The 57,671-nt window shown below is 35.7% G+C and carries 57 protein-coding genes and 1 pseudogene; 40 read left to right on the top strand and 18 right to left on the bottom strand.

Annotated features, from left to right (window positions below):
• Positions 1-116: 116 nt before the first annotated feature.
• Positions 117-1,172, top strand: coding sequence for a calcium/proton exchanger (gene cax / locus ABH961_RS27310; protein ID WP_000482128.1), 1,056 nt, complete (start codon positions 117-119; stop codon positions 1,170-1,172).
• A gap of 81 nt (positions 1,173-1,253) precedes the next feature.
• On the top strand, positions 1,254-2,051 hold the full coding sequence (locus tag ABH961_RS27305; RefSeq protein WP_033662157.1) for a YfkD famly protein: 798 nt from the start codon (positions 1,254-1,256) through the stop codon (positions 2,049-2,051).
• A gap of 118 nt (positions 2,052-2,169) precedes the next feature.
• Here the strand turns inward: ABH961_RS27305 and yfkAB are convergent, their stop codons facing one another.
• On the bottom strand, positions 2,170-3,297 hold the full coding sequence (gene yfkAB / locus ABH961_RS27300; protein ID WP_000156029.1) for a radical SAM/CxCxxxxC motif protein YfkAB: 1,128 nt from the start codon (positions 3,295-3,297) through the stop codon (positions 2,170-2,172).
• A gap of 213 nt (positions 3,298-3,510) precedes the next feature.
• Between yfkAB and ABH961_RS27295 the strand changes: the two genes are divergently transcribed.
• From ABH961_RS27295 to truA, 6 genes are all read left to right on the top strand, one after another.
• Complete coding sequence (locus ABH961_RS27295; protein ID WP_000513547.1) at positions 3,511-3,693, top strand: SE1561 family protein; 183 nt, start codon at positions 3,511-3,513, stop codon at positions 3,691-3,693.
• Between the two features lie 206 nt (positions 3,694-3,899).
• Positions 3,900-5,420, top strand: coding sequence for a class I fumarate hydratase (gene fumA / locus ABH961_RS27290; protein ID WP_404520425.1), 1,521 nt, complete (start codon positions 3,900-3,902; stop codon positions 5,418-5,420).
• A gap of 126 nt (positions 5,421-5,546) precedes the next feature.
• A complete protein-coding gene (gene pdaA / locus ABH961_RS27285) occupies positions 5,547-6,329 on the top strand; it encodes a delta-lactam-biosynthetic de-N-acetylase (protein WP_000875960.1) in 783 nt (260 codons plus the stop codon).
• A gap of 59 nt (positions 6,330-6,388) precedes the next feature.
• Positions 6,389-7,252 carry a DNA-3-methyladenine glycosylase family protein gene (locus ABH961_RS27280; RefSeq protein ID WP_000269433.1) on the top strand — a complete coding sequence of 288 codons (864 nt, stop codon included), beginning with the start codon at positions 6,389-6,391 and terminating at the stop codon, positions 7,250-7,252.
• A 10-nt stretch (positions 7,253-7,262) separates the two neighbouring features.
• On the top strand, positions 7,263-8,642 hold the full coding sequence (gene rlmD / locus ABH961_RS27275; RefSeq protein WP_000615214.1) for a 23S rRNA (uracil(1939)-C(5))-methyltransferase RlmD: 1,380 nt from the start codon (positions 7,263-7,265) through the stop codon (positions 8,640-8,642).
• 56 nt (positions 8,643-8,698) lie between these two features.
• A complete protein-coding gene (gene truA / locus ABH961_RS27270) occupies positions 8,699-9,436 on the top strand; it encodes a tRNA pseudouridine(38-40) synthase TruA (protein ID WP_048542121.1) in 738 nt (245 codons plus the stop codon).
• 53 nt (positions 9,437-9,489) lie between these two features.
• Here the strand turns inward: truA and ABH961_RS27265 are convergent, their stop codons facing one another.
• Positions 9,490-9,687: a hypothetical protein gene (locus ABH961_RS27265; RefSeq protein ID WP_048542120.1), complete on the bottom strand. Its 198-nt coding sequence runs from the start codon at positions 9,685-9,687 to the stop codon at positions 9,490-9,492.
• A 157-nt stretch (positions 9,688-9,844) separates the two neighbouring features.
• A complete protein-coding gene (locus ABH961_RS27260; protein ID WP_098079806.1) occupies positions 9,845-11,248 on the bottom strand; it encodes a sigma-54 interaction domain-containing protein in 1,404 nt (467 codons plus the stop codon).
• Between the two features lie 274 nt (positions 11,249-11,522).
• On the opposite strand from ABH961_RS27260, the gene ABH961_RS27255 reads away from it, so the two are divergent.
• The 3 genes from ABH961_RS27255 to ABH961_RS27245 all read left to right on the top strand — a co-directional run bounded on the left by ABH961_RS27255 (position 11,523) and on the right by ABH961_RS27245 (position 14,681).
• Positions 11,523-11,777: a biotin/lipoyl-containing protein gene (locus ABH961_RS27255; protein WP_000784766.1), complete on the top strand. Its 255-nt coding sequence runs from the start codon at positions 11,523-11,525 to the stop codon at positions 11,775-11,777.
• A 99-nt stretch (positions 11,778-11,876) separates the two neighbouring features.
• On the top strand, positions 11,877-13,298 hold the full coding sequence (locus tag ABH961_RS27250; RefSeq protein ID WP_098079804.1) for an amino acid permease: 1,422 nt from the start codon (positions 11,877-11,879) through the stop codon (positions 13,296-13,298).
• A gap of 60 nt (positions 13,299-13,358) precedes the next feature.
• Positions 13,359-14,681: an acetylornithine deacetylase gene (locus ABH961_RS27245; RefSeq protein ID WP_141520052.1), complete on the top strand. Its 1,323-nt coding sequence runs from the start codon at positions 13,359-13,361 to the stop codon at positions 14,679-14,681.
• 99 nt (positions 14,682-14,780) lie between these two features.
• Here ABH961_RS27245 and ABH961_RS27240 read toward each other — a convergent pair whose 3' ends face one another.
• Complete coding sequence (locus ABH961_RS27240; protein WP_098079800.1) at positions 14,781-15,434, bottom strand: DUF1232 domain-containing protein; 654 nt, start codon at positions 15,432-15,434, stop codon at positions 14,781-14,783.
• A 130-nt stretch (positions 15,435-15,564) separates the two neighbouring features.
• On the opposite strand from ABH961_RS27240, the gene ABH961_RS27235 reads away from it, so the two are divergent.
• Together ABH961_RS27235 and ABH961_RS27230 are read left to right on the top strand one after the other, a co-directional pair.
• Positions 15,565-16,176, top strand: a complete 612-nt coding sequence (locus tag ABH961_RS27235; protein WP_000100745.1) for a manganese efflux pump — start codon at positions 15,565-15,567, stop codon at positions 16,174-16,176.
• Positions 16,177-16,294: 118 nt separating this feature from the next.
• A complete protein-coding gene (locus tag ABH961_RS27230) occupies positions 16,295-16,453 on the top strand; it encodes a hypothetical protein (protein WP_098079798.1) in 159 nt (52 codons plus the stop codon).
• Between the two features lie 22 nt (positions 16,454-16,475).
• Here the strand turns inward: ABH961_RS27230 and ABH961_RS27225 are convergent, their stop codons facing one another.
• Positions 16,476-16,817 (bottom strand): DUF3969 family protein, encoded by a 342-nt coding sequence (locus ABH961_RS27225; protein WP_000766602.1) that lies wholly within the window; start codon positions 16,815-16,817, stop codon positions 16,476-16,478.
• A 175-nt stretch (positions 16,818-16,992) separates the two neighbouring features.
• A complete protein-coding gene (gene glsA, locus ABH961_RS27220; RefSeq protein WP_001149862.1) occupies positions 16,993-17,922 on the bottom strand; it encodes a glutaminase A in 930 nt (309 codons plus the stop codon).
• A gap of 69 nt (positions 17,923-17,991) precedes the next feature.
• Between glsA and ABH961_RS27215 the strand changes: the two are divergent.
• The 13 genes and pseudogenes from ABH961_RS27215 (at position 17,992) to ABH961_RS27155 (ending at position 33,342) form a co-directional block, all read left to right on the top strand.
• Positions 17,992-18,105 (top strand): annotated as a pseudogene (locus ABH961_RS27215) (transcriptional regulator).
• 141 nt (positions 18,106-18,246) lie between these two features.
• Positions 18,247-19,740: an N-acetylglucosamine-specific PTS transporter subunit IIBC gene (nagE, locus tag ABH961_RS27210; RefSeq protein ID WP_000938876.1), complete on the top strand. Its 1,494-nt coding sequence runs from the start codon at positions 18,247-18,249 to the stop codon at positions 19,738-19,740.
• A gap of 254 nt (positions 19,741-19,994) precedes the next feature.
• On the top strand, positions 19,995-21,248 hold the full coding sequence (locus ABH961_RS27205; RefSeq protein WP_098079113.1) for a serine hydrolase domain-containing protein: 1,254 nt from the start codon (positions 19,995-19,997) through the stop codon (positions 21,246-21,248).
• A 237-nt stretch (positions 21,249-21,485) separates the two neighbouring features.
• Complete coding sequence (locus tag ABH961_RS27200) at positions 21,486-22,301, top strand: hypothetical protein (RefSeq protein ID WP_048542111.1); 816 nt, start codon at positions 21,486-21,488, stop codon at positions 22,299-22,301.
• A gap of 167 nt (positions 22,302-22,468) precedes the next feature.
• Positions 22,469-22,870 (top strand): LSm family protein, encoded by a 402-nt coding sequence (locus tag ABH961_RS27195; RefSeq protein ID WP_000335522.1) that lies wholly within the window; start codon positions 22,469-22,471, stop codon positions 22,868-22,870.
• Positions 22,871-22,886: 16 nt separating this feature from the next.
• Positions 22,887-23,081 carry an LSm family protein gene (locus ABH961_RS27190; protein ID WP_000899469.1) on the top strand — a complete coding sequence of 65 codons (195 nt, stop codon included), beginning with the start codon at positions 22,887-22,889 and terminating at the stop codon, positions 23,079-23,081.
• Between the two features lie 13 nt (positions 23,082-23,094).
• On the top strand, positions 23,095-24,639 hold the full coding sequence (locus tag ABH961_RS27185) for a glycosyltransferase family 2 protein (protein WP_141520051.1): 1,545 nt from the start codon (positions 23,095-23,097) through the stop codon (positions 24,637-24,639).
• Positions 24,632-25,873, top strand: a complete 1,242-nt coding sequence (locus tag ABH961_RS27180; RefSeq protein WP_098079792.1) for a nucleotide sugar dehydrogenase — start codon at positions 24,632-24,634, stop codon at positions 25,871-25,873. Before ABH961_RS27185 ends, ABH961_RS27180 begins: the two co-directional genes overlap by 8 nt.
• On the top strand, positions 25,870-26,835 hold the full coding sequence (locus ABH961_RS27175) for an NAD-dependent epimerase/dehydratase family protein (protein WP_048542109.1): 966 nt from the start codon (positions 25,870-25,872) through the stop codon (positions 26,833-26,835). Before ABH961_RS27180 ends, ABH961_RS27175 begins: the two co-directional genes overlap by 4 nt.
• Positions 26,828-28,375, top strand: coding sequence for a glycosyltransferase family 2 protein (locus ABH961_RS27170; protein ID WP_098079824.1), 1,548 nt, complete (start codon positions 26,828-26,830; stop codon positions 28,373-28,375). Before ABH961_RS27175 ends, ABH961_RS27170 begins: the two co-directional genes overlap by 8 nt.
• Before the next feature lie 339 nt (positions 28,376-28,714).
• Entirely contained in the window at positions 28,715-30,964 is a 2,250-nt protein-coding gene (gene pflB / locus ABH961_RS27165; protein ID WP_098079790.1) for a formate C-acetyltransferase, read from the top strand.
• Positions 30,965-31,031: 67 nt separating this feature from the next.
• The gene (pflA, locus tag ABH961_RS27160) at positions 31,032-31,763 is read left to right on the top strand and encodes a pyruvate formate-lyase-activating protein (RefSeq protein WP_000589742.1); all 732 of its coding nucleotides are present in this window, start codon (positions 31,032-31,034) and stop codon (positions 31,761-31,763) included.
• 412 nt (positions 31,764-32,175) lie between these two features.
• Positions 32,176-33,342 (top strand): diglucosyl diacylglycerol synthase, encoded by a 1,167-nt coding sequence (locus ABH961_RS27155; RefSeq protein ID WP_098079787.1) that lies wholly within the window; start codon positions 32,176-32,178, stop codon positions 33,340-33,342.
• A gap of 369 nt (positions 33,343-33,711) precedes the next feature.
• Here ABH961_RS27155 and ABH961_RS27150 read toward each other — a convergent pair whose 3' ends face one another.
• The 4 genes from ABH961_RS27150 to ABH961_RS27135 all read right to left on the bottom strand — a co-directional run bounded on the left by ABH961_RS27150 (position 33,712) and on the right by ABH961_RS27135 (position 36,917).
• The gene (locus ABH961_RS27150; RefSeq protein ID WP_000358487.1) at positions 33,712-33,831 is read right to left on the bottom strand and encodes a YfhE family protein; all 120 of its coding nucleotides are present in this window, start codon (positions 33,829-33,831) and stop codon (positions 33,712-33,714) included.
• Positions 33,832-33,941: 110 nt separating this feature from the next.
• Positions 33,942-34,499, bottom strand: a complete 558-nt coding sequence (locus ABH961_RS27145; RefSeq protein ID WP_000914737.1) for a GNAT family N-acetyltransferase — start codon at positions 34,497-34,499, stop codon at positions 33,942-33,944.
• A 241-nt stretch (positions 34,500-34,740) separates the two neighbouring features.
• The gene (locus tag ABH961_RS27140) at positions 34,741-35,871 is read right to left on the bottom strand and encodes an amidohydrolase (protein ID WP_098049420.1); all 1,131 of its coding nucleotides are present in this window, start codon (positions 35,869-35,871) and stop codon (positions 34,741-34,743) included.
• Between the two features lie 140 nt (positions 35,872-36,011).
• Positions 36,012-36,917 carry a TIGR01777 family oxidoreductase gene (locus tag ABH961_RS27135; RefSeq protein ID WP_098079785.1) on the bottom strand — a complete coding sequence of 302 codons (906 nt, stop codon included), beginning with the start codon at positions 36,915-36,917 and terminating at the stop codon, positions 36,012-36,014.
• Between the two features lie 81 nt (positions 36,918-36,998).
• On the opposite strand from ABH961_RS27135, the gene recX reads away from it, so the two are divergent.
• Complete coding sequence (recX, locus tag ABH961_RS27130; RefSeq protein WP_000268506.1) at positions 36,999-37,811, top strand: recombination regulator RecX; 813 nt, start codon at positions 36,999-37,001, stop codon at positions 37,809-37,811.
• 10 nt (positions 37,812-37,821) lie between these two features.
• Positions 37,822-38,139, top strand: a complete 318-nt coding sequence (locus ABH961_RS27125) for a YfhH family protein (protein WP_001057030.1) — start codon at positions 37,822-37,824, stop codon at positions 38,137-38,139.
• Positions 38,140-38,203: 64 nt separating this feature from the next.
• Here the strand turns inward: ABH961_RS27125 and ABH961_RS27120 are convergent, their stop codons facing one another.
• Together ABH961_RS27120 and ABH961_RS27115 are read right to left on the bottom strand one after the other, a co-directional pair.
• Positions 38,204-38,356, bottom strand: coding sequence for a YpzG family protein (locus ABH961_RS27120; RefSeq protein WP_000122093.1), 153 nt, complete (start codon positions 38,354-38,356; stop codon positions 38,204-38,206).
• Between the two features lie 46 nt (positions 38,357-38,402).
• Positions 38,403-38,561 carry a small, acid-soluble spore protein K gene (locus ABH961_RS27115; RefSeq protein ID WP_000517891.1) on the bottom strand — a complete coding sequence of 53 codons (159 nt, stop codon included), beginning with the start codon at positions 38,559-38,561 and terminating at the stop codon, positions 38,403-38,405.
• A 123-nt stretch (positions 38,562-38,684) separates the two neighbouring features.
• Here ABH961_RS27115 and ABH961_RS27110 point away from each other — a divergent pair, with 123 nt between their 5' ends.
• A complete protein-coding gene (locus ABH961_RS27110; RefSeq protein ID WP_000997857.1) occupies positions 38,685-38,951 on the top strand; it encodes a YfhJ family protein in 267 nt (88 codons plus the stop codon).
• Positions 38,952-38,975: 24 nt separating this feature from the next.
• Here the strand turns inward: ABH961_RS27110 and ABH961_RS27105 are convergent, their stop codons facing one another.
• On the bottom strand, positions 38,976-39,956 hold the full coding sequence (locus tag ABH961_RS27105) for a metal-dependent hydrolase (RefSeq protein WP_048542102.1): 981 nt from the start codon (positions 39,954-39,956) through the stop codon (positions 38,976-38,978).
• A gap of 149 nt (positions 39,957-40,105) precedes the next feature.
• Between ABH961_RS27105 and mutY the strand changes: the two genes are divergently transcribed.
• Positions 40,106-41,203 carry an A/G-specific adenine glycosylase gene (mutY, locus tag ABH961_RS27100; protein WP_098079781.1) on the top strand — a complete coding sequence of 366 codons (1,098 nt, stop codon included), beginning with the start codon at positions 40,106-40,108 and terminating at the stop codon, positions 41,201-41,203.
• 187 nt (positions 41,204-41,390) lie between these two features.
• On the opposite strand, the gene ABH961_RS27095 is transcribed toward mutY, so the two are convergent.
• On the bottom strand, positions 41,391-41,615 hold the full coding sequence (locus tag ABH961_RS27095; protein WP_048542097.1) for a hypothetical protein: 225 nt from the start codon (positions 41,613-41,615) through the stop codon (positions 41,391-41,393).
• Between the two features lie 124 nt (positions 41,616-41,739).
• Between ABH961_RS27095 and ABH961_RS27090 the strand changes: the two genes are divergently transcribed.
• The 4 genes from ABH961_RS27090 (at position 41,740) to ABH961_RS27075 (ending at position 45,066) form a co-directional block, all read left to right on the top strand.
• The gene (locus ABH961_RS27090) at positions 41,740-42,021 is read left to right on the top strand and encodes a gamma-type small acid-soluble spore protein (protein WP_000039039.1); all 282 of its coding nucleotides are present in this window, start codon (positions 41,740-41,742) and stop codon (positions 42,019-42,021) included.
• A gap of 188 nt (positions 42,022-42,209) precedes the next feature.
• On the top strand, positions 42,210-42,470 hold the full coding sequence (locus tag ABH961_RS27085; protein ID WP_000997582.1) for a YgaB family protein: 261 nt from the start codon (positions 42,210-42,212) through the stop codon (positions 42,468-42,470).
• 250 nt (positions 42,471-42,720) lie between these two features.
• A complete protein-coding gene (gene ntdP, locus ABH961_RS27080) occupies positions 42,721-43,251 on the top strand; it encodes a nucleoside tri-diphosphate phosphatase (protein ID WP_000506626.1) in 531 nt (176 codons plus the stop codon).
• A 54-nt stretch (positions 43,252-43,305) separates the two neighbouring features.
• Positions 43,306-45,066 (top strand): ABC transporter ATP-binding protein, encoded by a 1,761-nt coding sequence (locus ABH961_RS27075; protein WP_098079779.1) that lies wholly within the window; start codon positions 43,306-43,308, stop codon positions 45,064-45,066.
• A 15-nt stretch (positions 45,067-45,081) separates the two neighbouring features.
• Here ABH961_RS27075 and ABH961_RS27070 read toward each other — a convergent pair whose 3' ends face one another.
• The 3 genes from ABH961_RS27070 to hemL all read right to left on the bottom strand — a co-directional run bounded on the left by ABH961_RS27070 (position 45,082) and on the right by hemL (position 52,366).
• Positions 45,082-46,170: an aromatic acid exporter family protein gene (locus ABH961_RS27070; RefSeq protein WP_098079777.1), complete on the bottom strand. Its 1,089-nt coding sequence runs from the start codon at positions 46,168-46,170 to the stop codon at positions 45,082-45,084.
• 259 nt (positions 46,171-46,429) lie between these two features.
• On the bottom strand, positions 46,430-50,866 hold the full coding sequence (locus ABH961_RS27065) for a glutamate synthase-related protein (RefSeq protein ID WP_098079775.1): 4,437 nt from the start codon (positions 50,864-50,866) through the stop codon (positions 46,430-46,432).
• Between the two features lie 201 nt (positions 50,867-51,067).
• Positions 51,068-52,366 carry a glutamate-1-semialdehyde-2,1-aminomutase gene (hemL, locus tag ABH961_RS27060; protein WP_141520050.1) on the bottom strand — a complete coding sequence of 433 codons (1,299 nt, stop codon included), beginning with the start codon at positions 52,364-52,366 and terminating at the stop codon, positions 51,068-51,070.
• A gap of 127 nt (positions 52,367-52,493) precedes the next feature.
• On the opposite strand from hemL, the gene ABH961_RS27055 reads away from it, so the two are divergent.
• The 6 genes from ABH961_RS27055 to perR all read left to right on the top strand — a co-directional run bounded on the left by ABH961_RS27055 (position 52,494) and on the right by perR (position 56,785).
• Entirely contained in the window at positions 52,494-53,507 is a 1,014-nt protein-coding gene (locus ABH961_RS27055) for an ABC transporter ATP-binding protein (RefSeq protein WP_048542086.1), read from the top strand.
• Positions 53,500-54,291 (top strand): ABC transporter permease, encoded by a 792-nt coding sequence (locus ABH961_RS27050; RefSeq protein ID WP_000521517.1) that lies wholly within the window; start codon positions 53,500-53,502, stop codon positions 54,289-54,291. Before ABH961_RS27055 ends, ABH961_RS27050 begins: the two co-directional genes overlap by 8 nt.
• 4 nt (positions 54,292-54,295) lie before the next feature.
• Positions 54,296-55,081 (top strand): ABC transporter permease, encoded by a 786-nt coding sequence (locus ABH961_RS27045; RefSeq protein ID WP_000639385.1) that lies wholly within the window; start codon positions 54,296-54,298, stop codon positions 55,079-55,081.
• A 72-nt stretch (positions 55,082-55,153) separates the two neighbouring features.
• Positions 55,154-55,558 carry a potassium channel family protein gene (locus ABH961_RS27040; RefSeq protein WP_048542085.1) on the top strand — a complete coding sequence of 135 codons (405 nt, stop codon included), beginning with the start codon at positions 55,154-55,156 and terminating at the stop codon, positions 55,556-55,558.
• Between the two features lie 44 nt (positions 55,559-55,602).
• The gene (gene bcp, locus ABH961_RS27035; protein ID WP_098079771.1) at positions 55,603-56,058 is read left to right on the top strand and encodes a thioredoxin-dependent thiol peroxidase; all 456 of its coding nucleotides are present in this window, start codon (positions 55,603-55,605) and stop codon (positions 56,056-56,058) included.
• Positions 56,059-56,356: 298 nt separating this feature from the next.
• A complete protein-coding gene (perR, locus tag ABH961_RS27030) occupies positions 56,357-56,785 on the top strand; it encodes a peroxide-responsive transcriptional repressor PerR (RefSeq protein ID WP_000237831.1) in 429 nt (142 codons plus the stop codon).
• A 199-nt stretch (positions 56,786-56,984) separates the two neighbouring features.
• Here perR and ABH961_RS27025 read toward each other — a convergent pair whose 3' ends face one another.
• Positions 56,985-57,341, bottom strand: coding sequence for a YgzB family protein (locus ABH961_RS27025; protein WP_000025063.1), 357 nt, complete (start codon positions 57,339-57,341; stop codon positions 56,985-56,987).
• Positions 57,342-57,671: the final 330 nt, after the last annotated feature.

Here is a 57,671-nt window from a genome sequence, read left to right as displayed (position 1 = left end):
TTATACTGTTTTCTTCAATCCGATTTTTTAAACGTAATTGTGATGAAATCGGACAAGTTAGGAGAAGAATAATAATAATATCGAGGAGAAATACATACGATGGAAGGATGAAAAGCATGTTTAATAAAATATTTCTTATAGTAGCGCTGATCGGGGTACCACTTTCTGTACTTGGAAAAATGCTTCATTGGCCTCAAACAATTATGTTCGCTGTGTATTGCATTACTATTATCGCCTTAGCGGGTTTTATGGGGAGAGCGACAGAAAGTTTGGCAATTGTCTCTGGACCTAGAATAGGCGGATTATTAAATGCTACTTTTGGTAATGCTGTTGAACTAATTATTTCGATTTTTGCACTTCAGGCGGGATTAATTGAGGTTGTATTAGCCTCTTTAACGGGTTCTGTACTTGGGAATTTATTATTAGTAGGAGGGCTATCCTTCTTTATAGGAGGGCTTAAATACAAAAGACAAAGTTTTAATGTATATGATGCAAGGCATAATTCAGCTTTATTAATCTTTGCGGTAGTAGTAGCTTTTGTTATTCCAGAGATTTTTTCAATGAAGATGGATGCTGGAAAGACGTATCAATTAAGTATCGGTGTTTCTATCATTATGATTATTATGTACCTTGCTGCACTACTATTTAAGCTCGTTACGCATCGTGGTGTATATCAACATAAAACGGATGAAGTAGCTCATGAGGAAGAACCAGAGTGGTCGAAAGGTAAAGCGCTACTCATTTTAGCAATAGCGACAATTGCGGTAGCTTATGTGTCAGAGGCGCTTGTGCATACATTTGAGACAGTTGCAAAGTCATTTGGTTGGTCAGAGTTATTTATAGGGGTTATTATCGTTGCAATTGTTGGGAATGCAGCGGAACATGCATCTGCAATTATTATGGCGTATAAAAATAAAGTAAATATTGCAGTTGAAATTGCAGTCGGTTCTACGTTGCAAATTGCCATGTTTGTTGCTCCTGTATTAGTACTGCTTTCTATGTTCTTTGCACAAAGGATGCCTTTAGTATTTACAATACCAGAACTTGTTTCTATGATTACAGCTGTTTTCTTAACGATTGCGATTTCAAATGATGGAGATACAAATTGGTTTGAAGGCGGTACTTTATTAGCGGCGTATGTCATTATGGGAATTGGTTTTTATTTATTATGAAAAATAGGCATAACAATTGTATTGAGAGAAAACAATAAACAAAGTAGTATATATACCTTTACGTAGGAAGGAGCCAGACAGGTGAAACGAGTATACAGCATATGTCTTTCAACTATGGTCTCGTTTATTCTATTATTTCCTAACATGAGTTTTGCAAAGACAACGGTAGAAACAAAAATGCCTTCATCTGTTTTAAATATTTCTAAAGACAATACGTTTCCAAATGATGCGCAAGATTTGCCGCGCTTACAACCGAGTAAGTTTGCTCAAGAACTATTGAAAACAGCAAATATTAAAATTGAAAATCCGGACTTAATTCGAATGTTTAATGAAACGACAATTTCGAATGCGCCGCTTGCGGTAGGGTACCGAGCGAAGATTTATTTAGGTCAATGGGCTTTAAATTATGAATCGGTTGATACATCGATTAATTGGGAATATAAACAAGTAAATCGCAATGTGTACGATAATCGCGGAGGAGATCGCTTATATCCGCTACGCTATAAGCAAGAAACGCAAAAGACGGTTGAAGGTGATTTAACAGCAGATATGAAAAATACTGCGGATGTGAAAAAAATGATGCTTCTCAAAGCACTTGAAAAAGTACAATTGCCACTTTCATTTAAAACGACCATTGGTTATGGTACTGGACATGAGCGTGTATATAATATTAGTCCGAGTCAACTTGGATATTTATACGCTTATACACCAGCAGTAAATGAAAAAGGAAAAGTAACATTTGGAGAAGTGTACCTTGTGTTAAAAGGAAATCAAAAGAGGCTTGTAGTAAAAAATATTACCTCACAAGGAATCGGAGCTGCTATTCCAATTCACGATCATTTGTATTTTAAATTCATTTCTTCTTCTCACTCGCAATAATATGAAAAAACGTCAGCTTATAAGCTGACGTTTTTATTTATCCCGCTATTTGTGGGCAATTGGTTCAACTAATAATCAGTGGGGAATGAACAAAACCCCCACTGATTAAAGTTGAACTTTAAAATGTTATGTTTGCTGTTTTTGATAAGAAGTCTTCTGTCGGATAGTAGCTATTTTTTACAAGAACATTTGGTCCAAGGCATTTTACTGCAGGACAGTGACAGCTTAATGATTGTGCTGTTTTTGAAGCACTCCATTTGTCATACGCTTCTTGTAGTGTGTTTGTTTGTACGTTACCTAGAAGAGGAACGTCACCGAAATCAGTTACAATAATATTTCCATCGAAAATGTTGACGTTTAAACGAGAACGACCATCTGGATCGTTACGAACTGTTACATTTTTGCTCTCTTGTAATTTCTTAAATGTGGCGATGTCTCGCTCGTCATCGCTACAAGCGTAGAAAGGTAAAGTTCCAAATAACATCCATACATTTTCATCGCGAATTTCTAGTAAATGCTCAATTGCATCGCGAATTTCAGCTTTTGTTAAGATCTCTAGATTACTCGCGAAGTCACTTGGATACATTGGATGAACTTCATGACGTTTACAGCCCATCTCTTCGACAATTTGACGATGAATATGTTCAATATGTGGTAGAGTCCTTTTGTTTAACATCGTTTCGGCTGATACGAGTACACCTGCATCTGATAGAGCTTTACTATTTGTAATCATTCGTTCAAATAATTTTGCACGTTGTTCATAAGTAGGTTTACGTTCCATCATTGCAAATCCACCTTCAACGAAGTCATCAATTGTTCCCCAGTTATGAGATATATGCAATACGTCTAAATAAGGAATAATTTGTTCGTAACGTGCTAAATCTATAGTTAAGTTTGAGTTGATTTGAGTGCGAACGCCTCGTTCATGAGCGTATTTTAAGAGTGGTGTTACATAGTTGTCGACGGATTTCTTTGAAAGCATTGGTTCTCCGCCAGTAATACTTAAAGAACGTAAATGAGGAATCTCATCTAATCGTTTTAATAAAAGTTCCATAGGAAGCGGATTTGGATCTTTCGGTTGTAATGTGTAACCAACAGCACAATGCTCGCAACGCATATTGCATAACGTTGTCGTTGTAAACTCAACGTTTGTTAATAGTAGTTTGCCGTACTCTTCAAGGTCCATATACGCTTCCCATGGATCGTAAGAAGGAGTAATCGGCTTCATTTTTTGTGATATCGTCATATGAAATACTCCTTTGACTATTGAAATAACAATTTGTCCATTCTCTATAATAGAAGAATATGTACTTTTTATAAAGTGAAACTTTTTTGTGAAAAAAGAGAGAGGGCTTACATTTGAATGAATGACTGTGACAAAATTGATGAAATTTCATGCCCATAGCAATCATTTTTGCGGTATAATAAAAGCATCTCGAATTAAAAGGAGAGTGCCTTCATGGGAAAAGCAATTGAAGATAAAGATTCACAACTAGTATATTTAAAAGAACGTTTAAATATGTTCATTGAAGTAATTGATACAATTGAACCTGAAGAAGTAGAGTTAGAAGATGTAGATCGTCTTCTTGCGATGTTAGATGAATTAGAATTAAAATGTGAGCAATTTAAAAAAGACGAATAATATATTAAAAAGGCTGCCAATGCAAAATTGGCAGCCTTTTTCTGTATGGATAATAGAAGGACGGTAGAAAAAAAGGTATAATCAAGTTGTGAAAAATTTCATTTATGCTTTAATAGCGTGAAACAAATAAAAAGCTGAAGAGCATAACGATGGAATTTTCAGCTCATAACGTTTTGGTAGCGTTCACAATTGAGGGGGAAGTAACAATGGAAAAGCTTCAAGAAAGCATGTATCAACTAATTGTTGAAACGTCAACGAACTTACCGAAAGATGTTCGTCGTGCGATTCAACAAGCGAAAGAACGAGAAAATGCAGGGACTCGTTCTGCGATGGCACTTGGCACAATTACGAATAATATTAAAATGGCTGATGATAACATCTCGCCAATTTGCCAAGATACAGGGATGCCAACGTTTAAAATTTATACACCAGTTGGTGTGAATCAATTAAAGTTGAAGAAAGCTATCTATAATGCGCTTGAGCGGGCGACAAAAGATGGTAAACTTCGTCCCAATTCTGTTGATTCTCTTTTTGGAGACAATAGTGGAAATAATTTAGGACCAGGTACACCGGTTATTAAGTTTGAACAATGGGAAAAAGATTATATTGATGCACGCTTAATTCTAAAGGGTGGTGGCTGTGAGAATAAAAATATTCAGTATAGCTTACCGTGTGAATTAGAAGGACTTGGACGCGCTGGCCGTGATTTAGAAGGGATTCGTAAATGCCTTCTTCATGCTGTATATCAAGCGCAAGGTCAAGGCTGTAGTGCAGGTGTAATTGGTGTTGGTATCGGGGGAGACCGCACATCAGGTTACGAATTAGCAAAAAATCAATTATTCCGTACATTAGATGATGTCAATCCAGTACCAGAGTTACAAAAACTTGAAGAGTACGTATTAGAAAATGCGAATAAGCTTGGCATTGGTACGATGGGATTTGGCGGAGAAACAACTTTACTTGGTTGTAAAATTGGCGTGTATAATCGTCTGCCAGCTAGTTTCTATGTATCTGTTGCGTATAATTGCTGGGCATATCGCCGCCTTGGCGTAACAATCCATCCTGAAACAGGTGAAATTATGGATTGGCTATATCAAGAAGGTGAGGATACACTTCAGCAAGAAGCGCAAGAAAAAACAGAGCAACGTGAGATTGTATTACAAGCACCAATTACAGAAGAGCAAATTCGTGAACTTCGCGTTGGTGATGTTGTAACAATTAATGGCATGATGTATACAGGTCGTGACGCAATCCATAAGCATTTAATGGATAACGATTGTCCAGTAGATTTAAAAGGACAAGTTATTTATCACTGTGGTCCAGTTGTCGTGAAAGATGAAAATGAAAACTGGCAAATTAAAGCGGCAGGTCCAACGACAAGTATTCGTGAAGAACCGTACCAAGGCGATATTATGAAGAAATTCGGTATTCGCGCTGTCATTGGAAAAGGTGGTATGGGGACAAAAACATTAGCGGCTTTAGAAGAGCACGGTGGTGTATATTTAAATGCAATTGGCGGTGCAGCGCAATATTATGCCGAATGTATTAAAGAAGTAAAAGATGTTGATTTCTTACAATTTGGTATTCCAGAGGCAATGTGGCATTTACGTATCGAAGGATTTAAAGCAGTTGTAACGATGGATTCTCATGGTAATAGCTTACATGCAGATGTTGATAAAACATCACTTGAAAAATTAGCTAGCTTTAAAGAGCCAGTATTTAAGTAAACAAAAATGCATCTCGAATGATTCGAGATGCATTTTTTTGGTATATATAGAAAAACATGTTCAGCATGAAAGAATGCACTGCAACAGAAACTACAAGTACGATTATATATGGAAAGGAGACTATTTATGAAATATAAATGGTTATATATCGGTCTCATTTTTTCAATTATGATGGCACTTGTTCCAGTTTCAGCATTAGCTTATACAAATACTCCACATAACTGGGGAATCCCGCGTCCTAAAAATGAAACAGTACCAGATGCAGGAAAGTTATACACAGATTTACTACAAAAAAATGGTGGGTTTTATTTAGGGGATACAAAGAAAAAAGATATTTATTTAACATTCGATAATGGGTACGAGAATGGATACACAGGGAAAATCTTAGATGTATTAAAAGAGAAAAAAGTACCGGCAACTTTCTTTGTAACGGGTCATTATATTAAAACACAAAAAGATTTGTTATTAAGAATGAAGAATGAAGGACATATTATTGGAAATCATTCGTGGAGTCATCCTGATTTTACAACGGTAAATGATGCGAAACTTCGTGAAGAATTAACGAGTGTAACGGAAGAGATAAAAAAAGTAACTGGGCAAAAAGAAGTAAAATATGTACGTCCGCCGCGCGGCGTATTTAGTGAAAGAACGTTGGCTCTTACGAAAGAAATGGGCTATTATAATGTGTTTTGGTCACTTGCATTTTTGGATTGGAAAGTGGACGAGCAAAGAGGATGGCAATATGCACATAATAATGTAATGACGATGATTCATCCAGGATCTGTTTTATTACTTCATGCAATATCAAAAGATAATGCAGAAGCACTTGCGAAAATCATTGATGATTTGCGCGAGAAAGGGTATCATTTTAAAAGTCTAGATGACTTAGTAAAAAGCAATCAACCGTAAGCATGTATGCTTGCGGTTTTCTCATGCTATAATGATGTGTAAAAAGGATGGGGAAACGTATGTGGAGCGAACATGTTACGTTAGAGTATCCGTATCATTTTGAAGAGGTATTAAAACGTTTATCTTTTGATCCTCTTAACGTCATTCAATTAGATGAGAAAGTCATTTATGTCCCGCTTTGTATAGACGAGGAACAGATTGTTGTTCGCTTGCAAGGGATTGGTACTGTTCAAAATCCACAGTTTTGGATCTCTAGTCAGGCAGGAGATCAAGAGAAAGTCATGAAACGAATGAGGGCCATTTTTCATTGGAATGAACCGTTTCAAGATATACAAAATCATTTTTTAAACACATCATTACGTCCACTATTTGAAACATATGCTTATACTCCAATTATTTTAGAGTTTGATTATTTTGCTTGTCTTCTTCGCTGTATCATTCATCAACAAATAAATTTGAAATTTGCTACTGTGTTAACAGAACAGTTTGTGAAACGATATGGAACAGAGAAGAACGGTGTATTCTTTTTCCCCACTCCAGAAATAGTAGCAAATATTTCAATAGAAGAATTGAGGGAGCAGAAGTTTAGTCAGCGAAAGGCTGAATATATAGTAGGGTTAGGTCGAAGTATTGTCAGCGGTACATTAAATTTAGCGAGTATAGAAACCAGGGCGGATGAAGAGGTTTCCGCACAATTGTTACCAATTAGGGGGATTGGTACATGGACAGTGCAAAATTTTTTAATGTTCGGGCTTGGACGGAAAAATATGTTTCCGAAAGCGGACATTGGGATTCAGCGTGCAGTGCAAGGTGTATTTCAATTAGATGATAAACCTGATGATGCATTTTTAGAAAAAGTGAAACAAGAGTGTGAACCATACTGCAGTTATGCAGCGTTATATTTATGGAAAAGTATAGAGTAGAGGTGTAATAATGATACAAAAGCAACATGAGAGTAAGTTGGAAGTTGGTCAAACGTTTCCTGTGACAATTAAACGTCTTGGGATTAACGGAGAAGGCGTTGGTTATTTTAAGAGACAAGTTGTTTTCATTCCAGGGGCATTACCAGGAGAAGAAGTTGTTGCTGAAACAACGAAAATTCAGCGTGGCTTCGCTGAAGCGAAAGTGAAAAAAGTTCGTAAAGCTTCACCACATCGTGTGAAAGCACCATGTCCGGTATATGAAGAGTGTGGCGGTTGTCAGCTGCAACATTTAGATTATAAAGAACAATTAAATCAAAAGCGTGATATCGTCGTACAAGCATTCGAGAAGTATATGAACAACAGTTTGGAAGAAAAAATTCGTCCAACGCTTGGTATGGAAAACCCATGGCATTATCGTAATAAGAGTCAATTACAAGTGGGACGTAAAGACGAAAAGGTTATTACAGGGCTGTATAAGCAAAATTCACATCAGTTAATTGATATTGCTCACTGTATGATTCAACATAAAGCAACGAATGAAGCGACAAAAGTTGTAAGACGTATATTAGAAAAATTAAATGTTTCTATTTACAATGAGAAAAAACAAAAAGGTTTAGTACGCACAATTGTGACACGTACTGCAGTTCAAACAGGGGAAGTACAAGTTACACTTATTACAACAAAAGAAGAATTACCAAATAAAGATCAATTTATCGCAGAAGTACAAAAACAGATGCCAGCTGTTAAATCAATTATGCAAAACGTAAACTGGCGTAAAACATCTGTTATTTTCGGTGATAAAACATTTAAATTAGCTGGAAAAGAAGTAATTCAAGAAACACTAGGTGATTTATCATTTGAATTATCAGCACGTGCATTCTTCCAGTTAAATCCAGAACAAACAGTTGTTTTATACGATGAAGCGAAAAAAGCAGCTGCTTTAACAGGCGATGAGAAAATTGTAGATGCGTATTGTGGTGTTGGTACAATCGGTCTTTGGCTTGCAAATGATGCAGCGGAAGTACGTGGTATGGATGTAATTCCAGAAGCGATTGAAGATGCAAGAAAAAATGCGAAGCGTCACGGATTTACAAATACGAAATATGAAGCAGGTAAAGCTGAACAATGGTTACCGAAATGGGTAAAAGAAGGATGGCGTCCAGATGTAATTGTTGTCGATCCACCTCGTACAGGTTGCGATGATAAATTACTGGAAACAATTTTAAAAGTGAAACCAAAACAAGTTGTTTACGTATCTTGTAATCCTTCTTCATTAGCACGTGATGTGCAAGCATTAATGAAGAGTTATGAAGTGGAATATGTACAACCAGTTGATATGTTCCCACATACAGCCCATGTAGAAAATGTAGTGAAGCTTGTTAGAAAGTAAAGTTTATTCATATTCCCTCACGATATGAGGGAATATTTTCTATGAAGGAGAGTAAAATGAATAATTATAAATTAACGATTCAGTACGATGGTGCACGTTTTAAAGGATGGCAACGTCTCGGTAATAACGATAATACAATTCAAGGAAAAATCGAGAGTGTCATATCTGAAATGATCGGAAAAGAAATTGAAATTATCGGTTGTAGTAGAACAGATGCGGGTGTACATGCTTTGAATCAAGTTGCTAACTTTCAAAGTGATGAGAAGTTAGTGGAACATAAAGTGAAAAAATATTTAAATCAACATTTACCCAACGATATTAGCATTACGAATGTAGAAGAAGTACAAGATCGATTCCATGCTCGTTATAATTCTAAAGCAAAAACATATCTTTATAAAATTTGGAATGAAGAGCATACAAATCCATTTATGCGTAAATACAGCATGCATGTGAATAAAAAATTAAATGTGAAAAGCATGAAAGAAGCTGCGAAACATTTAGTTGGTTCACATGACTTTACTGCTTTTTCAAATGCGAAATCAAAGAAAAAGTCTATGGTTCGAGAAGTATATACACTTGAAGTGATGGAAGAAGCAGGATTTGTACAAATTAGAGTAAGTGGTAACGGGTTCCTTCATAACATGGTACGAAAAATTGTTGGAGCATTAATTGAAGTTGGATTAGGGCAATTAGATGCGGACGCAATCCCAAATATTTTAGAGGAAAAACAACGTAATCAAATTAATTGTCTTGCTGAGGCGAGTGGTTTGTATTTGGAGAATGTTGAATTTTAATAAACAATAAAAAAATCGAGCTGTGTAAGCTCGATTTTTTTATTGTTTTGGTATTAAGAAGATTTTTCTTTCTTCATACGTATCTTCAAATTCCAAAAAGCAGCAAGTATAATAGCTGCAAAGGAGCCGCTAATTGTTGCTAATAGTTTTGCATAAGGATAAGCATTCATATCAACTAGTAACATCATACATACAATGGTAGGGAAGAAGGCTAAGTATTGTAATAACTTTAATTTGTTATCATTACTCATATATATCGTTCCTTTCTAGTATGTTATATGTTTATTGTAGCGTATTTTTCCAATTTATATTTACACTTGGAAGCAGATTTATGCTGCATTAACAGGCAATAAAAGTCCAATTGGTGGGGGGGGACAAAACCTCCACAGATTAAAGCTTCACTTCATTTCATATGTGTAAATGCAATTTTTTAATTCGATATTGTAAGTTTTGCCTACTTAATCCTAAAAACTTTGCAGCCTGTGAGATATTACCGTGATACTCTGTCAGAATTTGATTGATGTAGTTCTTCTCCATTGTCTCTATTGTGTGCTTTAACGTTTTAGGTGCATCATCCTCGTTATTAGTTAGGGAAGGTTGCATATTGAATTCTTTTTTTATTTGTTCACGAAAGCGAGTGGGAAGATGAAACGCTGTAATGATATTTTCATCTTCAACTAAATTCATCGAACCTTCAATGATATGTTCCAATTCTCGTACGTTTCCAGGCCAATCATATGCATACAAAAATTCTCTTACATGTACATCTAGATCCGTTACGCCAAGTCCAAATTGAATGTTGTACTTTTCAATAAAGTGCTGCACAAGATCAGGAATATCTTCTTTTCGTTCACGTAAAGGCGGGAGACATAAAGTAACGACGCTTAATCGGTAATATAAGTCTTCCCGTAATCGGTTGTGTGTAATAGCTTCAAGAGGATCTTCATTAATAGTTGCTATAATACGAACATCAATTTCTTTTTCTTGTGTGCCTCCGATTCTTCGTATTGTTTTTTCTTGTATAGCTCGTAGTAACTTCGCTTGAAGTGCTGGACTTAATGAGTTGATCTCATCTAATAACAAAGTTCCTCCATTTGCTTCTTCAAATAAACCAGCTTTATCGATAGCTCCTGTAAATGCACCTCGGTTCGTACCAAATAATAAACTTTCCATGAGTGTATCAGGTATAGCTGCACAGTTTTGTGAAATAAATGGTTTTGTTGAACGTTGACTTTCATTATGGATACTTTGTGCAAATAGTTCTTTACCGGTCCCTGTTTCTCCTACGAGAAGTATGGATGAGGATGTACGAATTACTCTCTTTGCTTCTGTAATGACAGATTGAAGAGCATTAGAATCACCGATTATGTGATCAAAGGTAAATTTATTATTTTGTTTTCGAGAAAGGCTCGTTTTCATCGTTTGTTTGAAATGGCTAATCTCTGTTGAAATTTCAATAGCGCCTTTAATTTTTCCGTTTTCTATTATAGGGAAAGTATTGTTAATCGTTGTAATTTCTTGCCCTTTATTGTTAAAATACGTTTGCTTTATATCTTTGTTTGTTTTTCCCAATTTTAATGCCTCTATAAGAGTACTATTTTTATTTTCTTCAAATGCGAATACTTCTAAAGGACTTTTATATAGCACATCTGAGCGTTCCATTGATTCAATTTCCATCATTTTGCGGTTATAGATAATCGTTTTACTTTCCTCATTAATAATATGAATCCCGATATCGAGCTCATTGAGTAAAGTTTCATATAGCATATTCATTTCAATGATCTGTTTAAAATTAATTTCTTCTGTACGCATAGATTATCTTCTCCTCATTTCACCCTATGAAGACTGACTTTTTATAATTTTATTAAAATTCTTATAAAATCGCAAAATTTTTTTGCTATTTTCCTTTTAAAACTTCTCAAATGATAGAAAAATTTTGCGGTTATGAAGATTTTTTTTTGAGAAACCTTCATTTTAAATAGGAATTGGAGATTGGTACGCATTTTGCATAAATAATAGTTGAAATCTCTAAAGGAGGGATATGCAACGTTTCAGTACCGATTAATAAGAAGGAGGAGTTTATAAAGTGAAGATGGTTATAGAAGGCGTGTATAGTCCTTGTTACGGGAAAGTAGAGAAGTTATTTGTTACGGAAAGTTCTTACGTATACGAGTGGGAGAAATTAGCGTTAATTGAAACAATAGATAAACAGAAAGTAGAAATTAAAGTAGGAATCAGTGGATATATCGAATCATTAGAAGTAGTAGAAGGACAAGCTATCGCTGATAAAAAGTTATTAATAACAGTGAGGGATGATCTTTTAATAACAGGTAGTGATTGATACTATGTATTTTGCTCTTTTCAATAATTATTCTTATTATGAACATTTTTAAAAACGCTTACATGAAATGGGTTTCCAAAGTGAAAAGGGGGGATTTATATGATGGATCAAAACCAAGGGTTAAAAAGGGAATTGAAAAGCAGGCACATCTTTATGATTGCACTTGGAGGAGTTATTGGTACCGGTCTTTTTTTAGGATCTGGGTATACAATTCATGAAGCTGGGCCTGGAGGAGCGATTGTAGCGTATCTTGTTGGAGGATTTGTTATGTATTTAACGATGCTCTGTCTTGGAGAGTTAGCTGTTGCGATGCCTGACGCAGGATCTTATCAAACGTATGCTACAAAGCACATTTCCCCTGCAGCGGGTTATGTAGTCGGCTGGATGTCGTGGCTAAACTGGTCTGCTACGATAGGTATTGAACTGATTGCAGTTAGTATTTTAATGAAACGATGGTTTCCTGATGTACCGTCATGGATTTGGTGTGTAGTGTTTGCGGTGCTTCTTTTTGCTATCAATGCGTTATCTTCAAGAAGTTTTGCAGAAGTTGAATTTTGGTTTGCAAGTATTAAAGTAATTACAATCATTGCATTTATTATTTTAGGCGGGGCAGCAATGTTTGGTTTTCTAGATATGAAAGGAAACGAACCCGCACCGATGTTCTCTAGCTTTACTGATTATGGTGGGTTGTTTCCAAATGGATTATCAGCCATTTTAATTACGATGATTGCAGTTAATTTTTCCTTCCAAGGAACGGAACTAGTTGGTATTGCAGCTGGAGAGAGTGAAAATCCAGAGAAAACGATCCCGAAGGCAATTAATAATACAGTTTGGCGTATACTTGTGTTCTTTGTATTATCTATTTTCATTCTTGCAGGCTTATTCCCTTGGCAGCAAGCAGGAGTGATAGAAAGTCCATTCGTAGTTGTATTTGATAAAATTGGCATTCCTTATGCAGCCGATATTATAAATTTCGTTATTATTACAGCGGTTCTATCCGTTGCGAATTCAGGATTATATGCAACTTCTCGTATGCTATGGTCTATGTCTAACCAAGGCATGATTAGTCCAATTTTCGGTAAGTTATCTAAAAATGGTGTTCCTATTTATGCATTGATTGTAAGTACAATTGTAGGTTGCCTTTCATTACTATCAGGTATTTATGCGGAAGATACAGTTTATTTATGGCTACTTTCTATTGCCGGGTTTGGGGCGATATTAGTTTGGGCATCTATTGCTCTATCTAACTTATTGGCTAGAAGGTCATACATTAAGCAGGGCGGGGATGTGAAGGACTTGAAATTTAAAACACCGCTGTATCCATTCGTACCACTGCTTGCGTTAGTATTAAATGTAACAGTAATTGTTGGTATGGCTTTTATTCCAGAACAAAGAATGGCGTTGTATTGTGGTATTCCATTTATGATTATTTGTTTACTGTTTTACCGTGCGACAAGAAATAAGGCACGTAAGGTAGAACATATTGAAAAAACGAATACAACAGAGGCAGAAAGTTTGTAAATCTATTAGAAACTTATGCTAAAAAAAGAGACTGTAAAATTGTAAACAGTCTCTTTTTTTGTGACAATAAAGCTGGAAACATACTATGTATGCAAAGGGGAACTAGCGATGAATCAAGAAGTTTCACAGCTATTAGAACAGATTGATTTACGAAAAGATGAGTTACTAGAGCTTACAAAGACTTTAATTCGTTTTGAAACACCAGCACCTCCGGCGAGAAATACAAATGAGGCGCAAGAATTTGTTGCAGATTTTCTAAAAAAACGAAATTTTAGTGTTGATAAATGGGATGTATATCCGAATGACCCGAACGTTGTTGGGGTGAGAAAAGGGCTAGAAAGTGACACACATAAAAGTCTTATTATTAATGGACATGTGGATGTAGCAGAAGTATCGGTAGATGAAGCGTGGGAAACCAATCCGTTTGAGCCATTTATAAAAGATGGTTGGTTAGTTGGACGTGGTGCGGCGGATATGAAAGGAGGACTGGCTGGAGCACTATTTGCTATTCAACTGTTACAAGAAGCTGGCATTGAATTACCTGGAGATTTAATCTTTCAATCAGTAATTGGGGAAGAAGTTGGAGAAGCAGGTACACTTCAATGCTGCAAAAAAGGTTATGATGCTGATTTTGCAGTCGTAGTGGATACAAGTGATTTACATATGCAAGGACAGGGCGGCGTAATTACTGGATGGATTACTGTGAAAAGCCCCCAGACGTTTCATGATGCAACACGCAGGCAAATGATTCATGCTGGAGGACGCTTATTCGGAGCGAGTGCGATTGAAAAAATGATGAAAATTGTGCAAAGTTTACAAGAATTAGAGCGTCATTGGGCAGTTATGAAAACATATGAAGGTTATCCATCTGGAACAACAACAATTAACCCAGCTGTTATTGAAGGCGGACGGCATGCAGCATTTATTGCGGATGAGTGCCGGTTATGGATAACGGTGCACTTCTATCCGAATGAAACACATGAACAAATAATAAAAGAAATTGAAGAGTATATTGAGAAAGTAGCGGCTGCCGATCCATGGTTAAGTGAAAATCCACCACAATTTAAGTGGGGCGGAGAATCAATGATTGTGGATCGTGGCGAAATTTTCCCTTCTTTAGAAGTAGATAGTGAACATGAAGCAGTAAAAACTCTTAGCTCAGTACACGAATCAATTCTATCTAAAAATGCAATTTTAGATATGTCTGCAACGGTAACGGATGGTGGTTGGTTTAGTGAATTTCATATTCCAGCTGTTATTTACGGACCAGGTACATTAGAAGAAGCTCATTCAATAAATGAGAAAGTTGAAGTAGAACAGTTAATTGAATTTACAAAAGTAATAACAGCATTTATATATGAATGGTGTCACACGAAAAAATAGATTAGTGTGTTGAAATCGTACAGGTATGTATACTTGTACGATTTTTTAGTGAACTATTTCAGAGTTGAACAGAAACAACTGAAATAGTTCTTTATTTTTCTATGTTTTTCGTTTTAGTTCGATTAATTTTTCTTTCGCTAATTCAACAGCAATTGCATCATCTAAATAGCCAATTGGAAAGAGATAGTCGGGAATAATATCTGTCGATAAAATGAAATACAGTAATGCGCTTCCAAGAACTGCACGCTCTTCTTTTGAGATAGTTTCATTGCAAAATTGTTGATACATATCGGTTAATTGTTCAATAAAAGGACCAGCGCTATCAATTTGTTCTAATTTACTCGCGAAACTTTCATGAATACGTTTTTCACCTTCTGTTGTCTGAGCATAGCGTTCATAGTTTTCAAGTTCTTGTTTTACGCGAGTTGTTGTATAGTCAAAATCGAATAAGTTAGAGGATTGCAGCGTTTGCTGAATTGTATCAAGAGATGTGTACATATCCGTCTTTTCTTTATTAATGTGAGGAGAATCAGGATACATTTCATCAAATAACAATTGGGGTGGAACTTGCAAACATTCTGCAAATTTTTGTAGATGTTTTTGTTTTGGCGGTTGTTTACCATTCATAATTCTTGAGATTGTTGCGGGATCAATATTTGTATGCATTCCTAATTGACGCATGGATAAGGCACGTTCTTTTAAAAGTTTTTTTATTAATGTACTAAGCCGCTCATTTGGGTTTTCTTTAGGCATAGTGAAGGCACTCCTTTTTTATTGTTGAAAAAATGTTGAGCATTTCTTACATGTATATGAAACAGACAGGCACAGTTGCTCAACATTTTCATAATATGCATTGAAAAGTGAGAAAAAGGGGTGGCTGTTTATGAGTACGGCAGGTCTATTTTCAATTTTTTTAATCGGTATTGCTTCTAATTTAGATAATGCAGGTGTTGGGATTGCATATGGCATTCGTAAAATTCGAATTTCGTGGCTTAACAATTTTATCATCGCATTTTTTGGTTTTTTATTTACTTTATTAGCTGGCTTTTTTGGGAACTGGATAGCGTTATTTATTTCAGAGTTTACTGCAAACCTAATTGGAGCAATCGTTTTAGGTATAATCGGTGTGTTTATTTTGTGCCAGCCTTTCTTGGGGCAAAGAAATACTGTAGGTTCTAAAGATGGTAATGTACTTATGGGCATTTTACGTGATCCAGAAAAAGCAGATTTTGATGGTTCTAAAACAATTAGTTTTTCAGAAGCAATTGTTTTAGGGGTTGCGTTGTCTATTAATAATATTGCAGGTGGATTTGACGCTGGGGTAACAAACTTGAATCTGTGGCTTACAGCAACTATTTCTGGGGTGTTTAGTTTTATTTGTATTAGTGGTTTTGCTTATGTAGGAAAACGATTTTTAGCAGAATACTTAGGGAAATGGGCTACTGTTATCGCAGGAGTGTTATTAATTCTTATTGGGATCGATCAGTTGTTGTAAGGAGAACAGAAAACAATGTTCGAGTATTTCCTTGGAAATACGGCAAAGGATTGCATATGTCGACGTACTTTTCTTTCCCCATACTAATACGGATTTCTTTTAAAGAAAGGGGATCCGTATGGGACGCGGAAAAGCATTTGATCATAAGAAAAAAGGGCATGACCATCAACCGCCTAAAGGTGCGTTCATTCATAAAGATGTAAATGAACATACTTTAGAAGAGGAAGAACTACCAGTAAATATTGAGACGTATAAAAATATTTTGAAAAAACATTAAAAGCACCTAAATAGGTGCTTTTTTAACGTATATCTTCAATTAATTGTTCCGATTCTTCATGCATACTGTATTCACTTAGAACTTGAATGCAAAGCCACTTTAATTCTTCGATAGTATGTTCAAGTTCTTCAGGAAGCACATGATGAATGTCTTCAAGTCCCATTCCGAAATGGATGAGTTCAAGTACTTGATCATCGATGTTCCGATCCATTAGTAGTTCAAGCACTTCTAAATTGAATATGTATCGGTGAGCTTCATCGAGTGAAACAACTTTTAACTTCAAGCTTTCTACAATACTCAATATAAAAAGAAGAATTGTTTTTTCAAGAACAGGCTGTTTTTCCATTTGAAATATTAGTTTCATCTTTCACACCTCCACATATAGCGCTAGGTTGTACTATATTATTCAGGAGGGGGGAGCAAATATGCATGATATAGAGAAACTTTCAGTACGGTTTTTATAAGGGGATGGATAGCCGATAAAGTTGAGGGTTTTATGAAATAAAAAAATCCTGCTAGTATAGCAGGATAACTATGAATTAAAAAATACTCCAACCTTCTTGAGCAGAAAGAAGTTCAAGAATTTTAAAACCAGCGATACTATTTCCGTTTGCATCTAAAGCTGGTCCGAAAATACCAATTCCCATTTCTCCTTTTACGCAGCCGAAAATACCACCAGCTACACCACTTTTTGCGGGGATACCAACACGAATCGCAAATTCACCAGACTCGTTATACATACCGCATGTAACCATAAATGTTTTACAGATTTTTGTAATATGTTTAGGGATAATTTGCTTTTTCTTATATGGATCATAGCCATCCATCGCAAAAATTAAGCCGATACGTGCTAAATCGATACAGTTTACTTCAACTGCACATTGTCGAGTGTATAAATCCATAAGTTCTTCGATGTCACAATCGATAATTCCGTTTTGTTTCATGTAGTAACAAAGTGAACGGTTTAAGTAAGCTGTCTCTAATTCTGAATTGGCAACTTTAGAAGAATAATTAATGGTAGGATTATCTGTTATTTCACGTACAAAATGAAGGATGCGCTCCATTTTTTTTTCATTATCTTTTCCTGTTAACATGCTTGTAATAGCTAGTGCTCCCGCATTAATCATTGGATTAAGTGGTTTGGATGGACTTGTTGTTTCTAACTTAATAATAGAGTTGAATGGATCACCAGTTGGTTCCATTCCAACTTTAGAAAATACATATTCTTCACCACGATCTAAAAGGGCAAGTGCAAGTGTAATTACTTTTGAAATACTTTGAAGAGTAAATAGTGTTTGTGAGTTGCCAGCATGGATATATTCTGTTTCTTTATGGAAAATGGCAATCCCTAAATCGTCTGGATTTGCATTTCCTAGTTCGGGGATATAAGTAGCAAGCTTTCCTTTTTTCGTATATGGTTTTACTTGTTCTAACAACTGTTGTAAGTTGTTTGTTTCAATGCACTGCATAGTACCAACGCTCCTATTTCGAATTAACTACGTTTACTTTTCCCGATATGCTCGGAAATAAATAATAACATGAAAAGGTGGAATGATAAAACGAAAGTTACATGTTCTATAGTGGGTCTTTCATTTTGATAATTCTGTATTGAAAAAGGAGAATTTTCCTTTTATATAACAGTTTGGAAATAGGAGATTTATCCATAAAAAATTCGAAAATAAAAACTACACATCTATACAACTATATGTTATTATGGTTATGTAAATAGAAAGCGTTTTCTAAGGCGTACTTATAATGATAACGATTTCATAAATTTGATAGGGGGAATTAAAATGTTGCAGTTTCTACAACGTATTGGTAAAGCATTAATGCTTCCAATCGCCGTACTACCAGCAGCAGGATTATTGCTTCGTTTAGGACAAGAAGACGTATTTAACATTCCTGTTATGGCACAGGCCGGTGCAGCAATTTTTGATAATTTAGCACTTATTTTTGCAATTGGTGTTGCAATCGGTTTGTCTATTGATGGTAGTGGAGCAGCTGGACTTGCCGGAGCAATTGGATATCTTGTTTTACAAAATACAACGAATGCTCTAAGTAAGACATATTCAGCAGCAGAGTTAAATGATAAATTAAAAAGTGTTCAAGATTTAGTAGGTTCAGTAGATCCAACTAAATTAGCAGATACAATGACAAAGGTTTCAAAAGCAGCGGCGTTAACGCCGAAAATTAATATGGCCATACTCGGTGGTATTATTGCAGGGGTTGTTGCGGGATTACTATACAACAAATTCCATAAGATTAAACTACCAGAATGGTTAGGATTCTTTGCAGGAAAACGTTTCGTACCAATCATTACTTCAATCGTAATGCTTCTTTTAGGATTAGTATTCGGTCAAATTTGGCCAACGATTCAAAGTGGTATTGATTCAGTAGCACATGGCATTGTGAACTTAGGTTCAATTGGTGCTGGTTTATTCGGATTATTAAACCGTTTATTAATTCCAATCGGTTTACACCACGTAATGAACACATACTTCTGGTTCGTACTTGGTGACTTTACAAATGCAGCTGGCGATATCGTTCATGGTGATATTGCACGCTTCTTTGCAAAAGATCCATCAGCAGGTATGTTTATGACTGGTTTCTTCCCAATCATGATGTTCGGTTTACCAGCAGCATGTTTCGCAATGATTGCAGCTGCTAAACCAGAAAAACGTAAAATGGTTACAGGTATGTTAGGTGGTCTAGCATTAACTTCATTCTTAACTGGTATTACAGAACCAATTGAATTCTCATTCATGTTCTTATCACCAGTATTATATGGAATTCATGCTGTATTAACAGGTCTGTCTCTATTCATTACAACAACACTCGGCATTCACGATGGTTTCTCATTTAGTGCCGGAGCAATCGATTACTTCTTAAACTTCGGTATTGCAACAAAACCATTGTTACTTGCAGGAATCGGTTTAATTTACGCAGCAATTTACTTTGTAGTATTCTACTTCTTAATTAAGAAGTTCGACCTAAAAACTCCTGGTCGTGAAGACGAAGAGGAACTAGCTGAAGGTGAAGAAGCTCCAGTTGCAGGTTCAATTGGTGAAACTTACGTAGCAGCTTTAGGTGGAAAAGAAAACTTAACAGTTATTGATAACTGTGCAACACGTCTACGCTTACAAGTGAAAGATGCTGGTCAAGTAAACGAAGCAGCATTAAAACGTGCTGGTGCAAAAGGTGTTATGAAATTAAGTAACACGAGTGTACAAGTTATCGTAGGTACAAATGTTGAATCTGTTGCCGATGATATGAAAAAACACGTATAAATAATGAGATAAGAGGATATCCCAAAAGATTGATAACATCAATTTTTTTAGAGGATATCCTCTTTTTTATGTTAACGATTTAACGGGAATCTTACTTTTGTAAATTTTCTTTTTCTTTTTTATACATATAGGTTGGTAATATGTGCAGTGCGTGATAAAGTAGGGATGATATAGAATAGAGTATCCATAATCTGCTAAAATAAATCTTTAGTAGAGGAAGTAAATTATTGGTGAGTAAGGGGAAAAAAGCAATCATGGATCAGGAAAAAAATAATGCGAATGGGAAAGCACGTCGGCCGATTGTATACATAAAAAGAACAATCATTCTCGTCTTACTATTTTCACTTGTATATTTCATGTATACAAAAATTGTTGCGCATAATAAGAAAGAAGAAACTTTAAAAGCAGCGGCAGAAATGAAGAAACAAGAAGAGCTGAAAAAGAAAGAAGAAGAAAAAAAGAAACGAGAAGTACAAAAACAAAAAGAGCAGGAAGAACAAGAAAAACAAGTGAAGCAAGCACAAGCTGTGGAAAAGCCTGCTGAGGGACCACCTCAAGAAATTAATGAAAACGCTCAATTAGATCAATATTTACAAAACGCAGGATTTAGCGGGACAGCTGTTATTGTGAAGAACGGAAAAGTTCTTTTGAATAAAGGATACGGTATGGCGAACAAAGAGAAACAAGTACCGAATAATTCAGAGACAACTTTTTATATTGGTTCTATTTCAAAGGCATTTGTAGCGACTGCTATTATGCAATTAAAGGATCAAAATAAATTAAATGTAGAGGATACGGTTGCAAAGTATATTCCAGATTTCCCTCAAGGTAATGGGATTCAGTTAAAGCATTTACTAACACATACATCAGGAATTCCAGAGTATGAGCAAGGAACAGAGGATATTTCTCATGAAGAACTGATAAAACGAATAGGAAAGCAAAAGCGTGTTGGGAGCCCAGGAGAGAAATGGAAATATTCCGATTCGAACTATTCGATACTCGCCTATATCGCTGAGAAGGTAAGTGGACAACCGTTAGAAGACTATATTAAACAACATATTTTTGCTACTGCGGGTATGAAACATTCTGGTTTCGGTAAAGCGTTAGAGCAAACAAGGTTCCCATCAACAGGTTATAAAATAGTAAATAACAATATGACAACACCTAATATTCCAAGTATGTCACAACTATATGGTTGTGGTGATATATATACAAGTGCACATGATTTATATTTATTTAATGAAGCACTCTTCTCTGGAAAGCTGATTTCAAAAGAGAGTTATGATCAAATGTTTACGGCTGTGAAAAAGGATTACGGATTTGGTTGGTATGTAGACCCGGGAAGTTATTCGAATCACGGTGTAATGCCAGGATGGAATTGTTTAAATGGATTTAGTAAAAACGGAAGTGTGTATGTCGTTTTATTATCTAACATTCAAAATAATATTAAATCGTTTGGTAAAGTGAATAACGACATTTATACGATGTTGCGAAATATTGAAGTGTAAGAGACTATCCTATTGGATAGTCTTTTTTATTGAGGAAGTGTATGTGCAATGGGATAATGAAATAAAGTGAAACTTTAATCAGTGGGGGGGCTTCATCCCAAACTGATTATTAGCCCTCACCAATCGGGCTTTTTCGGGCAGTAAGACCCCCACCTAACTTCTTTGCTTTCGCCGAATTTTGAGATGGGGGTCTTACTGCCCGGCAAATAGCGGGGTAAATGGAAAAGGGGGAAGGATATGAGTATACATAAGCATCACGCACGTAATGCAAAACGCATTTTTGGGGTATCTGTCATTGTATGGATTATTCTCGCAATTGGATTAGTGATGGAATATAAAAAAGGGATGCTATTCACTTCGAAGAAAGAAAATCTGAAATTAATAGGTGTTGTACTACCGGCATTTGGATTATTAATATATAGCTTTATAGAAAAACGAAGATCAAAAATGCTCAAACAGGAAAATTATAATATAGAGGCTTCTGAATTATTGGAGCAACAAAAATTTGTTGTTCGCAAAGAAGTAGGAGTATTTCAAGTAATTACATACTTTGGATTAGATGGCAGTGCAGTAGGATTTTTAAAAGAAGAGTATGATTTTGTGATTCAAAGTGTATGGCAAGCTGTACTCTCTTTTCTTGTTAATGGACTACATAAGCAACAATTTTATTTATATAATAATTCGGGAGAAAGATTATTGCGTGTTCAAAAGAAGATGGGAGTACGTAACTTCTATATTTTTTCCGATGTAGAGGGAAAGAAAATTGGAGAATTGAAACAAGTACTAAGTTTAACAAAGTGGGAATGGATCTTTTTAGGAGTGGATGGTAAAGAATTTGGTAAAGTGACTGGGGACCTTTCAGCAACAATGCAGAAAATAGATTGGCGAGATGGGACGCATATTGATGTAAAAGAAGATGGTATTCCTTTAGAAGCTGTTAAGTATTTCTCGGCAAGTGGTGGTTCACTTGTTACAGCTTCTATAAGTGAACAGGCAGAATTACCACGAGCGGTTTATTATAGTGCAGCTGCCATTGTTACAATTAAAAATTAAAATATACATAAAGATAGATGGGATACCATCTATCTTTTTTGTGTGACTAGAAAAGATGGTTTCTTTGAAAAATGTATGCCTTACCTATCACAAAAAAAGCCTGCTTTGTATACATTAAGATGTATGGATGTGTTTTTATACTTTAAAAATAATAGGAGGAGAAGTGTATGTGTTTGTTCGGTAAGTATTGGAAAAAGCTATCGAGATTGTTTAATAGACAATTAGATTATTTTTTAGATAATAAGTTATTGCCTGCTGTGGAGAGACTTTTATTTTCACAAAACTTCGCGAGATTTATTCAAAGAAACTCTAAGCAAGCTACGGAAGAAGTTATTGAATCAAGTAGATTCCAATCTATTATTTGTAACATTTTAAAAGAATGTAATACATCACCTTTTAAAGAAATTGCAGAGCAATATTTGGGTAAAAACGTAGAAATTACTGTGACAGTTGGACAGTTAACGGGTGTGATTGTAGCAGTTGGTGATGATTTCTTAACATTGCAAGAAGGAATAGGAACAGAAGTTTTATTACCATTTACAAGTATTATATCAATTAAAGAAGTGTAAGAAAGGAGAGTTATATATGTTATTTACTGATGAATTACGTAACCATGTTGGTGAACTAGTGCAAGTTGTGACAGCTGTAGAAATCATTGCAGGCGTTCTTTTATCTGTGACGGATGGGGCAGTAATTGTTCGTACTTCTCCTTCTTATGGACCACCAGAAGATGTAGTTGTACGTATTCCGATTATTGCTTATGTTCGCTTGGAAGGGTAAGCGTGATACAAGTATGAGAGTGTCAGTTGTGATTCCAGTGCATAATGAAGCAAGTACTTTATCAAAAGTTTTAGTAGAAGTAAGGAAGTTGGAACCATATGAAATTATCATAGTAGATAATGGATCGACAGATGGTACGAAAGAAATAGCGTTACAGCATAATTGCCGTGTGATTTATTATAGATATTCTCTTGGTAATGATGTGGGACGGGCAATTGGTGCTAGAGAAGCAAAAGGTGAAATTGTTTTATTTTTAGATGGCGATATCGTCATGAAAAGTGAAGAATTATACAATTTTATTAAAGGAATACAGCAAGGACATGAGATTGTTTTAAATAATTTAACATGGTCCGTTTATTTGAAGATGAGACCGCATTATACGACGGTTGGAAAATATATGTTAAACCGTTATTTGAACAAAAAAGAATTTGTTGTAGGATCTTTAATTGCGATACCACATGCGATAAGTCGTGAAGTGATTGAAGAACTAGGGTGGTGGAATTTAGCGGATCCAGCACTATTTCAAGCGATGGCGATGTCTAGAGGAGTAGATATTTCTGATATGGCTTCAGTTGATGTCATTTACACAAATAAAGTTCGTCCTGTCCATACGGGCACATCACCTGGCTCTCCTTATCCGAAAGCGACTAGTCGTATTATGGGGGATCATTTGCGAGCTTTACAATACGTAATCGAAACATACGGTAATCGCGGTGGTTTTTCAGAGGGCAATAAAGATAGGGAGTTTGTAGGAAAGTATAAACCAGTTTTATTACAAAAGAAAAAAGCGAAATATAGTGCCATTATCCCAGTATCAGAAGAGAAAACAACTATAAGGTCTGTTATACAAGAAGTGAAAAAAGCAGGTGTAGATGAAATTATAGTTGTTGTGAATGGAGCTGCCGTAAAGACCATTAAACAAGTAAAGCTAGAGAATGTTATTGTTGTTGAGTTGGAGGAAGTGCTTGGGCATAATGTAGCACGGGCGATAGGGGCCATGTATGCTACGGCAGATATTTGTTTATTTGTTGATAGTGATTTTGTTATTCCAGCAACAAATTTAATTCTATTTTTGCGTGCTATTGAAGATGGAAGTGATGTGGTATTAAATGATTTACAGTGTTTATTAGATATGTTTCATCCAGCAGATCCAATTAGCATGGGAAAATATTTTGTGAATTTGATAGCGAAGCGACCAGATTTATGGAATAACTCATTAACAGCAGTACCACACGCTATGCATAAAAAAGTAATAGAGAAAATTGGTTATGATTCTCTTGTGATTCCTCCAGTAGCTCAGGTGAAAGCTATTTTAGAAGGATTCTCTATTACAGCAGTAGAGTTAGTAGATGTTATAAAAACAAATCGAGTACGTCCAGAGCAACACGAATTTGTAAATGGGCGTATTTCAGCATTTGATCGTATTTTCGGGGATCAAATTGAGGCGATTGCGTATTTATTACAATGTACAGATGAACGCGGTGGCTTTACGGATGGAGATAGAGATAGAGATATCATTCAACACTTGAGAAGGGAAGAAGAGAATACAAATGAATAGTAGTAAAGTAGCTATTATTGGCTTAGGGTATGTTGGCCTTCCTTTAGCAGTCCATTTTGCAGAGAGAGGGCATACAGTACTTGGGTTAGATAAAGATATTAGAAAAATAGAATCAATTATAAAAGGAGAAAGTTATATTCCGGATGTTTCTTCTAAAGAGTTACAAAGTTTATTGATGAAAAAAAATTTAATAGTGAACACACCGGATCAAGGCATTGCTGATTTTCAAAATAGTGATTATGTTATTGTCACTGTCCCGACACCAATTAATGAACAAAGAGAACCAGACTTAAGTGCCCTCATTTCAGCCTCACATTATATACAACAAAACCTTCAAAAAGGACAAACCTTCATTTTTGAAAGCTCCACATATCCAGGTACACTCGAGGAAGTTATTATTCCGATTATTTCTCAAGCAGGTCAAAAGGTAGGAGAAGATTTTTATATCGGATATTCCCCTGAGAGAATTGATCCGGCTAATAGTCACTATTCCGTTCAAACGATTCCAAAAGTTATTAGTGGACAAACAGAAAAGTGTAAACAAAAAGTACAGGAGTTATATAGCACTACATTTGATGTCGTTGTTCCAGTTAGTTCTCCGAAAGTAGCGGAAATGTGTAAGTTGTTTGAAAATATTCAGCGCCTAGTCAATATTTCATTAGTAAATGAGTTAAACACACTATGTGAAAGTTTAGGAATTGATTTTTATGAGGCGCTTGAAGCCGCATCTACAAAACCGTTTGGATTTACCCCATATTGGCCAGGACCAGGAATAGGAGGACATTGTATTCCAGTAGATCCTTTATATTTCCAATGGAGAATAAAAAGGAATGGGGAAATTAGTCAATTAATTGAGGCTGCACATGTGATTAATGAAGAAATGCCAGAGAAAATAGTCCGGAAAGTAAAAGGCATGGTGCAATCACCTGCATCAGTTTTAATTGTAGGAATTGCGTATAAGAAAGATGTAAATGATTTGAGAGAATCACCGGCTTTACCAATTATTGAATTGTTAATAAAAGAAGGATATGAAATCGAATATCACGATCCATATATTTCTTCTGCAAAGTTTGAAGATAAGGTGTACCAATCTGTTTCTTTGGATGAACAAGTGGTTAAACAAGCGGGTTGTATTTTAATTTTAACTGATCACTCTAATATCGATTGGAAGCTTTTTAAAGGAATGAAGCGAGTAATAGATACACGTGGAATTATAAAGAAGGTGAGTGTATGAGTAAGAAATGTTTAATTACAGGTGGAGCAGGATTTATTGGTTCACATTTAGCTGAAGAGCTGGTGAAAAGAGGCTATGGAGTTACGATCGTTGATAACTTCTATAAAGGGAAAAATAAATATCATGATGAGCTAATGAAAGAAATTCGAGTTATTCCAATAAGTGTTTTAGATAAAAATTCTATTTATGAATTAGTAAACCAACATGATGTAGTGTTTCATTTAGCAGCAATTTTAGGCGTGAAAACGACAATGGAAAAGAGTATAGAGCTTATTGAAACAAATTTTGATGGAACGAGAAATATTTTACAAGCAGCGCTAAAAGAAAAGAAGAAAGTGGTCTTTGCTTCTACTTCAGAAGTATATGGTAAGGCAAAGCCACCCTTCTCTGAAGAGGGAGATCGATTATACGGGGCAACTTCTAAAATACGCTGGAGTTATGCAGTGTGTAAAACATTAGAAGAAACATTATGTTTAGGATACGCATTAGAAGGTTTACCGGTAACGATTGTTCGTTATTTTAATATTTATGGTCCAAGAGCGAAAGATGGTCCGTATGCAGGGGTAATCCCACGATTTATTAGTGCGGCTTTGCAAGGGGAAGACATTCTCGTATATGGAGATGGAGAGCAGACACGTTGCTTTACGTATGTAAGTGATGCGGTAGAGGCAACGATTCGAGCAATGGATGAAAAGGTAAATGGTGAAATTATTAACATAGGTTCTGAGAATGAAAAGAGTATAAAAGAAGTAGCAGAAGTAATTAAAAATCTAACGAAATCCTCTTCAAAGATTATTCAAGTTCCTTTTGAAGAGGTATATCCACATGGCTTTGAAGAAATTCCAAATAGAAGACCAGATGTTGCGAAATTAAGAGAACTTGTTCAGTTTCAAGCAAAGGTAACGTGGGAAGAAGGATTGAAAGAAACTATTAAGTGGTTCCGTGAAGAAAATAATGGCTAAGTCACTATCGGTCATTATACCTGTATGTAATGAAGCTGAAACGATTTCAGATGTTATCCAATCGGCAAAAGGATTAAATCCAATAGAGATTATTGTAGTAGCAAACGGTTGTAACGATGGTACAGAAGAGGTTGCTGATTGTTTAGGGTGTAAAGTAATCAAGCATACAGAGCTACTAGGGAACGATGTTGGCCGCGCGATTGGCGCAAAACACGCGATAGGTGATGTATTACTATTTATAGATGGAGATTTTGCTATTCAAACTTCAAAATTACAATTATTCCTGAATCCGATTTTACATGATCAGGCCGACATCGTTTTAAATAATTTGGACGCATTATTTTTAAAGAAACAAAAACCGCATTCTATTACCGTATGGCGCCAAATATTAAATGCAATATTAGAGCGCGAAGAATTAAAGATTGATTCTTTATTAGCTGTACCGCATGCGTTGACGAAAGAGGTTGTTCAAAGCATTGGATATGAATGTTTCGTTAATCCTATTGTCGCTCATTTACGCCTAGTACAAAGCAAATGGAGAATTAGTCGTCATTGTGCAATTGACGTTATTACGCCAAATAAATTTCGGCCGGCCGAGCATGCTGCGTATGGCACGGGTCTTTCTCAATCTGAAAAACGGATGATAGGTGATCATATAGAAGCTGTAGCGGAGCGAATAGTAGGCACTGATGAGCGCGGAGGGTATTATGATGGAAATAGGAAAAGAGAGTGTGTCTATCATACTTTAAGTTTCGAAGATTTTTATCAAGGATGGGGCGTTACATCTAAGTTGTATAAAGGAAAACAATTATCGGTCATTATTCCTGTACAAGATGAAGAGAAAACAATTGGAAATGTTATAGAAGAGCTTCGCAAAATTGAACCTTTTGAAATTATCGTTGTTGTAAATGGTTCGTCTGATCAAACAGCAACGATTGCAAAAGACAAGGGAGCAACAACAATTGTATATAAAGAAGCACTTGGCAACGATGTGGGACGTTCACTTGGGACTTATTTCGCCAAAGGAGAAATTGTATTATTTATAGACGGTGATTTTGTTATTCCAGCTAGTGAGCTATATCCATTTACAAAAGCTATTGCAGATGGAATGGATGTCGCATTAAATGATCTAAATCATTATTTAGATTTAAGAGTACCGCTTCATCTTGTAACTGCATTTAAATATGCATTAAATTTAGCTTGTGATAGAAAAGATTTAGGAGTAGGATCTCTTATCGCTGTACCTAATGCGTTTAGCCAGAAGTGTTTGAAATCAATTGGGTATAGGTCTTTATTGTCACCTTGCGTAGCGCAAGTAAAAGCTATTCTTTCAGGATTCGAAATTGCGTGTGTAAGTCGTGTAGAGGTCGATAAGATGAACCGCATTCGTCCCAGTGAACATTTTGCAAAAATAGGTCATCCTCCAGCTGTCTTGCGAATTATAGGTGATCATATAGAAGGATTAGAGCAATTAATTGTATTAGAAGGTAGCCGTGGTGGATTCTATGATGGGAATAGAAAAAGAGACGTTTTAGAGTAGTAACAAAAAAAGTGTACAACATATGTACACTTTTTTGTTCTGTTATAAAAACTATAACAGATTAGGAGATAAGAGTATTACAGCTCTACAATGGGTATTGTTCTTATATTACAAAATAGGACTCGTACATAAGGATACCAAAAAAATACAATTAAGGAAAGGGTTAATTATAAAGACTTTTAAGTGAAGTTAGCACTATGCATATAGTAGTTTGCTCAACATTTCACAAACATGTCACAACTATTTCGTTCACTTTAGCAAAAAAGTAGTATTCTAAGTGTGTAAGCTGTTATATAAAAAATCTTAGTCCTGTACTAATCAAAAATGGAGGAGATTAGGATGACTCAAGTATTAGAAAATGTTAAAAACGCATGGGAAAACTTTAAAGGTGAAAAATGGAAAGCAGAGATTGATGTTCGCGATTTCATTTTAAATAATGTAAACGTTTTCGAAGGGGACGAATCTTTCTTAGCGGGAGCAACTGAAGCAACGAAACAACTTTGGGATCAAGTAATGGATTTAACAACGAAAGAACGTGAAAATGGTGGCGTTCTTGATATGGATACAAAAATTGTTTCTTCTATTACATCACATGAACCAGGATATTTAAATAAAGATATTGAAAAAGTAGTCGGTTTCCAAACTGAAAAACCATTTAAACGTTCTTTACAACCATATGGTGGTATTCGTATGGCGGAACAAGCTTGTGAATCTTATGGATACGAAATGGATAAAGAGCTTAGTCGTATTTTTAGAGATTGGAGAAAAACTCATAACCAAGGTGTATTCGATGCTTATACACCAGAAATGAGAAATGCACGTAAATCAGGTGTAATTACTGGTCTTCCAGATGCATACGGACGTGGACGTATTATCGGTGACTACCGACGCGTAGCATTATATGGTATTGATCATTTAATTGAAGCGAAAAAAGTTGATTTGAATTTAACTGGCGGTGTAATGAGCGAAGATACAATGCGTTTACGCGAAGAGTTATCTGAGCAAATGCGTGCACTTCAAGAGTTAAAACAAATGGCTGCTTCTCATGGCTTTGATATTTCTAAGCCAGCAACAAACACACAAGAAGCATTCCAATGGTTATACTTCGCATATCTTGCAGCGATTAAAGAGCAAAATGGAGCTGCAATGAGTCTTGGACGTACTTCTACATTCTTAGATATTTATATTGAAAGAGATTTAGCAAATGGTACTTTAACAGAAGGAGAAGTACAAGAAATTGTGGATCACTTCATTATGAAATTACGTCTTGTGAAATTTGCAAGAACACCTGATTATAATGAATTATTCTCTGGTGACCCAACTTGGGTAACTGAGTCTATCGGTGGTATGGCATTAGATGGTCGTCCATTAGTAACAAAGAACTCATTCCGTTTCTTGCATACATTAGATAATTTAGGACCAGCTCCAGAACCAAACTTAACAGTTCTTTGGTCTAAACAATTACCGCAGAACTTTAAAAACTACTGTGCAAAAATGTCTATTAAAACATCAGCAATTCAATATGAAAATGATGACATTATGCGTACTGAATACGGCGATGACTACGGAATTGCTTGTTGTGTATCTGCAATGAGAATTGGTAAACAAATGCAGTTCTTCGGTGCACGTGCAAACTTAGCAAAAGCATTACTATATGCGATTAACGGTGGTAAAGATGAAAAATCTAAAGCACAAGTTGGTCCTGAGTACGCACCGATTACTTCTGAAGTATTAGATTATGAAGAAGTTATGCGTAAGTTTGATATGACAATGGAATGGTTAGCAGGTCTATATTTAAACACATTAAATGTTATTCATTACATGCATGATAAATATAGCTACGAACGTATTGAAATGGCACTTCATGATACAAATGTTCTTCGTACAATGGCAACAGGTATCGCGGGTCTATCAGTAGTAGCAGACTCTTTAAGTGCAATTAAACACGCAAAAGTAAAACCAATTCGTGATGAAAACGGTATTGCAGTTGACTTTGAAATCGAAGGAGATTTCCCTAAATACGGTAACAATGATGACCGTGTAGATGAAATCGCTGTAAATCTTGTAAAAACATTTATGAATAAACTTCGTAAACATAAAACATACAGAAATTCTGTTCATACAATGTCGATCTTAACAATCACATCTAACGTTGTATACGGTAAGAAAACTGGTAACACTCCAGATGGTCGCCGTACTGGAGAACCATTTGCACCAGGTGCGAACCCAATGCATGGTCGTGATACAAAAGGTGCATTAGCTTCATTATTATCTGTAGCTAAATTACCATATGAAGATGCACAAGATGGTATTTCTAATACATTCTCTATTATTCCAAAAGCACTTGGTAAAGAGGATGATGTACAAGTACGTAACTTAGTATCAATGCTTGATGGTTATGCAGTAAAAGAAGGCCATCACTTAAATATTAACGTATTTAATCGTGAAACATTAATGGATGCGATGGAACATCCTGAGAAATATCCACAATTAACAATTCGCGTATCTGGTTACGCTGTAAACTTTATTAAATTAACTCGTGAACAACAAATCGATGTAATTAATCGTACAATGCATGAAAGTATGTAAGTGAAAAAGTGTCCCTCTGCTTTTTATAAATCGAAGAGGGGTCTGCTTCAATAAAGGAGGAAGTAACATGATAAAAGGAAGAATTCATTCTGTAGAGTCTTGTGGTACTGTTGATGGCCCAGGAATTCGTTATGTCATATTTACACAAGGGTGTTTATTACGTTGTCAATACTGTCATAATGCTGATACGTGGGAGATCGGTAAAGGAAAAGAAATAACAGTTGAAGAAGTAATGCAGGATGTGACATGTTACCTTCCTTTTATTGAAGCTTCTGGAGGCGGTATAACAGTTAGTGGTGGTGAACCATTATTACAGCTAGATTTCTTAATTGAATTATTTAAGAAATGTAAGGAAGTTGGAATTCATACAACAATTGATTCTTCGGGTGGTTGTTATTCTGAAGAACCAGAATTCCAAAATAAGCTAGATATTTTAATGGATTACACAGATTTAGTTTTATTGGATTTGAAACATATTGATTCAAAGAAACACCGTAAATTAACAGGGAAACCAAATGAACATATTTTACAATTTGCTCGTTATTTATCGGATAAAAATAAACCAATTTGGGTAAGACACGTATTAGTTCCTGGTGTTACGGATAATGAAGAGGATCTACAAAAATTATCTAGCTTTATTCAAAGCCTGTCTAATGTTCAGAAGGTTGAAGTGCTACCATATCATAAGCTTGGTGTATATAAATGGGAGGCACTTGGGCATAAGTATCCACTCGCGAATGTAGAACCACCTACTGAAAAAAATGTAGAGCAAGCAAGACATATTTTACAAGCAGTCTAATCCAAATATTGGATTAGGCTTTTTGCTTTCTTTACAATAAAACCTAGAGTATGTATATAGAAAAGAGTATACTAAAAATAGAATATCCATATTTTTGTAAGGAATAAGTGGAGAAATTTACATAATTGTAAAGGGAAATCAAAATAGTAAAAAGAATTAAGAAGTAAAAGAGTGAGTATTATGGAATAGAGAACATTTGTAAGTTATTGCGAAAGCTCTTATAGGAAAGTATAATGTAAAGATATGAGCACAGATAGGATTAAGGGGTCAATCTTATATGCTTTGCATATCCACGACAGGTACATAGCTGAAAGAGAAGTATTAGAATCTGTTTATGTAATTTTTAAGGAAAATGTTTTTCCTATTGTCGTATATGCAATATGGAGAAACAATAAGCTAGGAGTGGATTTGTTTGATAAAAAACCCCAAGGTTTTAATATTAACTGCACATTACGGTAATGGTCATGTGCAAGTAGCGAAAACATTAGAACAAACATTTCGCCAAAAAGGAATTAAAGATGTAATTGTATGCGATTTGTTCGGAGAATCACATCCAGTTATAACCGATATTACAAAATATTTATATTTAAAAAGTTATACAATAGGAAAAGAATTATACCGCTTGTTTTATTATGGCGTAGAAAAAATTTATGATAAAAAAATAGCATCTTGGTATGCGAACTTTGGAAGAAAACGTTTGAAATTACTTTTACAAGCAGAGAAACCGGATATTGTTATTAATACTTTTCCAATCATAGCTGTACCAGAGTTAAAAAAGCAAACAGGTATTTCAATTCCTGTTTATAACGTATTAACGGATTTTTGTGTGCACAAAATATGGATTCATCGGGAAGTAGATCGTTATTTTGTAGCAACGGATCACGTGAAAAAAATTATGGTTGATATTGGTGTGCCCTCGGAGCAAATTGTTGAAACTGGAATTCCGATTCGTAGTAGTTTTGAGCTCAAGATCAATCCAGACATTATATATAATAAATATCAGTTATGTAAAAATAAAAAGATTTTACTAATTGTAGCAGGTGCTCATGGGGTATTAGGAAGTGTAAAAGAACTATGCCAATCATTTATGTCATTACTTGATTTACAAGTAGTTGTCGTTTGTGGAAAGAATGAAGCATTAAAACAGGATTTATTAGGAGTACAGGAAAAAAATCCTGATGCATTAAAAGTATTTGGTTATGTTGAAAATATTGATGAATTATTCCGTGTTACTTCTTGTATGATTACGAAGCCAGGCGGTATTACGTTAAGTGAAGCGGCAGCATTGCAAGTACCTGTCATTTTATATAAGCCTGTTCCAGGGCAAGAAAATGAAAATGCGATGTACTTTGAAAGAAAAGGAGCTGCAGTTGTCATTCGTGATGATAGTGAGGTTTTTGCAAAGACAGAGGCGTTATTACAAGATGATATGAAGCTTCTTCAAATGAAAGAAGCGATGAAAAGCATTTATCGTCCGGAGCCAGCTGGTCATATTGTGGATACAATTTTGACAGAAAATCATGTAGAACCGAATCATATACCTATTAAATCACCTGCTCTTGCACAACTATTTACTTAATATGAAACCCTCTTTTATATGTTTAAAGAGGGTTCTTTATTGTTTTATAAGATAAAGTAGTAACTTATCCACATGAAGATTACGCTTTCATTAAACAGTAAAGTCGAAATATTAACAACTATATCCACATTGTCCACAATTTTTAGAAAACTATCCACAATTCGAACATTTACTATGCGTTACAACATATAAACTTGTGAAGGATTTGTTGAATTTATTCACAATTCTATAAATTTTGTGGATAACGTTATCCACACAAAAAAGGTTCCTTATAAATAAGGAACCTTTTTGTCTATTCCATCACGTAGAAAAAATATGTAATGAGAATGAATAATCAGGGGGGGAAACTTCTAATTATTCATTCTCACTTTAAATACTTTTCGAGCGATAACCCGCTGCGCGATCTGCTTTGCGAAATTCTCGTTGGTAAAGAACTTCTTGTGTACTAGATAATGTGTTTTTTGTTTTGTCACGTTTCTTTTTATCCATTACAAATCACCTCGTGTCCTAAAGTCACTATCTATCGTTTCCAAAGACATAGGGTGATATACGTATATGGTAAAATGTTAATGATTAATTATTTTTTCTGGAAATTTAGATTATGCTTCTTTTAATTGGTGAGCATCTTGGAACGTTGTATCTCGCATTGTAGCAAGTGTATATTGATCTTTTGGGATTTCATATAAGTTATATACTTCTTCATTTGCGTTAATTTCATCATAAACGGCTTTTCTTGTTTCGTTTGCTAGATTTACATATTGTAGTTTTTCGGCAGCTTTAATAGAACGAATATTTATTTTACGAATACGCATAAAGATTGTTTCAATATCTAATTCATAGAAAAGTTCACTAAAAAATGAATCTTTCGCCAATTTATTATAGCCTTTTCCATGATAGGGTTTGCCAAGCCATGTTCCGAGAAATCCGGCTTTTTCTTGCACATCAAATAAAGTAATTGTTCCGATAGGGTTACCCCATTCATCTAAAATTGTGCGTGAAATTAATTCCCCACGCTCTTCAGCTTCAATCGTTTGTTTCGTTAAAAATAAATACTCTTCATAAGAATAAGCCTTTTGACGCACAAAAGGGAAGACAGCTGGGTCCACCATTAACTCGTATAGAACGTGGCTGTCGTGTAAGTCGCGTTTTTTCAACATACTAACTCCTCCTCACACGAGGGTAGCATGACGAAAAAACACCCCACCCTCGAAATTTTTATATCAATCTTTAAAAAATTTCGGGGTGGGAATCGAACCCACTAGAACCAGTTTCTAACGCTGGTGGCGCACCATTTGCCTTCCCCATTCATCAATTTGAAAATGATAATCACGACACAAATTGATTATGGTTTCATTCAGTTTATAATCGTATAATACTTTATCTAGTCAAAAAAATAAACTAGTTTTTTTTATTTTTTTTGTAAATTATTTTTCCATCAATCATGGTTAGTACAGGCTTGGCTAAATAATGGAAAGGATGATGAGTCCATAACACAAGATCAGCGTCTTTTCCAACCTCAATGCTTCCAATTCTATCCTCTAAACGTAAATTTCGTGCTGGAAATATGGTGATTCCTTCTAGTGCAGTTTTTTCGTCTAATCCTTCTCTTACTGCGACAGCAGCACAAATATTTAAATATTGAATTGGTGTATAAGGGTGATCTGTTGTTATAGAAACTTCCACACCATTTTTCGATAATATATGGTAAGTATCCCATGTTTTGTTTTTAAGTTCGATTTTAGAACGGCGTGTAAGAGTGGGGCCAACTGAAACCTTCAAATTGTGTTTCGAAAGTTCTTCAACAATAAAGTGTCCTTCTGTACAATGTTCAATACGTAAATCGAGATTGAACTCTGTTGCAAAGCGTAGAGCAGAACTAATATCATCTGCTCGGTGAGCGTGGATACGTACGGGTATTTCGCGGCGTAATGCTTTTAAGATAGGAAGCATTCGAAAATCAGCTTCATGCCCGTAGTGCTGTGCTTCATAGAATGATTCCCGAAGTAATCCCATAATTCCCATACGTGTTATGGATTCTTTTGTTCCATTACTATGGACCTTTTTAGGATTTTCTCCAAAGGCAATCTTTAAGCCGGCAGGTTCTTGAATAATCATATGATCAATACAAGTTCCAGCTGTTTTTATTACACAAGTCGTACCACCGATAATGTTTTGACTTCCTGGCATAACGTGAACAGTTGTGATTCCGTTTTGTACAGCATCTTGAAATGCACTATCAAAAGGGTGGATTCCGTCCAAAGAACGGATATGTGGTGTTGAAACTTCAGATGTTTCATTTGCATCATTGCCAGCCCAACCAGTACCTTCATCATAGAGACCAAGATGAGTATGGACATCAATAAATCCAGGTAAAAGATGAAGAGCACGAGCGTCTATAACTGTCATATCTTGAGTAGGTTGAATGGAAGGCTTGACCTCGGCAATTCTTTCTCCTATAACGAGTACATCCCCTTGAAATTTTTGGGATGTAATAGGATAGACAATGGCTTGTTTGAGCAATATTTTCATAGGTACCTCATTTCTGTTACTTTACAATGTTAATGGAATTTAAGGGAAAGTAACTGAAAGGTTATTTGTGTAATAATGCTCCGGATTCTAGAAAATGAAAGTTTTGAAAGGGGACCCTGTAAAACTGTATTTTAGAAGTACTACATTGTATGCGAAAGTATATTTTGTAATGCATGGTCTATTGCCGGAAATGTGTATTGATACCCATGTTCAATTGCTTTACTAGGTAATACATGTTGTCCTTCGAGTACAAGTATACTCATCTCACCTAATAAAGTGTGAAGCATAAATGAAGGGACAGGTAACCAATGAGGTTTTTTCATTATAGTTGCAATGGTTTCTCCAAATTCCTTCATTCTTATAGGTAGGGGAGCTGTGATGTTAAAAGGGCCATCAATTTCTTCTTTGTGTATGATGAAATCAATTAGGCGAACGACATCGTCTATATGAATCCATGATAACCATTGGTTTCCAGATCCAATTGTACCTCCAATATAGAATTGATAGGGGAGTAGCATTTTGGGAAGAGCTCCTCCGTCTGCGCCTAATACAACTCCAAGTCTTGCGTAGATTGTTCGCATTCCAAGAGAGCGTGCTTTAGATGCTTCTTGTTCCCATGAATATACTGTATTTGCTAAAAAGTCATTTCCAGGAATCTCATGCTGTTCTGTAAAAGACTCAGTTTCAGACGTTCCATAGTATCCAATAGCACTTGCGTTAATAAATGTATTTGGCTTTGTACCAAGTGTTTGCAATTGTTTAATGAGTCCTTTTGTTGTTTGAATTCGACTGTTTAAAATGGATTCCTTTTGTTTCTTTGTCCATCTACTATTAATAGACTCTCCAGCTAGATTAATAACTACATCGATAGAAGAGATGGGGAAGGTTTGTAAATCTGGTGTCCATTGTACATACTGAAGGTTAGGATGGGAAGTTTCAGTAGTTTTGTTTCGAGTAAGAATGTAAACATTATATCCTTTTTGAATAAAAAAAGTAGAAAGGTATTTACCGATAAAGCCGGTACCACCGGAAATTGCGATTCTCACAATTATTTCCTCCTCATTATATATATTCTTGAAAAGCAAAAACGTTCCTTGACTATGTTAAAATAATAGAGAGGTGAGAGTATGGCTGTCATTACAAAAATAGAAGTGCAAAAACGATCGAAAGAACGATTTAATATTTATATTGATAAAGGTCAAGGTGAAGAATACGGATTTAGTGTGGATCAAGTAATCTTAATGAAACATGGATTACAAAAAGGATTAGAAATTGATGAAATAGCGTTAGGGAATATTTTATACAATGAAGAGGTACAAAAAGCATATTTACAAGCAATTTCCTATCTATCCTATCAAATGAGAACAAAAAAAGAAGTAGAAGACTATTTACGAAAAAAAGAAGTGGGACAGGCCGTCATCTCTGAAGTCGTTTCGAAATTATTACATGATCGATATATTAATGATAAAGAGTACGCTGTTTTATATACGCGAACGCAAAGTAATGTGAATCGAAAGGGTCCGACTGTTATTAAAAGAGAGTTATTAAATAAAGGTGTTCAGGATCTAATCATTACACATAGTTTACAAGAATATCCGAAGGAAAAGCAAATTGAGAATGCTTTACTTCTTATAGAAAAGAAGAAAAGGTCTTATCAAAAGCATTCCTTTTTACAAATGAAGCTAAAGTTAGACGAAATGCTTGTTCGTAAAGGATATTCTAGAGATGTGATTCAAATTTGTTTGGAAGAATTGAAAGACGAAAAAGATGACGAACAGCAACAAGAAGCGTTACACTATCATGGGAATAAATATTATGAGAAATATAAGAAGTATGATGGATGGACATTCGAAAATAAGATGAAACAAGCGTTATATCGCAAAGGGTTCTCTATTGATGAGATAGAGATATTTTTGCAGATGAAACGTGAAGAGGGATGAGGGGAATAAGATGAATATGCCAAAGCGCTACAGTGAAATGACACCACATGAGCTAAGGGAAGAAATTGGGGTTTTGAAAGAGCAAGCAATAAAGGCAGAGCAGCTTGGTATTGTAAATGAGTTCGATGTATTAATGCGCAAGATGGCAATGGCTCGTGCTTATATGACTGATATAAACAAATTCCATATTGGTGAGACATATGAATTAGTAGAAGAACCTGGTATATTATTTGAAATTACGTATTTCAACGGGGTATTTGCTTGGGGACATAAGCAAAATGATAATGAAGAGATTGGAATACCGATTTCTTTATTGCAAGAAAAATGAAAACCAGAGAGCGAATATCTCTCTGGTTTTCATCTTTGGTAGGCGTTACAGGAGATAGGAGATTCTAAAATTGGCGTTTTTTACATTCATTCGCCAGTATAATGAGAGACTGGGTTTGTTGCGTCTGTCCGTTAACTTGCGCTTTTGCATGTTTCGGACGAGTCCACGTATGGTTAAATAATTCAGAACGACTATCTAAGCGATCACGGTAGCTCATCTTTATCACCTCGTGTAGGAAGTTAATTTTTTAGGTTGTACCTGAACTATTCTTCCTGCTGATTTGCAGCACGCATACGTTCTTGTGGGTGCGTGTTAATTGTGCCGTTAGGTCGTTTCGAAGCGAAGCGTGATTTCGCTTTCGGCTGACCATCGATTTTGCTGTTGTTTTTTGACTCAGACCAAAATTCGGCTTGTTTACCCATTGCGAACGCCCTCCTCATCATCAGTTGATACCTCTTTAAGAAGTATCACTTATAGAATGTGCAAAATAGAGGAAACTATCCTTTAGAAATTAAGGGAATAAATAGGTAAAAGGAGAATAGAACATGAATGATATTCACGAAACATTAACAAAAGAATTGTTAGACAAAAATGACAAACTTTCTTACGCACAAGCTCGTGCGTGGGTTGAATTATTGTGGGAAGACTTTCAAACAACTTATGCTAAATCAGGTCGTTATCAAGGTGATGAAATGACTGAACAAGTGGTACGAACATGGATTAATAATCATGGAGGTCGCCTTCATGAAATGCGTACAAATAATCCGAAATATAGCCATTTAATCAATCAAGAAGATCATTTGAAACATTAAAAAAAGCGACTTAAGTCGCTTTTTTTAATGTGGAAGTAATTCCAGTTTTTTTCGAAGTTTTTCTTCACTAAAAATCCATCCTGTATAGGAACTAATAATATTTAAATTGTGGTCGAGTTGAACGATTGCAACGAATGGATAATAATCTTTACTGCGATAGCGCAAATCAATGAAGCGAACTTCGTAATAATGATCATAATCGAAAATGTCCCAGCGATACACAGGGGAGAAAGATAGAAATGCTGAGATGTTTTCATCTTGTTTAGCTGCGCGCATAATAGCATTATCTGGGAACGGTACCCGGTCGAACTTATCATATATCATGATGTTACCACGATGCCATCTAGCAACGTAGTAATAATCAGTTGTAACGATTGCTAAATGGTAATGATAAAATCTGTAAGAAGGGGAAATGATTATTTTCTCCACATGATTGAAACGTTTATATACGACGCTACGTATGTTTCTATGCATCATAATCCGTCCGATATAGTAAATAATCATCAATATATACGCTGCTAAGGCAGTATATCCTTTATGGGAACCTACAAGCATACAAGCAATCGCGAGTAGGTGGATAAAGAAAATGACGGTATCAAATGTATTAATGATGCCGAGCGCTACCCATTTTTTTGTAAAGGGCCGTAATGCCTGGGTACCGTAGGCGTTGAAAATATCTACAAAGACATGAAGAAAGACGGCAATAAATGACCAAAGTAGTAGATGCAAATATGGAGCGTCTGAAAAGAAGGCGAAAGAGATGCCACTTATAAGGAATGACCAAAGAATCACTGCAGGAATGGAATGAGTAATCCCGCGATGATTTCTTATATATTTAGCGTTATTACGCAATTTTAAAACTGTATCGATGTCAGGAATATTGGAACCGGCAATTGTAGCAAGCATAACTGCTTGTGGCCCAATATCACTTTGTGCTATGGCTGGATCTAACGTTGCCAAACTGCCTAGAGTAACGCCCATAACAAGGTGAGTGGCTGTGTCCATAGAAATCCACCTCCGTTTTTTATTAATGTAACTCTTTTTATTCGATACCTCAAGTCCTTTGCCTTCTATTTCCTATGTCATCTTACTTAAATTTTTTCCTAAAATCTTTATAATAGTACTTATATGCAAAAAAATGAGGGGGATCAAGTTTGACACTTGAAATATTAAATAATTTTAACATAGAGCAGTTTCAAAATGATTTAATTGGTTGGTTTGAAAAAGAGCAACGCGACTTACCGTGGCGTAAAAATAAAGATCCATACCGCGTCTGGGTTTCGGAAATTATGTTGCAGCAAACAAGGGTAGAAGCTGTAAAACCATATTACGCGAATTTTATGGGGAAGTTTCCTACTCTAGAAGCTTTGGCAAATGCTGATGATGAAGAAGTGTTAAAAGCATGGGAAGGTTTAGGCTATTATTCTAGAGCGCGAAATTTACATGCAGCCGTAAAAGAAGTAAAAGAAGTATACGGCGGGATAGTACCAAGTGATGTAAAGAAGATTGAGAAATTAAAGGGAGTCGGTCCCTATACAAAAGGTGCTATTTTAAGTATCGCATATGGTATACCAGAGCCGGCAGTTGACGGAAATGTTATGCGTGTATTATCTCGCATTTTATCAGTATGGGATGACATTGCAAAACCGAAAACTAGAAAAGTATTCGAAGAGATTGTGCGTGAAATTATTTCGGCTGAAAATCCATCTTATTTTAATCAAGGTTTGATGGAATTAGGAGCACTGATTTGTATTCCTAAAAATCCAGCATGCTTACTTTGTCCTGTACGTGAGCATTGCAGGGGATATGCTGAAGGTGTTCAAAAGGAGTTACCAGTAAAAAGTAAAGCGAAGGCCCCTACGATGGTACCGATTGTTGCAGGAGTACTTCAAACAGAAGATGGTCGTTACGTCATTAATAAACGTCCAAGTACCGGTTTATTAGCTAACATGTGGGAGTTTCCGAATATTGAACTTGGCGAAGGGATTCGTAATCAGAAGGAACAGCTTATAGATTATATGAAAGAAAAATTTGAGCTTTCGATTTCTATTGAAGAATACGCAATGAATGTACAACATACATTTACACATCGCACTTGGGATATATTCGTATTTTACGGAAAATTAACGGGTGATATTGTTGAAACAGATACATTGAAATTTGTATCGAAAGAAGCATTTGAGCAGTTACCATTCTCGAAATCGCATCGTACGATTTATGAGAATTGCGTTGAGAAAATTACAATGCAATAAAGTGAAACTTTAATCAGTGGGGGTTTTCTTCATCCCCCACTGATTATTAGTTGAACCAATCGGACTTTTATGGGCAGTTGATCCCCCACCTAAATTCTTTGCTTTCGCTGCATTTTGAGGTTGGGGTCTTACTGCCCGTTAAAGCGGGATAAATTAAAAAAGTGTTCCCTAGATTGGGAACACTTTTTTAATCGTAAGAAATTTTTGTCCCATGAGTCCAATTAGCTTCACCTTGTTGTAAGCCACCTCTTGATTCAATTTCTACTACAATTTCTTTATAGATACTTTGACCTTCTGCATTTAAATACGGCAAAATCTGTTGTAATGAGTGATGAAAATAAGCTAATTCATCTTCTTTCCACTCATTTTTTGAAACCATCGTTAGTTCAGTCATATCGCGTCCTATATACATATTTCCACCTCCATCTCCTATAGTTTGAATGAGTGATAAGAGATATATACGGAGATTAAAAAAAGAAAATCACGGATAACTTCTAAGTGAATTGGTTACATTATTGGTTGTGGAGGTGAGAAAGATGAGTAAAAAACAACAAGGTTATAACAAGGCAACTTCTGGTGCTAGCATTCAAAGTACAAATGCTAGTTATGGTACAGAGTTCGCGACTGAAACAAATGTACAAGCAGTAAAACAAGCAAATGCACAATCAGAAGCAAAGAAAGCACAAGCTTCTGGTGCACAAAGTGCAAACGCTAGTTATGGTACAGAATTCGCAACTGAAACAGATGTGCATGCTGTGAAAAAACAAAATGCACAATCAGCTGCAAAACAATCACAATCTTCTAGTTCAAATCAGTAATGAAAGAAAAACACTTCTCTAATTCGGGAGAAGTGTTTTCTTTGTGCCTGGGTCATAGTAATGAACATAAAGTGAACGACATAACTTCTAATAAGTCAACAAATGTAGTCAAAGGAGAAGGAAGTTAAAGATGAGAAATATGTAATGAGGAAGAATAACTGATAAATAAGTCCAAAAGGGGGTAAGTAATGAACGACTTTGATAAGTTGGTAGGAGAGCAATTGGAAACGATGGATGAGTTGTTAAAGTTACAAGCTCATCTAGAGAAGTATCAGCAAATTGAAATGAGCGAAAAGGATACGTGCGATAAAAAGGAATTACATTTTATCCGCCAAGAAATATATAGAACAGAATTAGCGTTAAAACTGTTACATGAGAAATTTGAAGAGCAAACAAATAGTGTGATTCAATCTTTTGAGACTGAAAAAATGATTTCGAATTTAGGGTAAGGCATGTTGTTACCTTCCGGTGAAAGGTCCTTCTTTAGATAGAAATAAGGAAGGGCTTTTTCTATTTCTATTTCCTCGTTTGTAAATCATTCAGCGAAGGCCTCGTCTCCTAAGAAGATTAGGGATATAGTATTCAGTGTGAAAAATAGAGTCTTGTCGCTTTAGTTTTAAAATTTCGACAAAAAAGTTATAATAGAAAAAAAGTGAATGCAGCTCAAAGGGCATTTGCAGTTGAAAGAAGGGAGCATATATGGGATTTCCCAAAGAAGGAGAAAAAGTACAAATACATAGTTATAAACATAATGGCTCCATTCATAGAATGTGGGAAGAGACAACAATTTTAAAAGGGACACAGAGCCTTGTGATCGGAGCAAATGATCGTACAGTAGTGACAGAATCAGATGGCCGAACATGGATTACTCGTGAACCAGCAATTTGTTATTTTCATGCAAACTATTGGTTTAATGTGATTGGGATGCTAAGGGAAGAGGGAGTATATTATTATTGTAATTTAGGCTCACCTTTTGCATATGATTCTGAAGCATTAAAGTACATTGATTATGATTTAGATATTAAAGTATATCCAGATATGACATATACGCTTTTAGATGAAGATGAGTATGAAAAGCATAGTCAAATTATGCAGTATCCACCTGTTATTGATACTATTTTAAAACGAAATGTAGCACAATTAACACAATGGATTCATCAAAGAAAAGGGCCATTCGCGCCAGATTTCGTAGATATGTGGTATGAAAGATATTTAATGTACAGAAATTAAAACAAACCTGCAGGGGATTTCCCGGCAGGTTTGTCCTATTAGAGGGGGGATTATGTGCAAGGTATAAAAAGATATTTGCAATTTGTTAAACCGTATCGATGGCTTATTGCTATTACGATTATGATTGGTCTAGTTAAATTCGGCATCCCGCTTATTATGCCGTGGTTATTAAAATATATTATCGATGATGTAATTCAAGGGGGAGGATCACTTCAAGATAAAACATCCCAATTAGTAACAGCCGTTGGGATTGCTTTTTTTATTTTTGCAGTAGTAAGACCGCCAATTGAATATTATCGTCAATATTTCGCGCAGCGTATCGCAAATACAATACTATATGATTTACGAAAACATATTTTTGGTCATTTACAAAAGTTGAGTTTACGCTATTATTCGAATACAAAAACAGGAGAGCTTATTTCACGTGTAATCCATGATGTAGAACAAACGAAGGATTTTGTAATTACTGGTTTGATGAATGTTTGGCTAGATACTGCAACAATTGCAATTGCTATTATTGTTATGTTTTCTATGAATATAAAATTAACATTTGTTGCGTTATTAATTTTACCTATTTATGTAGTGGCAGTGAAATATTTTTTCGGGCGTCTTCGAAAATTAACGAAAGAGCGTTCGCAAGCGTTAGCAACGATGCAAGGGTATTTACATGAACGTATTCAAGGGATGCAAGTGACACGTAGCTTTGCATTAGAAGAGTATGAGGGTAAGCAGTTTGAAAAAAGAAATAATGAATTTTTGACGAAAGCATTAACGCATACGAGTTGGACTGCAAGGACATTTTCAGCAGTGAATACGTTAACCGATTTAGGCCCGTTACTGGTGATCGGTTTTGCAGCATATGAAGTAATTCAGGGACATTTAACATTAGGGACTATGGTTGCCTTTGTTGGATATATGGATAGTTTGTATAGTCCGCTTCGCCGCCTTGTCAATTCCTCTACAACATTAACACAGTCTTTCGCATCGATGGATCGAGTGTTTGAATTGTTAGATGAAAAATACGATATTGTCAATGTGCCAAGTGCGGTACAAACGACAAAATTAAATGGTGAAGTGATATTTGATAATGTATCTTTTCGTTACAATTCGGATGAAAAAGAGATATTACATAACCTTTCGTTAACTATGTTGCCAGGAGAGAAGGTAGCACTTGTAGGAGCGAGTGGGGGAGGGAAGTCATCTCTTGCTAGCTTAATCCCACGTTTCTATGATGTTTCTTCAGGTGCAGTTTATGTAGATGGAATAGATGTTAGAAAGTATGATATGAGAAATTTACGTAGTCATATTGGAATTGTACTGCAAGATAATTTGTTATTTAGTGATACAATCGGGGCAAATATTTTATATGGAAACCCGAAAGCTACAGAGGAAGAAGTGATTGCAGCTGCTAAAGCTGCGCAAATTCATGATTTTATTATAGAGTTACCTGATGGCTATGATACTGTCGTTGGGGAACGCGGTGTGAAGTTATCTGGTGGGCAAAGGCAACGTGTAGCGATTGCAAGAGTGTTTCTAAAGAATCCATCGTTACTTATATTAGATGAGGCGACTTCCGCTTTAGATTTAGAAAATGAACGGTATATTCAGCAGGCGCTTCAGACGTTAGCTGCTGATCGGACGACGATCGTAATCGCACATCGATTGGCGACGATTACACATGTGGATACGATTATTTACATTGAAGATGGTGAAATTAAAGAAATAGGTTCTCATGAAGAGTTAATGAAAAAAAGAGGGTTTTATTACAATTTATATCAACTTCAACATATAACAGAAACAGCTCCTTTAGCGTAAAAGGAGCTGTTTTCTTTATTCGTCTTCTTTTTTATCTTCGATTTGGAGTTCTGCTTCTGGTTTATGGTATGTGTAGAAGCTATCCACAAGTAAATCTAAATGCTCTACTTCTTCACTATAGTTAATAATGGCAGAAATAAGAGGGAAGAGGTGTAGCCATGTTTTATAAGCTTCCTCATCGTCCTTGTTTTGATAATCCATAAAGATATCAATTAATTCTTGTTTACCTGTTTCAACTTCATCAAGCATTTCAACGGATTGTTGTTTTTTTGCTTTACCAATAAATTTTAATAAAACTTGTTCATGGTAATGGGTTAATGAGTCAAGTTCGTTTTGGATAGATTCCTGAAATTCTTCTGGCATATAGCGCAGTTCATTTTCAGTACGATGTAATGATTTTAACGTACTTAAAGCACGGCTTGTCGTTGCTAACATTTGTCTGAATAAAACGAGCTTACGAATTTTTGCGAACTTTACTTTTTTCGTGTAGCTTCTTTCTTCTTTATACAGCAAATAGTAATGGTTTAGTTTGATCATCTTTTCTTTCATACGATCAATATCAGTTTTTAGCGTTGTAAAATCAGAAGCTTGCCTGCTATTCATTCGAATCCATTTTACAATTTCTTCTGTATTATCAACGATACGGTGATATAGTTTTGTTTCGTATTTTGGCGGCATAAACACTAAATTTACAAGTGAAGCCGCGATAATTCCAATCATAATTGTCGCAAAGCGAAGTAAGGCAAAACTAAAGAAATCTTCGCCTTGATACTCCATAATGGCGATAACTGTTACTAAAGCAATTGATATTGTGTTTTCTAATCGTAATTGTAACGTAAGCGCAATTACTAATATACATGTTAATCCAATAATAAAAGGATTATGTCCAAAAGCAGTAGCGAATGCGATAGCGAATACCGCACCAATGACGTTTGCTTGAATTTGTTCAAGTGCGGTTAAATACGAACGGTATACAGACGGTTGAACAGCGAATATAGCTGAGATTCCCGCAAATACCGGACTCGGTAATTGAAGTAAAATACAAGCAAATAAAGCTAATGTGATGGCAATACCCGTTTTTAAAATGCGAGCACCAAGTTTCATACCCTTAATAAGATCCTTTCTCTTGTCATAATGAATGTACAACATGATACTATACATTCATTACAATATGTTAGCAAGTGATATTTTAGTGACGTTAATAAGAAATTGAGATTCATTTTATAATTTTTCCTAATTCTTTTTAAACATCAATTTTTAGTAAAAAAACCTGCTGAATTTCAGCAGGTTTCAAATTGTTACTATAGATTACTATGAGAAGTGTACTTCGTCAATTTTTTCTTGAAAATGAAAAGTTGGTATATCACTCTGTTGAGATAGATGGATCAGTCTGCTCTTTTTTCGGGATAATTTCAAAAAACTGTTGCTGCATATCATCGAGTAACGGTGTTAATAAAGCAACTTCCTCGTATTGCTCATGTTCATTTAATACACGAATATAATCTAGCAATAACTCAGTCACATCTTGCACGCCGTTTTTACTAATTGGTTGTAATGTAACATTTGCCCCTTTTGCGATTCTTCTTTTTAAGGCGTGTTCTGTTAAACCTGAGCTTGAATCATGACGTAAATAAACAACACCACCAGTCATACCAGCACAAATCCATGGACCAGGATCCCCTAAAACAAGCGCTCGCCCATTTGTCATATATTCAAAAGCGAAACCTTTAATATTAGAGTATACACCTATATTCCCTTGCTCTTTTTCACGGAGTGGCTTTGTCATTCGCCCTCCAATTATCATGTCTGCTCCAGAGAGGCGAATGCCAGCGCGAGCATCAGCGTTACCTTGAACGTATAGCGATCCTTTTTGTGCACCGTACCCAAAACCTTTTCCGACAGAACCGTTATAATATATGCCGTCTTTTCCTTTTGCTTTCGTTATATAAATACCACCACCAAAGGAGGTTTTACCAATACCATCTTGTGCACCGCCATTTACGTGTATAAATAAGTTTTCACTATTGTAAGCACCTAATCCATTTCCAGGAATAGAGCCATTCGTATACTTTAATGTAAGTGGTTCAAGCTTCGTGTCTTCATATAATTTACTACGAACGCGATAGCAAGATTCTAGACCACCCATAACGCGTTGCTCTACGCCAACGCCTACTAATTCTTTTGAATGAGGGGAATGAACTGTTTCAAATTGTTTTTCTGGTACGTATTCTTTTTTTGTAACAGATGGGTGTTCTATCGTTTGTAGTAAATTACATAAGTCTAATAAATTTTCGCCTCGAACTTGTTCTAATAAATCGGAATGTCCGACAATTTCTTGTAAATTTGTATAACCAAGATTTCCTGTTAATCGTTTTAGTTCTACGCCAAAAGTGGTGAATAAATGTAATAATCCAGCAACGGCGCTTTCTAATTCGCGCGGGACGAAGCGGCGTAATCCGTGTTCTTTCGCCTGAGCTTCAGACTCAATTTGTGTTGCAATTCCAACGTGACAAGTATCTAGATGACATCCGCGGCAAGTTGTACAGCCGATTGCAATCATGGATAATGTACCAAATCCAATACGGTTTGCCCCGAGGAGCATGATTTTCAAGGCATCATTAACACTTCGAATACCACCGTCAGCCCAAATTTCTACCTTTTGCCTCATATTTGCTTCTAATAAAGCATTGTGAGCGGCTTTCACACCAATTTCTACAGGAAGGCCTACATGTTGCAATGCGTGAATACGTGCGGCACCTGTACCACCATCAAATCCGCTAATGTTAATAAAGTCAGCACCAGCCTTTGCGATACCGACAGCAATTGTTCCAATGTTAGGGACAACAGGGACCTTTACAGCTACTTTCGCAAGTTGATTAGCCGTTTTAATTTCTGTAATCATTTGAGCTAAATCTTCAATGGAATAAATATCATGGTTGTTAGAAGGTGAAATTAAATCAGAGCCAATTGTAGCATTACGCGCTTCAGCGATTTTTGCTGTTACTTTTGAACCAGGCAAATGTCCGCCTTCACCAGGCTTTGCGCCTTGCCCAATTTTTATTTCAATTAAGTTTGATGAATTTAGTAGTTCGGCGTTTACACCAAATCGCCCAGATGCAACTTGTTGTCCACGTGTATGTGGATATTTTCCAATCATATCTTTGATTTCGCCGCCTTCACCGTTCAAGCTAATCATATTTAGCTGATCGGCCGCTTCTGCATATGCACGAAAGGCAATTTCATTTTGAGAACCGAATGACATGGAACTAATAATAAATGGTAAATCATGATTTTGAATGCTGATGGATACTTCTTCAGCCGGAACGACATGTTTTGTTTCTTTCGTTTGAACAAGATGTCTAATCGCGATTGGATTATTTTCTTCTAACTCACTTAATTTGTCACGGTAATCATCATAAGAATTTCCTTTTGCGACATCGCCGATTGCTTTCCAAATTCGCGGGAATATATGAAAAGATTTTCGCATTCTAACTTTAGGATTGTTATAATCATCCGCTCGCAATTGTGCATCTTCAGCAAGTGATTCAAGTGAAAAAGCTAAATCATTTGAACCGAAGAAATTCGTAATTTGTAATATATTTGCGATTTCCTCATGTAATCCGATAGAAGAATAGAGGCGGCCGTAACCACGTAATTCATGAATTCCAATTGTTGAAATGACTTTTTCTAGTCCTTTATTAAGAGCATTATACAAATTCGTAATTGGCGTTTTTGTTCCATCATTTACGGTTGCAAATAATAAATATGGATTCATACCATCTGCTCCTAATCCATATAGTGTGACGATATCATGTAAGGAGCGAAGGGCACCAGAACGTATAACGAGAGAGCAGTTTCGGCGTAATTTATTTTCGCTTAATACTTGATGTACTTTAGCGGTAACTAAATGCGGATCAATCCATAACTGTTCATTTAGATGAGCGTTGGCATCGTCTATTAATAGTAGGGAAGCTCCATCGTTCACGGCCTTTATCGCTTCAGAACTAATTCGATTTAAGGCGCATTGTAAAGTTTCTGCCTGACTGAATGTAGCAGAGATTGTAGCGATAGAGCTATGAGTATTGAATAGCTCTATAAGTTGTTCGTACGTAATTGTGTGTAATTCCTCTGTAATAGATTGTGCTAAACTTCCTTCTAAAATAATGGGGGAAAGCATCTCAACTACAAATGGCCGTTTAGCTCCGCTTAATAAACTTGGGCGCTCTCCAAGTATTGTTCGTGTGGAGAAGTGCTCGACCTCTCGATCACGATCGATTGCTGGATTTGTAACAACAGCTACACTTTCCTTAATGAAATCAGCGATATTTCGTCTATCAGTATCGAGTGCTGCAAGTGGTGAGTCATGCCCAAGTGAGCGAATTGGCTCAACGCCTTTTGTTGCCATCTGTTCAAGAAGCTGAATATGTTCTCGGTCCCATCCAAAAGCAACGTATTGTTTCGTTTCGACTTGTATAGAATCACATAATCCTGGGATTTCTTTCGTTTCAGGGATAGATAAGTTTAAATGATAATCTTTAGTATTAACTCGCTTTTTAAAACGGTTATATACTTGAGTTTGGTAGTCATCGTATTCGTAGAGTACAAGTTCATCTTGTTCATTCCACTTTAGACCGACTTTTTCTCCAGGAGCGAGTGGTTTCGGTTCTGCTACATATTCAGTTGGTGATACAACTCCAGGTTCAGAAGAGAAAACATAAGAACTCGCTGTCTCTACTTTCCATACTGGTCGTAGTCCAAGGGAATCAACGCTGAAAACAGCCTCATCTTTATAACGTGAAATAATACCAGCTGGACCTTGCGCAAAATGGCCCCAAGCTTCACGTATATACGTATATAAATCTTGTAAATGCGGTTCATAAAGTTTCATTTCATTAATAATTGGTGGGAATAGTATATCCATTGCTTCAAATAAACTGTAGTCGTATTGAACAAGTAGAGTTTCTAAGGTGCGGTTTAAATCTTGGGAGTCACTGCCCCCAGCAGTAAGTGGAACATGAATCATGTCAGCTTGATCACGTAATTTTGCAATTGTGTTAATTTCACCATTATGTCCGAGAATGCTAAATGGTTGTACACGAAAAAAATTAGATAATGTATTAGTAGAATAGCGGTTATGTCCTAGTGTCATAGTTGAAGCGATAAGTGGATGTTGTAAATCGTTGTAATAGGCAACAAGTGTATCCCCAGCGCCTAGAACTTTATATACAACATGGTCACGACTTAATGAAGCAACATGAATCGCTTCGTTTTCCTCTATTTTTATCGTTACTGAAAATAATGTTTGCTCAATATTTTCACCTTTATTTTCTGCGATAAGAGCAACTTGCCAAAATAAAGGTTCTTCCTGTTTACCAAGTGGACCGAGTGCATCGGAATTTATTACATCATCACTTTCAAAAATAATAGTAAAACTTTCGTTATTTAATTGCGTACGAATATGATTTTTTAAATTAACGATATTTGCGTTTTTGTTTAGAAAAAAATGTCCAACGATAAAGTGGGGATGATCCACAATCGTTGGATTGTATCCGTTATTTTTCAGCTTTTCATTCCAAAGTGCTTTTGGGACATCAATGTGAATTCCGATTCCATCTCCTTCACCATTAATGAAACCAGCTCGATGATTCATTTTGACAAGTGATTGTATGCAAAGGTCAATGTTTTCTTTTGTAGGAATTTTGCGTTTCTCCATAACGGAAACGATTCCACACGCATCATGTTCTGCATTTTTATAATCTCGAAATAAAGACGGTGTCCATGTATTTGTTTTATTGAGCATCCGCCAATCCCCCCTCTTATTGAAGTTTGAATAATCTTACTATTTAAGGCGTGAGCAGCCTTATATACAAGGATAGTAAGGATATAAAAGAAAAAATAAAACAGATAATTATGAATAATTATACTATTAATAAGGGATTTATGAAATAGAAAAAAGGAAAAAAGAAAGATGTGCTTTCTTTTTTCCTTTTTAATGAAGGGATTATTTATTATCCGCTAAAGCAGCGAATGCTCTGCCTACAGCTTCAATTGTATATTCAATATCTTCTTTTGTATGTTCTGTCGTTAAGAACCATGCCTCGTATTTAGAAGGTGCTAAGTTAATTCCTTCTTGAAGCATAAGCTTGAAGAATTTACCGAACATTTCACCGTCTGTATCTTGTGCTGCATCGTAATCTTCAATTGTATTTGTTGTGAAGTATACAGTTAAAGCACCTTTTAGTCGGTTTAATGTAATATCGATATTATGTTTTGTAGCTTGCTCTAAAATTCCCTTTTCAAGCATCGCACCAAGTTCATCTAATTTCTCATAAAGACCTTCTTGTTGAAGAACTTCTAGACAAGCGATACCGGATGCCATAGAAGCAGGATTTCCTGCCATTGTACCAGCTTGATATGCAGGTCCGAGCGGGGCAACTTGTTCCATAATTTCTTTCTTACCACCATAAGCACCGATCGGAAGTCCGCCGCCAATAACTTTACCAAGCGCTGTTAAGTCTGGTGTTACGCCAAGTAAGTCTTGAGCACCACCGTACATGAAGCGGAAGGCAGTAATAACTTCATCATAAATTACTAGTGCACCAGCTGCGTGAACAAGTTCGTTCACTTTCTCAAGGAAACCAGGTTTTGGCTCTACAATACCGAAGTTTCCAACAATCGGTTCTACAAGGATAGCTGCTACTTCATGTCCCCATTTATCTAATGCTTCTTTTAAAGTTTCTACATTATTAAATGGAACGGTAATAACTTCTTGAGCGATACTTTGTGGTACACCAGCTGAGTCTGGAGTTCCTAGCGTAGAAGGGCCAGATCCAGCTGCTACAAGTACTAAATCAGAATGACCGTGGTAACAACCAGCAAATTTCATAATTTTTGTGCGGCCTGTGTAAGCACGAGCGACACGAATTGTTGTCATTACTGATTCAGTACCAGAGTTTACGAAGCGGACTTTATCTAATGCAGGCATTGCTTCTTTTAACATTTTTGCAAATTTTACTTCTAGTGCTGTTGGTGTTCCGTAAAGTACACCATTTTCAGCAGCTGTTGTAATTGCTTTTGTAATGTGCGGGTGAGCATGTCCAGTAATAATAGGACCGTATGCTGCTAAATAATCGATATATTTATTTCCGTCTACATCCCAGAAATAAGCACCTTTTCCACGTTCCATAGCAACAGGAGCGCCGCCGCCAACTGCTTTAAAAGAACGAGAAGGACTATTAACGCCGCCAACGATATGTTCTAAAGCTTCTTTATGTAATGCTTCTGATTTTGTGAATTTCACTACAATTCATCTCCTTACAAAAATCTATGTATTATTCTAACATGTTTTTCGAAAAGACGTATTGTTTGTGATAGAGAAGGCAGTTGGGTAAACTATTCGTTGTGACATTTAGGAAGGGGGTCCGATTATGAAATCGGTAATTGAGGTACAAGGGTTACGTAAAGAGTTTACAGCCTATTCAAGTCGTCCGGGATTAAAGGGTGCTTTTCGCGATTTATTAAATCGTAATTATAAAATAGTACCAGCAGTAAATGATGTATCTTTTAATGTGAAACAAGGCGAAATGGTTGGATATATCGGTGAGAACGGTGCTGGTAAATCAACAACTATTAAAATGCTTACGGGGATTTTGACTCCTACATCAGGAGAAATTTTAGTAAATGGGATGAACCCGCATAAGCAGAGAGAAGAATTCGTAAGAACAATTGGTGTTGTTTTCGGTCAACGCTCACAACTTTGGTGGGATATTGCTGTACAAGAATCTTTTCGTTTATTAAAAAAAGTGTACGGTGTATCAGACGCTCAGTATAAAGAGCATATGGAACACGTGATTGAAACGTTAGATATTGGTCCTTTATTAGATAAGCCAGTTCGAAAGTTATCTCTAGGTCAAAGAATGCGTTGTGAATTAGCGGCAGCATTAATTCATAATCCGCCGTTATTATTTTTAGATGAACCAACAATTGGGTTAGATGTTCTTGTGAAATTAAAAATACGTGAATTTTTAAAAGAAATGAATGAACGTTATAAAACAACAATTTTATTAACAACCCATGATATTACTGATATTGAAGCTTTATGTGAGCGCGTTATCATGCTGGATGAAGGAAATATTATGTATGACGGTTCTTTAAATAATCTTCGTACACAGTGGGGAGCAGAGAAGGAAATCCATTTTCAATTTATTGCACCAGTTTCCTATCAGGCTTTATCAATGGTTATGCCAGATAGTCATGTCGTTTGGTCGAAAGCGAAAGAGGAAAACGCGTGGGTTGCAAAAATACCGAATGAAGAAGTTGTCATTTCAATGCTTATTTCTAAAGTAGTACAAGCCTTTCAAATTAAAGATTTAAAAATTAACGAAGTGTCTACAGAGGAAATTATTCGTAACATTTATGAAGAAGGTATTAAACATGGGTAAGTACATTGAAATGATTCGGATTCGCTTTTTAATGATGCTTGCGTATCGTACAAACTATTATAGCGGGATTTTAATTTATACAATTAATATCGGTGCGTATTATTTTTTATGGCAAGCAATTTATAGTGGAAAAGAGAATATTGAAAGTTTATCTATTTCGCAAATGACTACTTATATCGCAATTGCGTGGATGGCACGTGCCTTTTATTTTAATAATATAGACAGGGAAATTGCGATGGAGATTCAAGAAGGACGTGTAGCAGTAGAACTCATTCGTCCATATAACTACTTAGGCATGAAAGTGATGCAAGGTCTTGGTGAAGGAATATTTCGTTTTGCTTTCTTTTCAATTCCAGGTATGGTTATCGTTACCTTATTATTTTCATTGCAAATTACAACGAATTTTCAAACGTGGTTATATTTCTTCTTATCTTTAATATTTAGTTTTATTATTAATACACAAATTAATTTAATGACTGGAATGCTCACGTTCTTCCTATTTAATAATAGTGGAATTATGTATGCGAAACGTGTTGTTATTGATTTATTTTCAGGTCTATTATTACCAATTAGTTTTTATCCGTTATGGGCCCAAAAGGCAATGATGTTTTTACCGTTTCAGGCGATTAGTTATATTCCGAGTATGATTTTTTCAGAAGGTATACAAGGAAGTAAATTGTATGAGGCATTATTATTCCAAGTAATTTGGGCAATTGTACTTATTATTCCAATTGTACTCATGTGGAGAACGGCGAGAAAACGTCTAATTGTACAAGGGGGATGATGAGATGATATATATAAACCTATTTTTGCAATATGCAAGCCAATATATAAAAACAAAATTGGAGTATCGGGGCGATTTTATCGTTGGATTACTTTCTGATTTAGCACTACAGGCTGTTAATTTAATCTTTATTCTCGTTGTGTTTGGGCATACACAAGCATTGAAAGGTTGGAGTAGAGAAGAAGTAATCTTTATTTATGGTTTCTTTTTAGTACCGTTTGCCATATTCTCAGCTTTCTTTAACATATGGGACTTTAATGATCGTTATATTATTAAAGGAGAAATGGATCGTATATTAACGAGGCCGATTCATAGTTTATTTCAAATTATATTAGAAAGAATGGAACTTGAATCTTTAATTGGAGCGATTACAGGAATAATTGTAATGGGATATGCAGCAGTGGAGCTGCAATTATCTTTTTACTGGTACGATTTCTTCTTATTCTTACTGATGGTAGGAGGAGGAGCACTTGTATATGGAGGGATATTTGTTACGCTTGCGAGCCTTGGTTTTTGGTCGGATGCGAAAAGTTCAATTATGCCGCTAATGTATAACATAGGTAACTATGGTCGCTATCCTGTTAACATTTATAACCGTGTGATTCGCTTCATTTTAACGTTTGTTTTACCATTTGCGTTTGTCGGAGTGTATCCAGCAGCATACTTTTTAAGAAAAACAGAGTGGAATAGCTATGCATTTGCAACACCATTCGTTGGTGTTATCTGTTTTACGATTGCAATTACTCTTTGGAACCAAGGAGTAAAAAGGTACCGTGGTGCTGGGAATTAATTATAGAAGCTTGTTTGTTTCTAAGGGATAAATCCAATGGCTGTCTCATACATATAAAATGAGGTGGAGGACATGTTATGGGGATTTATTCTATTAATTGCAGCAATTGCTATTTTGAGAAGTGTCCAATTGTTATGGAGTTCATATTCAGATTCTAGGCGTTTCTTTTCGCTTTATAATTTAGCCTCCTTATTTTTAATTTATACAACGGTATTGATTGCGTTTGGGTTAAGTTATGTTGTATTAGAAGAAATGGGTTTTGCAGTTTTGAAAGAAGATGGAGATAGCTTGCATGCCCAATCTTTTCAACTTGTAGAAATTTGCTTATATTTTAGCGCGGTTACTTTATTGTCCGTTGGGTACGGTGATATAGCTCCAATTGGAATAGGAAGATGGATTGCGATTGCAGAAGCGCTAATTGGATATACATTACCGTTTGCTTTTGTAATGAGGTCTGTAATAGACAATGAAAAATAAGGTAGCATTTGATATAGTAAAAGAAAAGAGTAGGAGTGATAACAATGATCACAGTAGGAGAAATGGCTCCAGAATTTACATTAGAGGGAAGTAACGGGGAACAAGTTCGCTTAGCTGATTTTCGTGGTAAAAACGTAGTGCTATATTTTTATCCGAAAGATATGACTCCAGGGTGTACAACTGAAGCATGTGATTTTCGCGATGCGTATGGATTATTTCAAGAGAAAGATACAGTTATTCTTGGTGTAAGTCCTGATTCAGCGAACAGGCATCTGAAATTCATTGAGAAGCATGAGCTTCCATTTGTACTTTTAGTAGATGAAAATCATAAGGTAGCGGAATTATACGATGTTTGGAAATTGAAAAAGAACTTTGGAAAAGAGTATATGGGAATCGAGCGTTCTACATTCCTTATTAATAAAGACGGTGAGCTTGTAAAAGAGTGGCGTAAAGTGAAAGTGAAGGGACATACTGAAGAGGTTCTTTCTTATATAAAGTAAATCCATTGTGGAGATAAAATATATAGAAGTAAGGCGAGTGTCTATACATATTTTATCGTCTTACATAAAGTGAAGTGTAGGGCATACCTCCTCAGATGATAGTATTCCAAGTGCGATTATGTCGCACTTTTTTTCTATGTAAATGTATAGAAAATGGGGAAGGATATATAAGAATAAGGCTATATACAAAAATAAACCACATACTTATAGTAGAAATATTGACGATTTATAAGAAAAGGAGTACACTCTTTATAAGAATTATAAAATAATAATCCGTATAGAATCGGGGTGCATGACGGTGGTCAAAGAAGAATTAAAAGAAGCGCTAGAAATGCTGAAAAATACGGGTGTACGCATTACTCCACAGCGTCATGCTATTTTAGAGTACCTTGTGGAATCTATGACGCACCCAACAGCGGATGACATTTATAAAGCATTAGAAGGTAAGTTTCCAAATATGAGTGTTGCAACTGTCTATAATAACTTACGTGTATTTAAAGAGGTTGGACTTGTAAAGGAATTAACTTATGGAGACGCTTCAAGTAGATTTGATTATGTTACAAGTCAACATTATCATGTGATTTGCGAAAAATGTGGTAAGATTGTTGATTTTCCTTATGGAGGTTTGGAACAGCTTGAAGAGGAAGCTGCGAAAACGACAGGCTTCGTTATTAATAGTCATCGCTTAGAAATTTATGGCGTTTGTCCAGAGTGTCATAAGGCGTAATATATAATAAAGAAAGAGGGAGACGTAAACGTCTCCCTCTTTCTTTATTATATATGGGAATTACGTTAGATTCAGGAGGATTTAAAACGTTCAGTGAAGAACCTAATTTAATTAAAGATAAATACAAAAGGTGATTTCTTTGTTAAGAAATCACCTTTTAACGTTTAGTTTTGTAAGGGCACATTGTACCTATATATGCCTATGATTTATAGCTCTTCTTATTATATTTCTCATCAAATTCTTTTCCTTCTAGATTTCGATCCATTGTTAAAGGTTGGTTGCAATGCATACATGCGTCGACACGACCGAGCATTTTGGTCGGCTTATCGCAGCTTGGACAAATAATTTGTACAGTTTTAGTAGATAACATGCCAATCCAAAAGTAAACGACAGTACTAGCGATAACAGCTAAAAAGCCAACCATCATAAATGTTGTCATAATAATAATGTTTTCACGGAAAAAGACACCTAAGTATGCAATGAAGAGGCCGATAAATACTAAACTTAATGCAAAGGTCCGGATTTTATTGATTTTGTTCGAATACTTAATGCTCATTTGCATCACACTCCTATAATAATAATATAACATAAAATTTAGAATTTTCACTCGTTCGTAAACTTGATAAACCGATAAGATATGAGATATGGAGTATGATGCAGAATGAAGGGAGACTATAATGGTTTTTGGAACATGGTTTTAAGATTTTAACGGGATGTGAAATTTTTTTATGAAAAGTATTGACCCCTTATATACTACATGATATATTAATAACCGTCGCTGATGCGGAAATGCAGAAAACGACAAAAAAGAAATTGAAAAACTTAGTTGACATCGAAAAACGAAGATGTTAACATAAGGAAGTCGCAAATGAGCGACCGAGTAGTT

The sequence above is a fragment of the Bacillus sp. RC251 genome, assembly GCF_044908765.1.
In the GTDB taxonomy this organism is placed as follows: domain Bacteria; phylum Bacillota; class Bacilli; order Bacillales; family Bacillaceae_G; genus Bacillus_A; species Bacillus_A wiedmannii.
This window is presented reverse-complemented; position numbering and strand designations above follow the sequence as displayed.

Coding starts and splice junctions, on each gene's coding strand:
- cax (WP_000482128.1), top strand. CDS start 117: ATGTTTAATAAAATATTTCTTATAGTAGCGCTGATCGGGGTACCACTT.
- yfkAB (WP_000156029.1), bottom strand. CDS start 3,297: ATGACGATATCACAAAAAATGAAGCCGATTACTCCTTCTTACGATCCA.
- ABH961_RS27295 (WP_000513547.1), top strand. CDS start 3,511: ATGGGAAAAGCAATTGAAGATAAAGATTCACAACTAGTATATTTAAAA.
- fumA (WP_404520425.1), top strand. CDS start 3,900: ATGGAAAAGCTTCAAGAAAGCATGTATCAACTAATTGTTGAAACGTCA.
- pdaA (WP_000875960.1), top strand. CDS start 5,547: ATGAAATATAAATGGTTATATATCGGTCTCATTTTTTCAATTATGATG.
- ABH961_RS27280 (WP_000269433.1), top strand. CDS start 6,389: ATGTGGAGCGAACATGTTACGTTAGAGTATCCGTATCATTTTGAAGAG.
- rlmD (WP_000615214.1), top strand. CDS start 7,263: ATGATACAAAAGCAACATGAGAGTAAGTTGGAAGTTGGTCAAACGTTT.
- truA (WP_048542121.1), top strand. CDS start 8,699: ATGAATAATTATAAATTAACGATTCAGTACGATGGTGCACGTTTTAAA.
- ABH961_RS27265 (WP_048542120.1), bottom strand. CDS start 9,687: ATGAGTAATGATAACAAATTAAAGTTATTACAATACTTAGCCTTCTTC.
- ABH961_RS27260 (WP_098079806.1), bottom strand. CDS start 11,248: ATGCGTACAGAAGAAATTAATTTTAAACAGATCATTGAAATGAATATG.
- ABH961_RS27250 (WP_098079804.1), top strand. CDS start 11,877: ATGATGGATCAAAACCAAGGGTTAAAAAGGGAATTGAAAAGCAGGCAC.
- ABH961_RS27240 (WP_098079800.1), bottom strand. CDS start 15,434: ATGCCTAAAGAAAACCCAAATGAGCGGCTTAGTACATTAATAAAAAAA.
- ABH961_RS27235 (WP_000100745.1), top strand. CDS start 15,565: ATGAGTACGGCAGGTCTATTTTCAATTTTTTTAATCGGTATTGCTTCT.
- ABH961_RS27230 (WP_098079798.1), top strand. CDS start 16,295: ATGGGACGCGGAAAAGCATTTGATCATAAGAAAAAAGGGCATGACCAT.
- ABH961_RS27225 (WP_000766602.1), bottom strand. CDS start 16,817: ATGAAACTAATATTTCAAATGGAAAAACAGCCTGTTCTTGAAAAAACA.
- glsA (WP_001149862.1), bottom strand. CDS start 17,922: ATGCAGTGCATTGAAACAAACAACTTACAACAGTTGTTAGAACAAGTA.
- nagE (WP_000938876.1), top strand. CDS start 18,247: ATGTTGCAGTTTCTACAACGTATTGGTAAAGCATTAATGCTTCCAATC.
- ABH961_RS27205 (WP_098079113.1), top strand. CDS start 19,995: ATGGATCAGGAAAAAAATAATGCGAATGGGAAAGCACGTCGGCCGATT.
- ABH961_RS27200 (WP_048542111.1), top strand. CDS start 21,486: ATGAGTATACATAAGCATCACGCACGTAATGCAAAACGCATTTTTGGG.
- ABH961_RS27195 (WP_000335522.1), top strand. CDS start 22,469: ATGTGTTTGTTCGGTAAGTATTGGAAAAAGCTATCGAGATTGTTTAAT.
- ABH961_RS27190 (WP_000899469.1), top strand. CDS start 22,887: ATGTTATTTACTGATGAATTACGTAACCATGTTGGTGAACTAGTGCAA.
- ABH961_RS27185 (WP_141520051.1), top strand. CDS start 23,095: ATGAGAGTGTCAGTTGTGATTCCAGTGCATAATGAAGCAAGTACTTTA.
- ABH961_RS27180 (WP_098079792.1), top strand. CDS start 24,632: ATGAATAGTAGTAAAGTAGCTATTATTGGCTTAGGGTATGTTGGCCTT.
- ABH961_RS27175 (WP_048542109.1), top strand. CDS start 25,870: ATGAGTAAGAAATGTTTAATTACAGGTGGAGCAGGATTTATTGGTTCA.
- ABH961_RS27170 (WP_098079824.1), top strand. CDS start 26,828: ATGGCTAAGTCACTATCGGTCATTATACCTGTATGTAATGAAGCTGAA.
- pflB (WP_098079790.1), top strand. CDS start 28,715: ATGACTCAAGTATTAGAAAATGTTAAAAACGCATGGGAAAACTTTAAA.
- pflA (WP_000589742.1), top strand. CDS start 31,032: ATGATAAAAGGAAGAATTCATTCTGTAGAGTCTTGTGGTACTGTTGAT.
- ABH961_RS27150 (WP_000358487.1), bottom strand. CDS start 33,831: ATGGATAAAAAGAAACGTGACAAAACAAAAAACACATTATCTAGTACA.
- ABH961_RS27145 (WP_000914737.1), bottom strand. CDS start 34,499: ATGTTGAAAAAACGCGACTTACACGACAGCCACGTTCTATACGAGTTA.
- ABH961_RS27140 (WP_098049420.1), bottom strand. CDS start 35,871: ATGAAAATATTGCTCAAACAAGCCATTGTCTATCCTATTACATCCCAA.
- recX (WP_000268506.1), top strand. CDS start 36,999: ATGGCTGTCATTACAAAAATAGAAGTGCAAAAACGATCGAAAGAACGA.
- ABH961_RS27125 (WP_001057030.1), top strand. CDS start 37,822: ATGAATATGCCAAAGCGCTACAGTGAAATGACACCACATGAGCTAAGG.
- ABH961_RS27120 (WP_000122093.1), bottom strand. CDS start 38,356: ATGAGCTACCGTGATCGCTTAGATAGTCGTTCTGAATTATTTAACCAT.
- ABH961_RS27115 (WP_000517891.1), bottom strand. CDS start 38,561: ATGGGTAAACAAGCCGAATTTTGGTCTGAGTCAAAAAACAACAGCAAA.
- ABH961_RS27110 (WP_000997857.1), top strand. CDS start 38,685: ATGAATGATATTCACGAAACATTAACAAAAGAATTGTTAGACAAAAAT.
- ABH961_RS27105 (WP_048542102.1), bottom strand. CDS start 39,956: ATGGACACAGCCACTCACCTTGTTATGGGCGTTACTCTAGGCAGTTTG.
- ABH961_RS27095 (WP_048542097.1), bottom strand. CDS start 41,615: ATGTATATAGGACGCGATATGACTGAACTAACGATGGTTTCAAAAAAT.
- ABH961_RS27090 (WP_000039039.1), top strand. CDS start 41,740: ATGAGTAAAAAACAACAAGGTTATAACAAGGCAACTTCTGGTGCTAGC.
- ABH961_RS27085 (WP_000997582.1), top strand. CDS start 42,210: ATGAACGACTTTGATAAGTTGGTAGGAGAGCAATTGGAAACGATGGAT.
- ntdP (WP_000506626.1), top strand. CDS start 42,721: ATGGGATTTCCCAAAGAAGGAGAAAAAGTACAAATACATAGTTATAAA.
- ABH961_RS27070 (WP_098079777.1), bottom strand. CDS start 46,170: ATGAAACTTGGTGCTCGCATTTTAAAAACGGGTATTGCCATCACATTA.
- ABH961_RS27065 (WP_098079775.1), bottom strand. CDS start 50,866: ATGCTCAATAAAACAAATACATGGACACCGTCTTTATTTCGAGATTAT.
- ABH961_RS27055 (WP_048542086.1), top strand. CDS start 52,494: ATGAAATCGGTAATTGAGGTACAAGGGTTACGTAAAGAGTTTACAGCC.
- ABH961_RS27050 (WP_000521517.1), top strand. CDS start 53,500: ATGGGTAAGTACATTGAAATGATTCGGATTCGCTTTTTAATGATGCTT.
- ABH961_RS27045 (WP_000639385.1), top strand. CDS start 54,296: ATGATATATATAAACCTATTTTTGCAATATGCAAGCCAATATATAAAA.
- ABH961_RS27040 (WP_048542085.1), top strand. CDS start 55,154: ATGTTATGGGGATTTATTCTATTAATTGCAGCAATTGCTATTTTGAGA.
- bcp (WP_098079771.1), top strand. CDS start 55,603: ATGATCACAGTAGGAGAAATGGCTCCAGAATTTACATTAGAGGGAAGT.
- ABH961_RS27025 (WP_000025063.1), bottom strand. CDS start 57,341: ATGAGCATTAAGTATTCGAACAAAATCAATAAAATCCGGACCTTTGCA.